Raw genomic sequence first — 56,684 nt, 5'->3', positions numbered from 1 at the left:
GTTGGGCTAAAGCGCGAGCCGGTCGAGCGCGATTTTGACGACGACTTTCTTCACGCTCACGGATATATTTCCGGGATTGAGCGCGGGCATGTGGGCATCCTGTGGCAGGAGCAGGGCAAAGGTTCCGGGCTCCATGGTTAGCTGGAGCTTGGCGGTGCTTTCGTATTGGTAAAATTCCACATCCTTTTCCGCAGAGTAAGGCGTCTTGACCGAAAGCGTATGCGTAGGATAGACCGCGATTCGCTCGGCTTCTACGAGGGACATTTGGATATCGGCAAATTTTCGGTGTGCTTCGAGAATGGCGTCGGGTGCGTCGGCGGCTTTGGTATCGTAGGTCATCACGCGGGCAAAAAGCGTGTCGCCATCAATCGGGTATTCGCCGTCCGGCGTGTGGGGCCCGATGCCGGTCAAAAAAGCAAAGGCCCGTTCCCAATCCTCGCCCAGGGAGTAAGTCTGCCAGTTGGAAATGTGGTCAACGATCATGGGGACAGGTCAGTGTATTCCATGCATAAACGCAAGCTGGCTCGCTGGCTAAAGCTAAGCGGCACAAAAAAATCCGGCTTGGCAGAATTCAATCCACCAAGCCGGACTTTAATTTTTAATTTGTTTACTTTAATCTCCGCGCCAGCGGCGCGGCTAAAGCTCGCGGGCGAACTCTTGCAGGGAGCGCACTTCGAGTGGGCTTTCCTTGAGGGCCTTGATGCCGTTGAGCGCGCCTTCGGCGAAGCTGAGTGTCGTCATGATGCACACCTTGCGGAGCACGGCCTCTTCGCGAATCTGGTTCTCGTCGAGGCGCGGGGTCTGGCCGCTGGGCGTGTTGATGATCAGCTGCATCTGGCCGTTCTTGAGCATGTCGAGCACGTTCGGGCGGGCACCCTCACTGAGCTTGAATAGGCGCTGGACTGGGATGCCGGCTTCTTCGAGCACGGCGGCGGTGCCGGAGGTCGAGTGGATCTTGAAGCCGAGCTTGTCCAGCTCGCGAGCCAGCTCGACTGCGCGCGGCTTATCGCGATCGCGGACGGACAGGAAGACGTTGCCTTCGGTCGGCAGGGCGGGCTGGGCCGCCATTTGGCTCTTGGCGATGGCCAGGCCGAGGTCGTAATCGAGGCCCATGACTTCACCCGTGGAGCGCATTTCCGGAGACAGCGTGATCGCAGCACCCGGGAAGCGGACGAACGGGAACACGGCCTCCTTGACGGCCCAATAATGCGGGGTGACTTCTTCGGTGAAGCCGATCTGCTGCAGCGTCTCACCGGCCATCACGCGGGCGGCGTATTTGGCCAGCGGTGTGCCGATCGCCTTGGAAATAAACGGCGCGGTGCGTGAGGCGCGCGGGTTGACTTCGAGGATGTAAAGTTCGTCGTCCTTGATCGCGTATTGGACGTTCATCAGGCCGACGACTTCCAGCTCGCGGGCAAGGTTGTAAGTCGCCTCGCGGACGGTATCGAGCATCTCTTTGGAGAGTGTGTGCGGGGGCATGACCATGGCCGCGTCACCCGAGTGAACACCGGCGTATTCGATGTGCTCCAGCATGCCGCCGATGACGACCGTTTTGCCGTCGCTGATGGCGTCCACATCGAGCTCGATGGCGTCTTCGAGGAACTTGTCGATCAGCACGGGTTTGCCAGGAGCGGCGTCGAAGGCTTCGCGGATCACGCGCTTCATGTCGTCGGTGTTGTAGACGATGAACATGCCGCGGCCACCGAGAACGAAGCTCGGGCGCAGGAGGATCGGGAAGCCAATTTCGCCCGCGAGCTCGTAGGCCTGCTCTGGCGAAAGCGCGGTGGCGTTGCGCGGCTGCTTGAGGCCGACGCGGTCGAGAATTTGCTTAAACAGTTCGCGGTCTTCGGCGGCATCGATCATTTCCGGCGAGGTGCCGATGATGTTCACGCCGTTTTCCTTGAGCTGCGTGGCGAGGTTGAGCGGGGTTTGGCCGCCAAACTGCACGATTGCGGCGCAGCACTCCTCCTGGTGGTAAACTTCGAGCACGTCTTCAAGCGTGAGCGGCTCGAAGTAGAGGCGGTCGGAGGTGTCGTAGTCCGTGGAAACGGTTTCCGGGTTGGAGTTGACCATGACGGTCTCGTAGCCGGCTTCGCGCAGGGCGTAGCTAGCGTGGACGCAGCAGTAGTCAAACTCGATGCCCTGGCCGATGCGGTTCGGGCCGCCGCCGATGATCATCACCTTCTTTGTGTCGGATTTGATGATCTCGTTTTCCGCGCCGTAGGTGGAGTAATAGTAGGGCGTGTAGGCCTCAAACTCCGCCGCGCAGGTATCGACCAGGCGGTAAACGGTATTGATGCCGTGCTCCTCGCGCAGTTTCTTGATGTTGCGGATCTTCGTGTTGACGATGTGGCTGAGCTGGACATCGCTGAAGCCGCTTTCCTTGGCCTGGAGCAGCAGCTCGGGCGTGAGGCCGGAGATCTTGGCATCGCGCAGCTTGAGCTCGAGCTGGACGATTTCCACGAGCTGGACGAGGAACCAGCGGTCAATTTTGGTGAATTCGAAAATCTCGTCGAGCGTCATGCCGGCGAGCACCGCGTAGCGAATGAAGAACACGCGCTCCATGGTGGGCTTGGCGAGACCGGCGCGGATGGCGGTCTTGTCGGGCAATTCGTCGTCGCCGTATTTGCCACCGCCGCCGAAGCCGCGGGCACCGATTTCGAGCGAGCGCAGCGCCTTCTGGAAGGACTCCTTGAAGGTGCGGCCGATGGCCATGGCCTCGCCGACTGACTTCATGGAAGACGTCAAGGTCGGGTCGGCACCCACAAACTTTTCAAAGGTGAAGCGCGGCATCTTCGTGACCACGTAGTCGATGGTCGGCTCGAAGGAGGCCGGGGTCTCGCGGGTGATGTCGTTCTTCAGCTCGTCCATCGAGTAGCCCACGGCGAGCTTCGCGGCGATCTTGGCGATCGGGAAGCCGGTGGCCTTGGAAGCCAGCGCCGAGGAGCGCGATACGCGGGGGTTCATCTCGATGACGATCATGCGGCCGGTTTGTGGATCGACGGCGAACTGGATGTTCGAGCCGCCGGTCTCGACGCCGATGGCGCGGATCACGGCGAACGACGCGTCGCGCATGAGCTGGTATTCCTTGTCAGACAAGGTCATCGCCGGGGCGATGGTGATGGAGTCGCCCGTGTGGACGCCCATCGGGTCAAAGTTTTCAATGGAGCAAATGACGACGCACTGGTCCTTGTGGTCACGCATGACCTCCATTTCGTATTCCTTCCAGCCCAGGAGGCATTCTTCTACGAGCACTTCGTTGACCGGGGAAGCGTCCAGGCCGTAGGCGATCATCTTGTCGAATTCTTCCTTGTTGTAGGCAATGCCGCCGCCGGTGCCGCCAAGGGTGTAGCTTGGGCGGATGATGAGCGGATACTGGCCGATCTCCAGCGCGGCTTCGCGGGCACCTTCGAGGGTGTGAACCGTCTTGGACTTCGGAATGTCCAGGCCGATCTCGATCATGATCTGGCGGAACTTCTCACGGTCCTCGCCGCGTTCGATGGCGTCCTTCTTCGCGCCGATCAGCTCGACGCCGTGCTTTTCGAGGATACCCAGCTCATAGAGCTTGAGGGAGAGGTTGAGGCCGGTCTGGCCGCCCAGGGTCGGCAGCAGCGCGTCGGGCTTCTCGCGTTCGATGATCTTCTCGATGATCTCCGGGGTCAGCGGTTCGACGTAAGTCGCGTCCGCAAAGTCCGGGTCGGTCATGATCGTGGCCGGGTTGGAATTAACCAGGACAACGCGGTAGCCCTCTTCTTTAAGAGCTTTACAGGCTTGGGCGCCAGAGTAGTCGAATTCACAGGCCTGGCCGATGATAATCGGGCCGGAGCCAATGATCAGGATGGTTTCAATGTCGGTGCGCTTGGGCATAGTCGGGTTCTAGATTTGGGCAAAATTTCGCGGAGTTTTGGCATCTAATTGTCCTGGGGCAAGTTTAGTTTAGCGGAAATCGTCTTCCAGGAGGGAAATCGGCGCTCAAGAGCCGCATTTTAACAAGTTATCTTAAGTTTTTTAATTTTTGAACTGGTAAAAATGGCCCTGCCCTTTTGTTTATGAGTATGGATTCAGTAGAGTGTTTCATTGAAGAAAGGCGTGACGAAATCCTGAATAAATGGACTGAAAAATGTCGCCAGCAGGTTTCTGCTGCTCGCGATGCACATTCTTTGGCTCTTATCAATTGCCTGCCTCAGGTTCTTGATGATATACAACTTGCGATTTTGGATGACGCTAAAACCCAGGAGGGGCGTGTATCTGGTGCGAAAAAGTTTAATCTTCTGCACAGTCGGGAACATGGCCGTCAGCGGGCCTCCGTTTCCGGATATACTGCGAAGCAAATCATACAGGAATACCTTCTCCTGAAGCATGTCATCACGGATATGGTCCAGGACATGGATTTGCCGAACCGCACAAACTGCATTGAGGCGGTGAACACAGTGGTCGATTTAAACATCATGGGCGCGGTGGAGGAGTTTACCCACGCCTTGGACGAGGTCCAGAGCACCTTGCTGGGCACGTTGGCGCATGACATTCGAAGTCCGTTAACGGTGGCGACGACTGCGCTCCATCTGCTCTCCGACGAGAATACGCCCAAGAGTGAGCTGAAACCCATGCAAGATATGGCGATCCATAGCTTGCAGCGCGCCACCAACCTGCTGGGCGGTTTGCTTGACACCCTGGCCATCGAAGCTGGCGATGGAGTCATGATGCACTTTGAGCCCGGCGATTACGTGAAAACTTTCAGCATGGCGTGTCGTGATGCCACACAGATATACGACCGCATTGAATATGAGGCACCCGAGGAGCCGTTGGAAGGCGTTTTTGACCCCTCAGCCCTGAGCCGCATCATCGATAATCTGGTGTCCAACGCCATCCGCTACGGCGCTATGGGTAAGCGGATACGCTTAACGATGCGGCAGGATGGCGACAGCGTCTTGCTTTCAGTCAATAATTTGGGAGACCCGATACCCGAGGAGAAGCAAGAACAGATTTTTGAGTTTGTCTCGTCAGATTTTCAATCAACTCAAAGCAAAAACAGCTGGAGTATGGGGCTGACGTTCGTGAAACTCGCTGTGGAAGCGCACGAAGGAGAAGTGGGGATTGAGAGCGATGAAAAGGAGGGCACCACCTTCAGGATTCGCCTGCCACTCAAGGCTAAGGAGCCGGGTAAGGAGCGCACGCAGTTGCTGGTGTAGCGTACCGCTGATACTGGCGCTCGCTGGTCTTTTTACTTGAGCAAACCATCGGCCTTGGCTTGGTCGAGCTTGCCTTTGACAACGGCCCAGATGGCCTCGCTGCCTTTGGCGATGCGGCTGTTGACGGCGTAGACGCTCTCGGCCGGGATGTTATGGGTTTTCCAGCTGTGGCCGTCGCTATTGATGTTTTGCAGGATGGGTGGGATGCGGTCGATGGCGCGGGCGTAACGGGAGTCCGCGGTCTCGCCCTCCTCGAACTCATACCAGAGCGCCAGGTATTCCTCGGCCTGGTGCTCGGGCAGGTAGGCCAGGAGGCGTTTGACGCCCTCGGCTTCCTCGGCCTTCAGCTCTGGGGCTTCGCTGGCGTAGATGATGGTGTCGCCCACGTCGATCTCGCCCAAATCGTGGATGATGAGCATGCGGATGACGCGGTCGATGTCGATGGGGGCGTCGGCGTGGTCGCGCAGGGTCAGGGCGAGCAGGCACACGTGCCAGCTGTGCTCGGCGGAGTTCTCGTAGCGATCGAGGCCGGTGGGCTTCGTCTTGCGGTGGACGTTTTTCAGTTTCTCAACCTCAACAATGAAGTCCAGTATGCGCGTAATTTCCTCCATAGTGATATTTGATATAGAGACGCTGAACAAACCGCCAACGCCTTTGTCGCAAAAATCGTGAAAGAAGACTACGTGATCATCCTGCTGGGTTGGGAGAAGCGCCGACTGGTCTACAATGGCCTGTTGGTGGCGATCACGGTGGCGCTGTGCACGCAGCTGAATTTATGGGGGCAGCTTGGCCGCGAGTTTTTTGAGGTCAACCTGCTGGTACTGGCGCTGGCGGCGAACCTGCTTTACCTGATAGGCCCGGCAATGGAGTGCTACCTGACGCACCGTGGGCGCGACTGTTTCTGGATTCGACGGGGCATGTTCTGGGGCGGCACGCTGCTGTCCATGGCCATGACCGCCTACATGCTGCACTCGTTTGCGTTTCCGCTACAGTCGTGGCTGTTCAACTGATGTCTACGATGAAGGAGGAACTGAAGGCGATATGTCTGTCGTGGGAAAAACTGCGGCTGGTCTACAACGGGGTGCTGGTTTTGGAAAGTGTAAGCCTGTTTTTCCTGCTTGGCATGCATGACTGGGTGACCCCGTATTTTTATCTGGTTATCTTACCGGTCCTGGCGGTGATTGCGAATGTGTGCTTTACGCTGGGACCGGTGGTTGAAGGTTATGTGTTCTTTCTTGGCTTTCACCGTTCATATTTGCGTTGGGTTCTTTTCGTTCCAGGGATGCTTTTTGCGATTTTTTTGGCGCTGATGACGCTGGGTGGCATGGCCTTTGGGCAAGGCATGGATGATTTTTAGCTTCTGTCTTGTGCCACATTATTGGACACTCTCCAGGTTGCTTTAATCTTTAATTTGCTCACTTTAATCTCTCATGCCCATTCCCCTGCATTGGCACACGGAGCCGCTGTTGCTCCTGTTGTTGATTGGCGCTGGCTGGCTTTACGCCCTGGCGACGGGGCCGCTGCGTGAGAAAATTGCCCCGGGGGAGCGCTTTAATGCGCTGAAGGCGACGAGCTTTTATCTCGGCCTGGCTGTGGCGTATTTGACGGTTGGCTCGCCGCTGGACCAGTGGGGCGAGAGCTTTCTGTTTTCCGCCCACATGGTGCAGCACATGTTGCTGGTTTACCTCGTGCCGCCGCTCTTGATCCGGGGCCTGCCGACGTGGCTTGCTGATTGGCTGCTGACGCCGAAAGTGGTCCGCGCGCCGGTGAAGGTGCTGGTGCATCCGTTTGTGGCCTGGCTGTCGTTCACTGTGATCTACACCGCGTGGCACATCCCCTCGCTTTACGAGCTGGCGCTGCAAAACAAATCTGCCCACGTGTTGGAACATTGGATGATGTTTATCCCGGCGATGATGACCTGGTGGCCGATCATCAGCCCCTCTAAACTACTCCCACCGATTGGCTACGGGCCGCGCATGCTGTATTTGTTCCTGCTAATGGTCGGGCAACTGCCGGTATTTGGCTTTTTAACGCTGTCGGAAACCGTGCTTTACCCGACCTACGAATGGGCACCGCGCGTGGTCGACCTCAGCCCGCTGCAGGACCAAATTCTGGGCGGCCTGATCATGAAGGTCACCAACATGGGTGTCTCGCTGACGCTGCTCGCCTGGTGCTTCTATGCCTGGTATCGGCAGGATAATCCGGATGAGGTCGGCGTGCCTCTGCCGAGTGCGGCGCGTAGCGCGGAGTGAGCTGGAGGGCGATGCTTCGTCATCGCCGCCACGGATGAATAGTGCGTTAGAAGAAGCAAGGGGCAACGTTCGGCGATGACGAAGCATCGCCCTCCAGTGGGCTATTCGGACCTTGATTCAAAAGCCCTATGCTATGTTTCGAAAAGCCTAGTGCTTCTTTTTCAAAACAACAGTGCTTGTGTTTAGGAAGCAACAGTGGCTATGTTGGAGCAACACAGCCTGCTGTGTCGGAGTAACAACAGTGGTGTTGTTTTTGAAAAGACCTAGGCGTCTTTTTGGGGGATGAAATCGCGCCTCGCGATGTCGGTGTATGCGGGTTGGCTTTAGCCATCCGCATGTTGTCAATGGCAGGCATGCCAGGCAGGTCCACTGTGTCGGCCTCTAAAGAGACCTACCTACCGCCACGCTAGCGCATGCTTTCCCAGAGGCGCTTGGCGCGCTCAAGAATGGATTGCTTGGCGGTGGCGACTTCGGCCTCGCGGGCGCGCAGGTTTTCGTTGGCGATTTGAGCGAGGTGGTCGAGGTTGTAGAGATAGACGTTGGTCACGTCTTCCGCGGCCTGCTCGATGTCCCGCGGGAGGGCGGTGTCGATGGCGATCAGTGGCTGCGCGGGGCGCTTTTTCATGATCGGCTTGAGCATGTCGCGGGTGATCAGCGGTTGGGGCGCGGAGGTGGCACCGATAATGATGTCTGCCCGCTCCAGGAGCTGCGGCAGCTTTTCCAGGGGCGCGACCGCACCGGTGAATTGCTCGGCGAGCAGGCGGGCGCGCTCTAAATTTCGGGCTGCGACGACGATGCGCTGGGCACCGCGGCTAACGAGCGCTTGCGTGGTCTTTTCGCCGACTTCGCCTGAGCCCAGCAGGACAACATTGACGTCCGCCAAGTCGCCGCAAACGCGGATCGCGAGCTCGGTGGCGATGTTGCCAATGCTCACCTGGCCCTTGCTGACGCCAGTGTTGGTGCGAATCCATTTGGCCGTCTGGAAACTTTTTTGGAAAACGCGATTGAGCACGCGGCCGGTAAGCTGCTGATCGCTGGCCTTGGCGTAGGCATCCTTGAGCTGGCCGAGGATTTCATTCTCGCCGACCATCTGGGAGTCCAGCCCGGAGGCCACCTCGAAGGCATGGCGCACGGCCTCTTCTCCGGTGAGCCAGAAGCTGTGGTTTTCCAGTTCGTTGAGCGGCATGCCGTGCATGGCGGCTAGCTGGTTGAGCAGGGTGGGGCGCAGGTCGGCCTCGTCGGTGACGCCGTAAATTTCGACGCGGTTACAGGTATTCAGAATCAGGCATTCCTCGACGCAGCCGCTGCGCAAATCTTCGGCCAACTGCTCGGCGCGGGCAACATCCAGTGCCAGGCGCTCCCGCACCTCGATGGACGCCGTGCGGTGCGAGCTGCCAAGGACAAATAGTGCTTTGCCGTTATTTTCGGGCATCGTCGAGGAATTCCACGCCGTCGGCTTCTGGGTACGCGGCGCTGCGTTGGGTAAGCGGCCACAGGGAAACCAGGGCCACGACGAACAAACCGAGACAGGTCTTGGCAAACTTCTGCGCTACCAGTTGGTTGCGCCGACGCTGCAGTAAGACAAACAGGTAGGCCAGCCAGACGGCCAAGGCGATGGTCAGCTTGACCAAGCCCACGGCATGGGGTGCCTGCAGCCAGTTGAGAAAGCCAATGGCCACGGCAACGGTGAGCACGGACACGCCGAGCGAGATCAGCTTGGTGTTAATGACCTCCAATTGGCGAATCGCTGGCAGCATGCCGAAGAGGCCGCCGGTCTGCATCTTTTTCAGGGCGCGGTCCTGGAGCATATACATGAGCGAGGTCAGCGCGAGGACGGCAAAAATGCTGTAACTGAAAATCGCCAGCGCCGCATGAAAGCCAACCCAAGGGCTGCCGGGAAGCTCCAGCGGCGGTGCCTGGTCATCCCAACTGGCGATCGACAGCGAGATTAGCGAAAGGCCGAAGCCAAAGCCCGAGGAAAAGAAATTGAGCAGCTTGAGCTGAAACATTTGCCGCAGGACAAAGTTGAGCCCCACGGCGAACCAGGCCAGCACTTGAAAAACCTCAAAGGTGTTGCTCAGCGGGATTGCGTGTATCTCCAGCCCGCGCACATACAACCCGAAGCTCTGGAAAATGAAGCCGCCAATCAGCAGGACCATGAAAATGACATGCGGATACTCGCGCCGCCGAATCAGTGGTGCCAGCGCAAACAGAAACGCCAGGCCGTAGAATACACAGCCTGTGCCGGTCAATGCGCGGTCATGCCAAAAACTCATTCGATTGCGGAGTGCGGATTGCGGAGTGCGGAATTAATGAAACGAAACTAGGATGGACTTCTGTGGATTTCCAGCCCGCAAAACGATGATGATGTTTACCAACTGGCTCTGCCGGGTCACTCCGCATTCCGCACTCCGCAATCCGCGAGAAACTGGTCGATGCGGCCGTTGAGGAAGTCGATAAATGCCGGGTGATCGTTGAGGCAGGGGATTTGTTGGAACTGTTCGCCGCCTGCTTCGAGGAAGATTTCTTTTCCTTCCTCGGAAATTTCTTCCAGCGTTTCCAGGCAGTCAGTGATGAATGCCGGGCAAAGCACGAGCAGGTTTTTAATTCCTTCGCCGGGCATATCGCGCAGGCGAAAGTCGGTGTAGGGCTTCAGCCACGGGTCGCGCCCCAGGCGTGATTGGAACGAGATGCTGTATTTGTCCTTCGGTATGCCGGCACGCTCAGCCACGGAGTGGGTGGTGGTGAAACATTGGTGGCGGTAGCAGGTGTGATGGGCCGGGTGGCAAGTCTCACAGCAGTCCGGACGCTCCAGGCAATGCGCGTGCGAGGGGTCACTCTTGCGCAGGTGTCGCTCGGGAATGCCGTGGTAGGAGAAGAGCACGTGGTCGTAGCCTTGCTGAAGATAGGGCGTCACGCTGGCGGCCATGGCGCTCAGGTAGTCCTCGTCATTATAAAAAGGCTGGAGCAGGGTGACGTTCATACCCGGCTTTTGCGCGTTAACCTCCTCCATCACGCGGACGACCACAGTCTCGTAGCTGCTCATGGCGTAGTGCGGATACAGCGGCATTACGTAAAGCTGATCCACGCCTGCGTTGACGAGCTCGCGCACGGTGCTGGCAATGGATGGCTCACCATACCGCATAGCCAGGGCGATGGGGAAATCGCGGTCTTTGGCCACCAGTTCGCGTTGCTTTTTGCTGGTTACGATGAGGGGCGAGCCCTCCGGTGTCCAGATGCTGGCATAGGCTTCGGCAGATTTCTTGGGGCGAGTTGGCAGGATGAAGCCGCGGACAATGAGGTTGCGAATCGGCGTCGACGCATCGATCACCCGCTCATCAAGCAGGAACTCTTTTAAATATTCGCGCACATCGGGGACGCTGGTTGATGCAGGAGAGCCAAGATTGAGCAATAAAACGCCAGGTTTTGCCATCAGTCGAATCAAGCAGGATGCCGGAAGTATTCAACCAAGTTTAAGATTTTAAGAAACTTTAATTGCCAGCAGCCGTGCTGCTCCGTTGCCATTTTAGCGCAGAATTAACAAGATTATGTGCACTAGTATTTTGCATCTTGTTCATTTTCAGTGGTTTAATTTGAATGTTATGAAATTGTAAATGCCAACTACTCGGAGACCGGGCTCGAATAATAAGCTTGATCTGGGGGGATAAATCTAGTTTTCTGTTCCTTGTTGCTAGCCATTGTCAGTTGGCGACTAATATATATAATAAATCATCAACACCTGAATATCATGAATACCAAGTCCAAAAAGGGTTTCACACTCGTCGAAATTATGATCGTGGTTGTCATCATCGGTCTCTTGGCCGCTATGGCGATTCCAGCGTTCCAAAAGGTTCGTGAGCAATCCCGCGAAAAGGCAATCACCAACAACCTTCGCCAAATCGCTTCCGCTGGTCAGCAGTACATCCTCGAAGAAGGTGTTACTCAAGCTACCTACGCACAACTCGAAGGCGATTACTTCAACGAGATCTCCGCAGTTGCTGACGAAACCTACACCGCTATCACCGTTCTTGAAAACGGCGGCACCATCAGTGCTGGTACCACCGGTGGTATGACCGTTGTCTTCACTTACTAATTCGTTAGTTAAATATTTTTCAACGAGCCGTCCATTATGGACGGCTCGTTTTGTTTGCTGACAGCGCGTTTTTGATTCTGCAAACTCTCGGCCATTAATGAAATCCGCAATTTCGGCACTGGTTGGAAACTCCCTGCAATCGAAGCCTGACTTAATACGTCTGGCCTTGTTTGCGCTGCTGGGGTTGATGAGCATTTACTTCGGCTTCCTGCATTTTGACGCCTCGAAGTCGGTCCTCATGGTCAAGCATTGGGGCTACTATTTCATGCTGGCCGCCGTGGTCAGTTTTGGCACCTCGGTTTATTTGGTGCTTAGGGTACACGGAACCGAGCTTGTTTCGTGGTATCGTATCAATTGCCGTTGGGCCTTTTGGCTAACGCTCATTGCTCTAACGGGCTACCTTTGGACGAGCCAGGAAATCGGCTTCAAGGTGATGATGGACGAGATCAACCTGCTCGGTACATCGATGCGATTGCACTATGACAATGTCGCGATGAATCCGCTGCGGGGCTACGACATCAATGGCGTCTTTTTGCCACTCGATGTAGGCTTCATCGATAAACGGCCGGTGCTTTTTCCCTTCCTGATCTCGCTGGTGCACGATCTATTTGGCTACCGCCCCGAGAATGCCCTCTACTTCAACCTATCGCTGATTCCGATAACGCTGGCTATTTGCTATGCGTTGGGGACGATTTTAACGAACCGCCTCGGTGGTTTGTTGGCGATGGTGCTGCTGGCCTGCTTCCCTATGTTCAACCTGTGTTGCCATGGAGGTGGATTTGAAGGGCTAAACTTTTTGCTGATCTTATTCACCTTTTTGGCGACGTATCTGTTTCTCAATCGTCAGGAGCCCGTTTTTCTGAGCCTGCTTTGTTTGTCTACTGTTTTGCTCGCCAATACGCGCTACGAGTCGGCTCTGTTTGTGCTGCCCATTGCGCTGGGGATCATCATTGGCTATCTGCGCGCGGGAAAAGTGGTGTTTTCGTTTGGCTTGTACCTGACGCCTATCCTGCTGCTCCCCGTGCCTTGGTTGCACCGCATCTTCGAGCAGGATCCGGAAGCTTCCTGGCAACTGGTGTCGAAGGGGGCCACTTCACCGTTTGGGTTGGAGTTTGTCCCACGAAATGTGTTCCAGGCTACCACACTGTTTTTTGATACGACGCATCAGCAGCCGGTTTCATTTTTCCTCTCTTGCTTTGGCGTGATTGGCTGTGTCCTGTTGCTGATTGTGCTACTGCATGAGTTGCGCACACCCGGGCCCATGCGTTCTGCGATTCTGGCGCTGGTCCTCAGCGGGTTGGGTGTTGTGATGCTGCTTGTCATTTTGCTGCTTTATTTCTGGGACTTTGATGACACCGTTACTCGTCGTCTCGCACTCCCCATTCTCTTGCTGTTAATTTTTCCAGGAGTCCTCGTGATCGGCGAATTGTTCAAGAAGGAATTCGCCCTGCGCATCGCGATCGCGCTTTCCTTGCTGGTGTTGCTTACGGAGGTGGCACCTCGAAACGCCAAGGATATGTTTACTCAAGAGTATATTCCTGGCCAGATCACCAAGTGGCAGCGCGAATTCATGGAGCGGCACAAGGATGAATATAACCTCGTGATCGACCGCCCGGGTTTATGGGTGACGCATCAGGTGCCAGCCATATCGATTGTGGAAGCTGGCCAGCAAAAGGGGCTGCTCAAATTTCATCTCAAATACAAAACGTTCGACAATCTTTACGCGTTCGAATTCTACACCAAGGACATCCGCCAAGGAGTGATCCGCGGTGATGCCGATACCTTTTTGGACGACGACTATGTGACTGAATTAGTCGAAGAGAAGACGTTTAACGGAGTCGTGCTGATGCGAGTCCTGCGGGTGACAGATATTAAGGCGAACATTCCCGAGGGAATGGTGGAGGAGCCCGAGCCGCTTGAAATCAAAGATTTAAATCGCGACCAAGTGCTGTATTTCCAAAAGATTCAGCAGGCTCGTCTGAGTGAGGTTCTGCCGAAGTAGCGGTACTCGACATTCTGCGAAATGGCTAAACCGTGAATTCCAAGACGCCAATTAAGCTGCTCTCTGCGCTCACGCTTGTTGTGATTGGTTTGGTGATGGCATTTACGGTTTCCGATTACGGTGTTAGCTGGGATGAAACCTTTCGCTGGTCCGGCGGGGATGCGAAGCTGCGCTACTACGAGACACTTTTTTCGGGTAACTTAAATCAAGCGGCCGCGCTACGGCAACAGACCGATCATTACCCTGGCTTGTTCGATCTGCCATTAGCTTTGTATCGCAAAGTAAGTGCTGCACCGGACTACCTTGTCGGTCATGCCTGGTGTGCGTTTTTTGGTTTGCTGGGTATTGCTGGGGCGATGATGCTGGCGCGTCAGTTGTCCGGCTGGCATGCGGCATGGCTCGCGGCAATCTTGATCGCGCTGTATCCTCGATACTGGGGGCATTCGTTTTTTAATCCAAAGGATATCCCGTTTGCCGCCGCCTATGTTTGGGGGCTGTGGGCCTTGGCCAGGGTATTGCAAACTGATGCCCGCAACGCGCGCTCGATGCTGCTCTTTGGTTTGCTGGCGGGCGTGTGCATGTCGGTCCGGGTTGGTGGCTTGCTTCTGCTTTGTTATGCCACGCTGTTCCTCGGGGCACAATTGGTGGTCAACGGACTCGTTCTCGGCCCATTGACTTTTAAACGGCAGCTGTGGGAAAATGCGCGCTGGCTAGCCGGTGCCTCGACGGTTGCGTTGTTGCTGCTGCTTGTTTTCTGGCCCAATGCGCATCAGAATCCTTTTGGCAGCACGGTGGATTCAATTAAGGAAGTTTCGCAGTTCGGTTGGGCGGGCCAAATACTCTTTGCGGGAGAGTCCTATGCGGCCGATGAATTGCCGCGACATTACCTGCCTGCGATGCTCGCGCGCACTGCCCCCGATCTATGGTGGTGGCTGGCGCTCGGCTGTCTGGTTTATTTGGCTGCCAATGTGCGTAATCTGTTGCGGCAATGGTTCACCCGTTGGAGCGTGCTATTGGTCGTGTTTGCCGTGTGTTTTCCGCTGGCCTATATCCTGATTCGCAAATCAATTGTTTATGATGGGGCTCGCCACGTGCTGTTCATTATTCCACCCGCCGCAGCATTACTGGCAATGTCGTCAACGGCGGCTTACCGTTGGTTTAAAGACCGCTGGTCAGCTCGGGTTGGCTTGGTCTGGCTAGTGCCGGCAAGCTTGCTGGCCATTTGGACGTTGATCGACATGGCTACGCTGCACCCCTACCAATACATTTATTACAACCGCCTTTCGGGTGGTGTCGCGGGCGCGAATCAACGCTTTGAAACGGACTACTGGGGCACATCATTCCGCGAGGCTACGGAAACGCTGAGAGCAAATTTACCCGTTCGCGAAGAGCCTTGGCGCATTACTATGGAGCCGCCTTTGGAGGACGTTGTCGCGCGCTTCGGTAAGCCGGTGATTCCGCCTCCCTCGCTGGTGGAGCCATTTCTGGGCGACAACATCGTCTTGGTGCGTAGCCATGAATTACCGGCACCGGACTTCTACATCGCGATAGCCCGCAATGGCTATGACGAAATGCGTGGCGGCGAACCTGTCGTTGAGATTCATCGCGACGGCGTGCGCCTCGCCGTGATCAAATCCTTTGCCCCGGCACCTGGAGGGGCCAACCCATGAGCAGTCCAAAGTATCATCGGGCTTTGGGGTATGCGGCGGCGGGATTTTTCATGATCGTAGCCTGGCTGATCATCATGACTTTTGATGACTATGGCGTCAGCTGGGATGAGTATTTTCGCTGGCAGGGTGGCGAACGAAAATATGATTATTACGAGGCGCTGTTTAGTGGGGACACCGAGCGTGCCGCCGAGCTGCGGTCGGGGAGCGATCACTACCCGGGCTTCTTTGATCTGAGTCTCGCTGTGGCCCGGCGTATCCTGCCCTTTGGCATTGTGGGCACGGGGCATCTTGGCGTCGCGGTATTTGGCTTTGCCGGTTTGCTGGGCGTATACCTAATGGGGCGTAATATTCGTGGCCCGGCCGTGGGGCTAATCGCAGCGATGCTGCTGGCGATTGCGCCCAAGTATTGGGGCCACATGTTTATCAACCCGAAAGACATGCCTTTTGCGGCACTGTTCTGCCTGGCGCTTTGGGCATTGATTCGAGTGGTTGGGCGTCCGGACAAATTGGATTGGCGGACGGCGTTGGTCTTTGGGTTCACTGCTGGTGCTTGTTTGTCGGTGCGCATTGGCGGGCTTTTGATTTTTTGCTATGCGGGCCTGTTCCTGGGCTTGCAGGCGCTCTACCAGTGGCGGCAAAAAGGCTATGGCATTCCGGTGCTGATGGCGGAGACCTTGCGCTTGATTCGCTGGATCGCGATCGCCGCAATTCCAGCCTTTCTCATACTGCTGGCTTTCTGGCCCAATGCTCACCGCAATCCCTTTGGTGCCACCGCCGACACGCTGTCCACGGTGACATCTTTTGGTTGGGAAGGCATGGCTCTTTTTCGGGGCGAGTTGCTTGGTGCGGGCGAAATTCCAAGGGACTACTTGCCCACAATGCTGGTGATGGGACTGCCGGATATGTGGTTCTTCATTGTGCTGGCATTGTTGCTGGCTCTGGTGTGGACCAAGGGACGCGTGCTGGCACCGACTCGCTATGGGCGAGAACATGCGGTGGTGGCGGCGTTGATATTTGCCGCGGTGTTTCCTGTGGCCTACATCATTTACAAGCATGCGGTTGTCTACGATGGATTGCGACATGTGTTGTTCATCCTGCCGATATTGGCGGTGTTGTTGGCCATGGCGATTGACTGGCTCTGGCGCGAGTTATCGAAAAGGTCCGCCATGCTGGGGTATGCCTGGGTCGCCTTATGTGTGGCTTTCGCAATGGTTACTGTTTGGGAAAACATCCGTCTGCATCCCTATCAATATACATACTACAACCGGATGTCGGGCGGTATTGAAACGGTGCAGGATGAGTTTGATGTCGAGTATTGGGGCACGGCGTATCGGGATGCCATGGACATTGTGCTGGCCGATGTGCAGCAACAAGGTATGCAGCCGCCAATCCGCGTGGCAATGCTGCCACCCAAAGGGAAAATTTTCGAACGCTTTGAAGCGGTTGCCCAACCGCCGATTGCAATGGTCGCCTTGTTCTTGCCGCAAGGCTTTGAGCTCGTCGATCCGGACGCGAACCCGGATTACTACTTGGGTATTCGACGATTTGGGTTTGCCGACATGCTGCCGGGAGTAACGGTAGGCGTAGTTGAACGCGACGGTGTCGTCTTTGCCCGCGTAACGCGAATGGATGACAATGAATAAAGCCGACCAAACCGCAAAAGCGAAACCGCGGCGCGTGCTGATGAGCACGTCGGTATTTCCGCGCTGGTCGGGTGATGATACGCCGCCGTTCGTGTTGCGGCAGGCGGAAGCCGTTGCTGACGCGGGTTGGGCGGTGACGGTGCTTGCGCCGCATTGTCATGGCGCGGCATGGAATGAACAGTGGGGGAAGGTCACGGTGATCCGTTTTCCGTATGTTTGGCCACATCGCTGGCAAGGGCTTTTTTACGAGGGCGGCATGCTGGTCCAGCTACGTAATCATCCTCAGCGTAAGTGGCAGCTGCCATTCATGATGATCGCGCAAATTCATGCGACCCGTAAGCTTTGCCATACAAAGCAATACGATCTCGTGCATGCGCATTCGCTACTGCCGCAGGGGCTGACGGCGCTCTACAACGGTTGCTTGCCAGTGGTGGCAACGAGTCATGGTAATGACGTCTTTGGCCTCAAGGAGGGCGGGTTGTATGGCAAGTTGAAGCGTCGCGTTGTCAGCGGGGTGGACGCACTTACCGCTAATAGTTCGGCGACGGAAGCTGCATTGATTCGCTTGGGTGCGCGGCCTGAGCGTATCCACCGGGTGCCCGCGAGCCCGAATGTAGGCAAGCCAGCAGCGGATGGCGTTGCCCGGTTGCGGTCACAGTATGCAGGTGCGCCGTTGATTTTATTTGCGGGGCGCTTGATTGAAGAGAAGGGCGTGGCCGACCTGATTTCGGCATTCGCCAAGTTGGATGACAATGCAGGGCGCTTGGTTATCATTGGTGAGGGCGCAGATCGCTCTAAGTTTGAAGCGCAGGCGTCGCAGTTGGGTGCCGCCCAGCGTATCGAATTCGCTGGTTGGAAGTCGCGTGAAGCGTTGGCGAATTATATGTCAGTGGCGGATATGTTTGTTGGGCCATCGAAGCCATTGAACGGATGGGTAGAGGCGCAGGGGTTGGTGTTTGCTGAGGCGATGGCGGCAGGTTTGCCGGTTGTTGCTACGCGTTGCGGGGGCATCCCGGATATGATCATCGAAGGCGAGACGGGGCTCTTGGTCGAACCGGGAGATGTGGATGCGCTCGCGTCGGCCATAACACAAATACTTTGCGATGCAAAGTTTAGAGCTCAATGCGTTACGCAGGCCCGCCGCCGATATGATGCGGAGTTTAGCCCCGAGGTCGTTACCCGAAAACTCCTTGGTGTCTATGACCGCGTCTTGCGCAATTTCGAAGGGGGAAAGGAGTAGTATGAGCGAATCGTCGACAACAACCATTGGCTTCTCTCTTCCCTGGCTACGCCATGGCGGAACGGAAACGGCAATGGTACGGGTAATGAATGAGCTGGCTGAAGACGCTGGCTTGCGGATCGTATTAGCGGTTCATGAGCCAGGCGGCAGTTGTTCGCCGGCAATGCACGAGCGTGTGCAGGTCACGTGCTTGGGTGGCTCCATGCTGTCACTTCCTTCGCGTTATCAGTCATGGCTTTCGAAGGAGAAGCCCGTCGCAGTTTTTTCCGCGATTAATCACATCAATTTGGTTAACGTGTGGTGTGGCGGTGCGACTCGTGCGATCGCGACGGTGCACAACCATCTAGACGAGAAGCTGAAGCGAACCGGAAAGCCCGGTGAGCGGTTGGTCAAGGAGTGCTTGCTGCGGATGTTGATGCCACGTGCCTATCGAGTGGTCGGGGTGTCGGAAGAAATTAGGCAGTATCTAGTTGAGGGCATTGGTCTGGATGATCGCCGCACCATCTTCATTCCGCCGCCAATCCCTGTCGCAGATATACGGTGTAAAGCGGCATTGCCCGTTGAGTTGCCGAATCCTGGTAAACGAAAAGTCGTGGTGGGTTCCGGGCGAATGGCTACTCAGAAAGGTTTCGATGTGTTGCTGAAGGCATTAGCTTTGCAGGACAAAGTAAAGCGACCATACCTGTGGCTATTGGGCGATGGGGAACTGCTGGAACAGCATCAGCGGTTAGCTAAATCCCTGAGCCTGGAGGATGACGTTCTATTCCTTGGACGACAGGATAACCCGTTTCCTTTTGTGGCCCGCGCTGATTGCTTTGCTTTGTCGTCGCGCTGGGAGGGGTTTCCACTGGTGTTGTTGGAGGCCATGGCGCTGAGGAAGCCGATTGTCGCTTGTGATTGCCGGAGCGGTCCTCGGGAAATTCTAGCAGGAGGACAGTTTGGAGTTCTGACCGATGTCGATGACCCGGAAGCGTTGGCGCGGGGTATGGTGGAGGTGCTGGATCGCCAATGGGATGCAGGGGCGCTGATGAAGCGTGCCGAGGAGTTTGACGTGAGCCGTGTGGCCTTGCGTTATCGAGAGTTAGCCTTGGCTTGATATGTCTGATTCAACTGATCGGCGAAGCGCTGTAGGATCGCGGCTTTTTCAATATGAGGGGCGGCTGCTGCGCGGATTTTCTCTCGTGATTCAGCGCGTGCAGTCATTGCGAAATCAATGAGCTGTTTCGGCTCCAGGGGCTTTTCGCGATAGTATGGGAAGTCGGCGGGAAGCCCGGTGTCGCGGTGTCCTGACCAAACCGGAAGCCCGGCGGCCAGGTATTCACGGACTTTCAGGGTGCAGGCCTCGCGCATGTTTTTTCGATGCAGTCCAAAGGAGCCTAGGCCCACGTCGCATTTGGCCATGGTCGCATATAGCTCCTGACGGCTGAGCATGCCGGGCATTTTAATGCGTTCATCACCCTCGCGCAGTTGCCAGTGCTTTTCCTGTGGGCGGCCCGTGAGATGCAGTTCAAAATCTCCAGGATGCTGGTGGAAGGCTTTAATCATTTCGTCGACGCCGTGCCAGTCATGAAAGTCGGATGCCGCGAAGACAAACTTCGGTGCGCCACTGCGCTCATCGGAGCAAAGGGGGACGGAGTCCATTGCGATGCCGTTGGGCAAAACGAAAGTGGGCGCATCATAGCGGCCGACACGCTGTTTCTCGTAATCGACGATCTCTTGGGTTACGCCGACCAGCCCAATGGTTTTTTGCAGTAAGCGTGGCCCCAGGTTCGCTTCGACGAAGATGCGCAGTGGGCGGTAAATGTCATGTAGTTGCTTGATGTCCTCCAGCTCAAGCGTGTGGTGCACGGTGAGTATGTTTGGGAAATTCTTGAAGAATAGATACTGGAGCGGATCGCCTTTTTCGTAGCGAAAAAGTATGAGGTCGTACTCCTGGTGATGCTTTCGCAGGTAGGTGTATACTGCCCGATCCAGTTCGTAGCGGAGTAGCGGTGTGAACTTGCCATAGCTAGGCGCAACCACCTCGATGAACGGCTCGTGGGCAGCTTCAGGGAAGGGGGGGTGCGTCGTAAATACCCGGTTATGCCAAGTGACATTCTGCAGCTTACTCGCCACCGCATGCTCGTGCTGCATCTGGTGATAGACGCCGGCTGGCAGGCCTTTCATGATGGCGATACTCAGGACCTTCATAGGCGCTGTTTATTGTCTGGGTTTTGTCGCATGTGAGTCTCGCCTCATCGGTTTGGCAATGTGGTTTACGGGGGCTTGCAAGACAACTGTAAATATTGGCATGTGCGCTGGCACGGGGCGAGAAACAGCTTGCCTCGACATGTCGTCAGAGCAAACTTTGTGGACGAGCTGGGCTCCCGCTGCGACCAGTGATTCTTTATGTCTTCCGAGATACTACATATCGGTTTGAACGGGCCACTCCTGACCCGCTATTTTAAGTTCCTGGAAGATCATTTCGACACGGGGAGCCATCATTATCTCAGCTTGGGCGGCGAGCCTTTGGAAGCTACCGGCATTTCACATTCTCAGCCTCCCGGTGCCCGCTGGATGCTTGAGTTTTTTGCACGATCCAGAAAGGCGCGTAAGATCATCATCCACGGTTTGTTTAAGGCCAGAATGATATTGGCGCTCGGCATGTGCCCGTGGTTATTGGAGCGCTGCTATTGGGTTGTCTGGGGGGGCGATCTTTATCCTGAACAATCTGGCCTGGAGCACTCGCGTTTTATTGAAGCCATGCGCCGACGCGTGATCAAGGGCATGGGTCATCTCTTGACCTATATCCCGGGTGACTTCGAGCACGCGCAAACCCGCTATCAAGCGCGTGGGCGTCTGTGTGATTGTATCATGTACCCCAGTAATGTTTTTTCGCGTCGCGATTTGCCGCAAAAAACCGACACCCGCCTAACAGTGTTACTGGGCAATTCGGCTACGGCGTCCAATCGCCACGAGGAGGCGTTGGCTTTGATGAAGAGCCATGGGCTGAAAATGGATAAGTTGATCTGCCCGCTGGCCTACGGTGATCCTGATTACGCGGACCGCATTGAGGCAATCGGGCGGGAAAAGTATCCTGAGGCTTTCCGAGCTATGCGGGATTTCATGCCGCTCGATGAATACCTGAGCATGCTGGGAGATGTGGATGTCGCTGTGTTTGCCAACGACCGCCAGCAGGCTATGGGCAACATCATCAGCCTATTGGGCTATGGTAAAAAAGTTTACCTGCGGACAACGATTACTCCCTGGGGCCTTTTTCAAAAGCTCGGCGTGACAGTTTACCCCTTGGATGACATGGATTTCGATCCCATTCCCGAGGCAACGGCTGCACGCAATCAAGCAATCATCGCGGACTCATTTTCCGAAGCGCGACTACGCGAGCAATGGCAACAAATATTCTCCAGTGCACTATGAACCTCGGCTTCTATCTGATGGGTGAAAAGGGACTGCGAGTCCTGGAAGGATTCTTACAAGAGTTTGGCCCGGAGCCTGTGGCGTTTGTTTGTATCGGCACTGATAAGCACGTGGAAAACGACTATTCTTCGGAGATTCAGGATGCCTGTAATCGCCACCATGTGCGGCATGCGTTACGCAGTCAGTTTGATGAGGACGCCCTGGCTCACACAGTTGACTACCGCTTTGCCATTGGCTGGCGCTGGATGATTGCCAACACCGATGGGCTGATTGTGCTGCATGATTCTCCATTGCCCAAATACCGTGGCTTTGCGCCTTTGGTGAACATGCTGATAAACGGCGAAAACGAAATCGGCGTAACCGCTTTGCTGGCCAGTGAAGAGTATGACACGGGTCCGATTATTGCGCAGAAACGAATGCCCGTGTCCTATCCGATAACCATCGCTCAGGCCATCTCAGACATTTCCGGGCTGTATGTGGAAATTGCGTTGGAGGTCGGCTCCTCATTGATCGCGGGGAATCCGCTGTGCGCGACGCCGCAAATCGAAAGTAACGCAACTTATAGCCTATGGCGCGACGAAGCGGATTACCTGATCGACTGGAGCCGGGATGCCGCAGAAGTCCGGCGATTTATTGACGCCGTTGGTTCGCCCTATGCTGGCGCGCTGACGTATGCTGGTCAGCGTTCGGTGCGAATTTTGAAGGCGGCTGTGCTAGATGATGTCGTGGTGGAATCGCGGTCAGAGCATCTCGGGAAAATAATCTTCCGCCGGAATGGTAAGCCGGTTGTTATTTGCGGGTCGGGCTTGCTTTGTATTGAGTGCGCTCGCGTGGAGGATGAAGATGTTCCCACTGCCGAGCTACCCTTTCGCACGCGGTTCACCCGTGCTCCCCAACGATGACGACTGTGATGATCCCCTTTAACAAACCACCCTATACCGGCCGGGAAGATGCCTATGTTATCGAGGCGATGCGCAGTCCGCATCTATCTGGTGACGGACCTTTCTCCAAAAAATGCGAAGCTTGGCTGGGGGAACAGCTGGGCTGCAGCAAGGCGTTGATGACGCCGTCTTGCACGCAAGCTCTGGAGATGGCAGCGATCCTTGCGGGTATTAAGCCGGGCGATGAGGTGATTATGCCGAGCTACACGTTCGTCAGCACTGCCAATGCTTTTGCGCTGCATGGTGCGCAAATTGTGTTTGTGGACATCCGGCCGGACACGATGAATATTAACCACGAGCTGATTGAAGCAGCGGTTACTGAGAAGACGCGCGTCATCGTGCCGGTGCACTATGCAGGCGTAGGTTGCGACATGAATGCGATTATGGACATCGCTCAGCGGCACGATTTGATCGTGGTCGAGGATGCCGCGCAGGGGGTGGCGGCGAAAGTTGACGGGCGCGCGCTGGGCACGATTGGCCATCTCGGGGCTTTCAGCTTTCACGAAACGAAAAACTGCACCAGCGGTGGAGAGGGTGGCGCTTTGCTGATCAACGATGCCCGTTTCATCGAGCGGGCAGAGATCATTCGTGAGAAGGGAACCAATCGCGCTCAGTTTTTCCGTGGGTTCATTGACAAATATTCGTGGGTGGACATTGGGGGCAGCTATCTTCCGTCGGAGCTTCAATGCGCCTACTTGTATGCCCAGTTGGAATTACTGCAGGAGTTAACGGACGTCCGTTTGCGCAAATGGAATCGCTACCGGGATGCATTGAGCACAATCGATGAAGCCGGTAAGATCAGCATTGCGAAAATACCGGATAACGTGGAGCACAACGCTCACATGTTCTACCTGAAGTGCCGCGATTTGGAGGAGCGCCGCCAGTTGATTGGCTACTTGCGGGATAAGGGCTACATGGCAGTGTTCCACTATGTGCCGCTGCACAGCTCGAAGGCGGGTGTGAAGTATGGCCGATTCCACGGTGAAGATTTACACACCACCACCGAAAGCGAGCGTCTGCTAAGACTGCCCATCTATCATGGGTTGGCCGATGAGCATTTGGACGCCGTCATTGGACACATCCGCCAATTCTATTCTTGAACGCTCGAAAGATATCGCAATTTGCGCTGGGCCCAGTCGGATCAATCTTGCTGGGTTTTGCCTCGTTGCCGTTGGTTACGCGTTATTTTAGTGAGGCGGATATCGGGCGATTGAGCCTGCTACAAGTAACGGCTAATTTCTCCGTGTTGCTCTTTGGGCTGGGCCTGGATCAGGCCTACGTTCGTGAGTACCATGAAGCGCGGGATAAGGTGGCGCTGCTGCGCACATCATTGGGGCCAGGGTTGGCGCTACTGTTGGCAGTGCTCGGAGGCGCATTGCTGTTGGGCTTGCCGATGGACTTGTGGCTGTTCGGGCAGCAGTCTTCGTGGCTATCTTTGCTCTTAGTGGTGGCGTTGGTCGTGTATTTTATCGCCTATTTTCTGGCGCTGGTGCTGCGAATGGAAGAGCGTGCGTTGGCCTACAGCGGTTCGCAGTTCGTGCCGCGGCTTGTCTATTTGCTGGTGGTGCTGGGCATCGTGTTTGCCAGTGGGGTAGCGGGCCTTATTTCACTGCTGAGCGCTTACGTGATGTCTTTGTTGGCGGCTTTTGTTTGGGTGGCTTTGTTAACAAGAACTGAGTGGCTGCAAGCAGTGCGGCCCGGGCCCTTTTTGAATCTGGGAGAAATGATTCGCTATGGGCTGCCTTTGGTGGTCGGGGGTGTGAGTTTCTGGGGATTGACTGCGGCTGACCGCTATCTGCTGCGCGGCATGTCCAACTTCGATGAGCTGGGCATTTACAGCGTAGCGGTTATGTTGGCTTCGGCTGCGGCGGTGTTGCACCGCGTGTTTTCCACCGTCTGGGCACCAACCGTTTATAAGTGGGCGGCCGCGGGGGACGACTTGCAGCGTGTCGACACTGTCGGCGAATTCGTGCTGGCTGCGGTGGCGGCGATGTTTTGCCTGGCGGGTTTGCTGTCCGGCTTGGTGTTGTTTTTACTGCCGCCGGAGTATGCGTCCGTCCAGTTTCTGCTGATGCCCTGCCTTTATTATCCGCTGATGTATATTTTATCGGAGGTCAGCGTGGTCGGCGTGAATCTATCCAAACGGACGGGCTTTGCGATGGCAGCGGGCGTTGCCGCAATGCTGCTCAATGTCGGATTGAATTTCTTGCTGATCCCTCACTTTGGTGCGTCGGGGGCCGCGGTTGCCACGGCGATTTCTTTTTGGTTTTTCCTGATGCTGCGCACGGAGTTTTCCTGTCGTGTTTGGCGTCCGCTGCCACGGCGGAAAATGTATGGCGTCACGCTGGCTGGCCTCGTTGCTGCGAGCTGGGCAGTGTGGATGGGGCCGCAGTTGGGTGGGTGGTACTACCTCGTATGGTTGGTCGGCCTGCTCCTATGCCTGGCGCTATTTTGGCCAATTTACCGTGTGGCGCTGCAATGGGGGATGAGCGCGGCGCGTCGACGCTTTAGTTGAAGGTTAAACGGCTAAAGCGACGCTGCCTTCTGCCAAGGTGTATTCCTCGCCGCTTTCCGGGCAGCTTGCGTGGCCCTCGCTGTCGAAGGTTAGCTTGGCGCCGTGGCGACTCATCCAGCCGGTTTGGCGCGCAGGCACGCCGGTCATCAGCGCGAAGTCTGGCACGTCTTTGGTGATGACCGCGCCCGCGCCAATGAAGGCGTAGCAGCCGATCGTAGTGCCGCAAACGATGGTGGCATTCGCACCAATGGTGGCACCCTGGCGGATTAGGGTTTGCCAGTATTCGTGTTTGCGGGAGACGGCGGAGCGCGGGTTGAAAACATTCGTCAGCACGCACGATGGGCCGAGGAACACGTCGTCCTCCACAATGACGCCGGTGTAGAGCGACACATTGTTTTGCACCTTCACGCCGTTACCAATGGTGACCTCCGGCGCGACGAAGCAGTTCTGCCCAAAGCTGCACTTTTCGCCGATCGTGGAACCGCTGCTAATGTGGCAAAAATGCCAGATGCGGGTGTCGTTGCCGATGACGGCACCGTCGTCGATAATCGCCGAGGGATGTGCCTGATAGTCTGCCATGATTTAATGAATATCGCTGAGCGCGGTGGGGCGGCCGTTGAGTTGCAGAGAGACTTGGCAGGCCTGCAATACGCGGAGCACGTCTACGCCGCTGCGGGCATCGGTAAGTGGCTTGCGACCAGTGGCGATGCAGTCCAGAAACTCACTGCATTCGGCGCGGAGCGGCTCGCTTTCGGGTAGCTGGATGACTTCGCGTTCGGCCTTGGCGAGCACCGGCAGTCTTCCGTCGAACTCGACATGCTGGTCGTAGATGACGAGCTTTTCCACCGGCTCGGTGTCATTGAAGACGGCCATCTTTTTATCACCGATGATGACCAGCTTTTGCTCCTTGAATGGGTTGAGCCAATTCACGAAAATGTGCGCGCGCACCCCGCCCGAAAAGAGCATGGTGGAGGTGGTGACATCGGCCAGGTTTGGCGTGATGTAATTGCCGCCGACGCAGGTCGCCTCCAGCGGAGGTTGACCGGTCAGACGGAGAATCAGGGCGATGTCGTGCGGAGCAAAGCTCCACAGGGCATTCTCTTCGACGCGGATTTTGCCAAAGTTCAAGCGGTGCGAGTAAATGTATTGCAGCTTGCCGAGCGCGCCCTCGGCGATGAGCCGCTTGATCTCCAGAAACGCCGCGTGGTATTCCAGAAGGTGGCCGACCATCAGCACGCGTTCGTGTTGGTCGGCAGCGTCGGCCATCTTGAGCGCTTCGCTGTAGGTCAGCGCCATCGGCTTTTCCACGAGCACATGCTTGCCGTGCTCCAGTGCGAGCAGGGTGAGCGAGCAATGCGTTTCGGCGGGCGTGGCGAGGACAACGCCGTCGATGTCAGCGCGCTTAAAGGCCGACAGCGGATCGTCGCTCACCTCGACATTGGGTGCGAGTTCCTTTGCCTTCAGGCGGCCAGTTTCGCTGGCGTCACAGACGAGCTTGAGCGCGCCAAGCGCCTCGAAATTGCGGACATGGTTTTTGCCCCAGTAGCCGCAGCCGATGACTGCTATGTTTGGCAGGCTCATGGTCAGATAAGATTAACGGTTTTCGAAAAAGCTGCGGACGGCGTCGACGACGGCTTCGCGCTGCTCTTCGGTGAGCTCCGGGTAAACGGGAATGCTGATCACCTCGCTCGCGGCCTTGTCGGATTCCGGGCAGATCGCTTTGGGCAAATGCGCGAAGCACTCCTGGCGATGGAACGGCACCGGGTAGTAAATTTCCGCGCCAACGTTGCGCTCGTTCAGGTGATTCTTCAGCGCGTCGCGGGGTAGCTCTTCAGCACCTTCGGGTACGGGCAGACGCAGCGTGAACTGGTTCCAAATGTGCGTGTTTTGCTCCAGCGTGTAGGGCAGCACCAGGGACTCTTTGTTGGCCAGCGGCGCGAGGGCCTCGCGGTAGTAAGCGGCGTTATTGGCGCGGGCGTGGCTATACTGCGCGTGGTGCGGCAGCTTCACGGCGATCAGCGCAGCCTGCAGGGCGTCGAGGCGGAAGTTGCCGCCGATCATCGCGTGGTAATACTTGGGCTTGGAGCCGTGGACGCGCAGGATGCGGGCCTTGTCGGCGAGGGCGTCGTCATTGGTGGTTACCAGGCCGCCATCGCCGAAGCCGCCGAGGTTCTTGCTCGGGAAAAAGCTGAAGCAGCCGAAGTCGCCAATGGTGCCCAGAGCCTTGTCGCGATAGGCCGCGCCAAAGGCCTGCGCGGCGTCTTCCACGATGTGCAGCTTGTGGTCGTGGGCGATGGTCATCAGTGCGTCCATGTCGGCGGACTGGCCGAAGAGGTGCACGGGAATGATCGCCTTGGTCTTGGTGGTGATCAGGTTGGCCGTCGACTCGGGGTCGAGGTTAAAGGTGTCCGGGCAAATGTCGGCAAAGACGGGCGTGGCACCCAGGCGGGAGATCACGCCAGCGGTGGCAAAGAAGGAAAAGCTTGGGCAGATGACTTCGTCTCCTGGGCCGATGTCGAGCGTCATCAGTGCCAGCAGCAGGGCGTCGGTGCCGGAGCTGACGCCGATCGCGTGCTTGGCACCGAGGGCCTCGGCCGTGGCGTCTTCAAAGGCGGTCACCTCGTCACCAAGGATGAAGCGCCCATGGTCGAGCACGCGGTCAAATGCAGCGCGTAATTCCGCGGTGAGCGGGTGGTTTTGCGCGCCTAAATCGAGAAGAGGAACTGGAGTCGGTTTCATGAAAATTTGCGTTAGTTGTTGCGCAGGCTTTGTCTGCTCTGGTGGGGCAGCATCGCAACGATTAGGTAGATCGCCAAGCCGGTAATGATGACGAGCGAATAACCATAAACGTGCGAGAGGATAATGGCAAGGCCCGCGCCCGCGGCACTGGCGACACCGTTGAGCGCGAAGGCCCAGGCGACCAGGCCGTTGTCATCAGCGTTCACCGCGCGCAAGCCCTGCGGGAACATTTGCCCCATCAGGATAAATGGCGGTGCCGGGATCAATGCGGCCAAGAGGATTTTAGCAAAGCGCGGCAGGGCCATGAATTCACTACTAAAGGCGGACAGTAATGCGAGCATGGCAATGCCTGTCAGGCACGCAGCGAGGGCGGCGGTGCGGTAGTTCAGGATGCGCTGGTCGAACAGTTTGTCCGAGAAAAAGCTGCCCAGACCCGTGAAGAAGATGGCGGCGGTGAGGACCACGGCGAGCGTGTAGCCCGGGTGCCCCACAATCAGCTGCAGCTTGTTGATCAGGCCAATCTCCACCAGCATGAAGCCCAGGCCAATGCCCAGGAAGTAAGCCATGTGGTTCCAGGAACGCAGGCTCAGGGATCGCTTCCGGTTAAAGATCAACACTGGCAAAATCGTTGAGACGATCGCCGCGAGTAGAAACCAGCCGAGCAGTTTGATTTGCGACCTTAGTCGGCGTTCGCCCGGCTGCTGCGCTTTGTCCGACCAGAGGCTGGCGGACCACGGGCGGTGGTTGGGTGCCAGATTCAGGAAGTAGGGGTGGTCGTCCCATACGGGGGAAAAGTTAGCACCTGCCTTTGCCGCAAAGGACGCCAGAGCGGCGTCGTCGAAGAAGATGCCATAGGCCCGTTTTTGAGTATCAAAAGGTTGGTAGAGCGGGGTGTAGCCCGTCGCGATTTCCTTGACCTCTTCAGGGGAGATGCCATCCGGCTGAATGACCATGACTGCGGGGTCCCACGATGCCAGTATGCCACGAACCGCCTGCTCGTAGGAACGGCCATCGCTCACCACAAGCACGCATTCTTCCAGGGGAGGCGTGCGTTGCTCCTCGTCCCAAATTAATTGTAAGGTGCGGATGAAGCGGCCCTTGTTGCCGTTGAGCAGCACGATGCGACCATCGGGCGCAAGGTGCTCCAGCATGTCGCGAAACGCCTCCACGGTGTAGAGGTAGCCCGCGGAGTGGGCGGCGGCACCGGTGTAGTAGTTGGCGCCGGCTCCACTGTAGGAAATCAAGATCAGATCGTAGCGCGTCTTTTGGCGGGAGAGGAATTCGCGCCCCTCGGCAACGACGAGCTCCATCTTCTCGTCTTGCAGGATGGGGTTCATGCGCTCGGTCATGTTCTCGGCTGGCCAGTGAAACATTTGGGAAACCAGCTCCACCCCCGTGATGTTTGCGTTGGGAAAGGTTCGCCTTAGCTGGAGCATGTCGCGTCCGGCACCGGCAAGGAGCACGAGCACATTTTCGGGCTCCATGTCGTCCACCAGCCCCTCAAAGATGCCCACGTTCAGGTGGTTTACATCGGGTATCGCGGCGTGGCTGTTGCCCTCACGCTGGACCATGACATAGGTGGGGCTTTTCGCGTCGTCCTTTTGAAATTTGAGCGCGCCGATGCGGCCAAAGCTGGTCCACTCATGCTCCATTTCCTCGATCTGCATTTCTACTTTGTGGTCGCGGGCCAGCAGTTCCGGCAGTGGTTGCGGCTCGAGCTTGGTGGCGACAAAGGGGAGGTTCATCAGCACGATGACGATGGGGGTGGCAATGCCCAGACCGAGCGCGAGTTTGCCCTGTTTGATCTCTTTGGCAAAGAGTACTGCCGCGACCATGGGCATGGCCACTGATAGCGTTGCCGTGGTGGCGAAGCCAAAGTTCTCCAGTGCCTGGACAAACACAAAGCAGCCCATCGCGGCACCAAACAAATCGAACGCATAGAGCACAGTGCTGCGCTTGGCGTTGAGCCGGAACAGCGTGCTCAGCGCGATGCCATGTAGCAGGTAGGTAATGCAAAGTCCGGCACCGACCTTCAGCGACAGGCTGAACTCATGCTGCTCCATCAGCAGCCAGGCGTCGGTTTCGCTGATTTTTAAGGCGTCCAGACGCTCCACGTTGATGCCCGCTTTGAGCAGCGTGGAGTAGAGCAAAAACAGAATGACCGCCGGTCCGATCAAAAACGTCGAGTAAATCAGCGCGGCGCGTTCGTAGCGCTTCAGCGTCTCATAGGGGATCATGCTGACCAGTGTGGACGCCGCCCCCAGGCCAAGCATGGCCGTGGCAATGGAATAATAGGCAGCTTGGGGGCCCACCACGATGCCCAGAATACTGGTGGCGAAAAGCTCCAGGACAAGCAGCCCCGAAGCTAGCAGGAAGATAGCGAGTTTCATTACTTAAAAAGTGGAGTGTAGCGGATCAGGCGTCGCTGCTGAGCACTTCGCGGATCGGGTAGGATTCGCGGTGGCCGCCGAGTTTGCGGATGATCAACTCGCCCACGAGGCCAACGGAGATCAACTGCACGCCGAGGATCATCAGCAACACGCCAAAGAGCAGCAGCGGGCGCTGCCCAATGCCTTCGCCGAAGAACAGCTTCACGCCGGTCAGATAGGCGAGAGTCAGGAAACCAATGCCGCCCATTGCCAGGCCGACGCCGCCAAACAAATGCCCGGGGCGTTGCACGAAACGCGTTATCGCGGCTACTGTCAGCAGGTCGAGGAAGCCTTTGTAATAACGGCCCAGCCCATATTTTGAGATACCAAACTCGCGCGCATGGTGCTGCACGGGGATTTCGGTGACGCGGTAGCCGTCAGCGTGGGCGAGGATCGGAATGTAGCGGTGCAGCTCGCCATAGAGCGGCAGCTCGCGGACGACCTCCGCGCGATAGGCCTTGAGGCCGCAGTTAAAGTCGTGCAACTCCAGCCCGGAAATCTTGCGCGTCACGGCGTTGAACAGGCGCGAAGGGATGCGCTTTTCCAGTGGGTCGTTGCGCTCACGCTTCCAGCCGGAAACGAGATCGTAGCCCTCATTGAGCTTGGCCATGAGGTTGGGTATCTCGGCAGGCTCGTCCTGCAGGTCCGCATCCATGGTGATGATGAACTCGCCCCGCGCTTCGCCAAAGCCGATGGAGAGCGCTGCGGCCTTGCCGAGGTTGCGGCGTAGCTGGTAGGCGCGCACGGTGGTAGGGTGGTCGGCCTGCAGCGAGCGTAGTTGTTCCCAGGTGTCATCGGTGCTGCCGTCGTCGACAAAGAGCACCTCAAAGGTCCACTGGCTGGGCTCAAGCACGGCGGCAATTTTATCGTAAAGCTTACGCAGGGACTCGGCCTCGTTGTATGCGGGTGCCACCACGGAAATGGCCGGCGCGCTTGCGACGACTTCCTTGGCAAAGGGGATTTCAGTGGTTGACGGTGACGCCATGATCTTAATGCGCGGTGTTGTAGTGCCAAAGTCACCAGCTAGCAACCCTTTTGGCCATCCGATGCATCCAGCGCTTTTTTAAAGAATTTGTTTACGAAGATGAGCAGACCCACCGTTCCGAAAGGGGTTGCGCTCGGCGAATGAACTTATTCCATAGGGATTTGATGAGCAAATTAATATCCCTGACCTACAAGAGTGACGCGCTGGATAACATTAGCGAGCAGGTGTTGATCGATATACTTTCCTCCGCGCGCGATTATAACACCCGGGTTGGCATCACAGGGATGCTCTTGTATGGCCAGGGTAAATTCTTCCAATGCCTGGAAGGGCCAGCTGATCTGGTTAAGGCGCTTTTCAATGACAAGATCAGCCGCGATGACCGGCACCGCAATGTCGTGATTCTCACTGAGCGCGAAATCGATGAGCGCGAGTTCCCCAACTGGTCCATGGGCTTTCAGTGGACGAACGGATGTGGCGATGAAGAGTTTGCGATGCTCAATGCCGGCCCCCAGGCGCACGAGATCATGCGTCGCATCAAGAAGCACATGATCGAAAACCGCGTGGACATGGCGCTGTAGGGATGCGGCTGGTCAATGCACCTAGCATCTACGGTGGGGGCGCTTTTATGTCCACACAAAGCAGGAGTTTGACCAATGTGCTGCGCTAGAGAATTAGAATGCGTGACGATGGATTGTCGGATAGGGACAGACTTGGGTGTCTAAATTCTATGTTCGACCCCTTTCTATGCTTTCACACTGCTTGTCGCAGTGGTGCCGTTTCAGGGCGATATGTAACTGAAGATCAAAAATATTTATTTATAAATAACTAGCTAACATGAAATTTAATAATAGTCTATTTATAATTGCTCTATTTCTCTTAAGTTCTGCTTTTTCTATTGCTCAGACAAATGAGCTATCGTCAAGACTTGAACGCATTCGCGCACTGCAGGTGCAGTATCGTGAAATTGGCCCTTATGATGAAGCAATGAAACTAATAGGGGGGAAGTATGATCCGAATCCTGAATTGAAGGGAATGGGGGTTCATGGAAATTACGTTTTTTTTAGCAATGAAGAGAACGTTGATCAGTTGAAAAGAATGTTGAAAGATGAAAGCCAATTCAAACATTGGAAATCTGCTTTGCATGCCCTCGGTACTATCGGGAGCGTTGATAAATCACAAATATCTATTGAGGAGCTAACAAAATTAGCGGTTGATATTGAGCGGAAAGAATTTGCTACTGACGTAGATAAAGTGGGTTTGCTGAGGATTGCTTATGGTGCAGTCGCAAAATATGGTGATCAACATGGGCTGGACTTTTTGATCGAGAGAACTAAAGAAAGCTTTTGGAATGGTGAACCTCCTAGCTACGTTCTTTCGGCTAACGATCCGAGTGATCCCAGTAAAGGACTTCTTGTCTCAGCAAGAAGTGAGGCGGTAATCTCTATTGCTCAATATCCGGGGGAGGAAGGTGTGAAATACATTAGTAAGCTCCGAGCTCAGAATTCTAACGAGCATGATTTGGAAAGAGCGTTTACATTGATCGACTCTATGGAGTCAGAGTACCGGAAATATGCTCAGTTTCGTCAGCTGGCCTATCAAATGAAGATGAGCGCAGAGATGGAAGAATCAATTCAGATTCCAAGCAGTGATGTGGATGATCCTGGTAGTGAATCTGAAGGCGTTAGGACGCGAACGCCTGAGTTGAAAGTTAATGAGGTCGATGTTAACATTACTGATGCACCTATCGAAGAAAGTAAAGCGGCGGAGGATGGTCTGAGTTATTGGATATTCTACTCCTTGGGCGGTGTGGCTCTTTTAGTGTTAATAGTATACTTCATGCGGAGGAAGTTATAGGCTTTTGCTGAGAATTCTACAAGGAATTGCTATATCCACTGCGTTTCTGCTGAGTTCTGTTTTGTGCATCGCTCAGACTGAGGATAGGCAGAGTTTGCGTGAGCGTATACACCTAAAAAAGAGAACATATTGAAGTCGGACCTCATGATGAAGCAATGAAGCTTCTACAGGGTAAGTTTGGCTATAATGTAGAGCTAAGTGGGATGGAGTTCACGGTAACCATTAGAAAGAGACAAGGGAGAACGAGACAAAGGATTAAACGTAGAAAATAGAGTTCACTGAATAAATACGATCTGATGTGCTGTAGCTTCTTTTTAGCTATATTGCACCCCACGCCGACTTCTGACACCCAAAATCCCTACTTCGCAGCCTTGCCAAGTGATACGCGGGTGCCATGCTTCGGCGGCATGGCTGAACTGTTTGACCACGTTTTCCGATGGCTGGAGTCGCTGAATGCGATCTTCCTGCTGCCGGCGATTGCGATACTGCCGCTGTTTGCGTTTCCGGTGTCGCTGCTGTTGGTGCTGGTCGGGTATAAGTTTGGGCCGTTCTATGGGCTGCTCTTTGCGATGGGCGGCGTGGCGATCAATGACGCGCTGTCCTACTGGCTGGCGCGGACCTTATTGCGCGGTAAAATTGTCCGCCTGCTGGAAAAGCGAAAGCTGAAGGTGCCCGTGATTAAGAAGGAAAACGAGGTGCAGTGGATCGCGTTGCTGCGCATCATGCCTGGCTCGCCGATGATTATCCAGAGCTACCTGCTGGGCCTGGCGAACGTGAACTTCATGCGCTATATGGTGATCTCCGTGCCGATCCAGTCGATCCACGTGTTTTTGATCATCATGTTTGGCGATGCGGTGTTCGAGGGCGAGGTCGGTATGATTATTTTTGCGGTGTCGCTCATCGTGGTGGTGGGCATTGCTTGCCGGATGATTTTCAACTATTACAAGGAACGTGGCGCTATCCCCAAAACAGCAGGCTGAGGACTCGATTAGCGTCGGTGAGTTTACCCGTCGCGTGCGGGCGCTGTTGACGAAAAACATCCCGCCGTGCTGGGTGCAGGGCGAGGTGTCCAACCTGCGCCGCCAAGCCAGCGGGCACGTTTACTTTACGCTCAAGGACGACGCCAGCCAGCTGCCCTGCGTGCTGTTTCGCATGGATGCGATGCGGCAGACGATCGACTTGCGCGACGGGCTCGCGGTGCAGGTCCATGGCGGCATCGATGTTTACGAGCCGCGCGGTGCCTATCAGTTGATTTGCCGCACGGTGATGGAAGTCGGGCAGGGGCGCTTGCAGGAGCGCTTTGAGCAACTGAAAAAGAAGCTCGCCGCCGAGGGGTTGTTCGACGCCGAGCGCAAGCGCACCATCCCGGCCTGGCCGAAAGCGGTGGCCGTGGTCACCTCGCCCACCGGGGCGGCGATTCAGGACTTTTGCCGTGTGCTTGAGCGTCGCGACTGGCGTGGCCGCGTGGTCATCGCGGGAGCCAAAGTGCAGGGGGAGGGCGCCGTGGGCGACATCACCGAGGCGCTGCGAAAAATCCATGCCTGGGGCCAGGCGGATTTGATCGTCGTGATGCGCGGCGGCGGGAGCCTGGAGGACCTGTGGTGTTTTAACGAAGAGGCTGTTGCCCGCGCGGTGGCGGCCTCGCCCACGCCGATTATTTCCGCCGTCGGGCACGAGATCGACTTCACCCTTAGCGACTTTGCCGCCGACAAGCGCGCGGAAACGCCGACTGCCGCCGCCGAGCTGATCAGCAGCCAGTTCATTGAGCTGCGCGACCGCGTGCGCGAGTTGGGGCGCGATTTCAACTACGGCATCGACGAGGTGCTCAAGACACAGCGGCACGAGCTGGAGCTTCTCCAGCGCCGCTTGCAACTGCATCATCCCAAGGCACAGGTGCGGCAATCCCAACTGCGGCTCGATGAGCTGCACGCGCGCTTCGAGGCACTGGTCAAGGCGCAGCTTGCCGAGGGCGGCAGTGACTTGCGTCTGCTACGTCAGCGGTTCGCCGGGTCCTCGCCGGAGAAACGTGTTCGGTATCTGGGCGAGCAACTCGTGGCGCTGCAGCGCCGTTTCGACCGCGCGAGCCGCGAGGAGCTCCGCCGCCAGCGCAAACAGCTGGAGGTGATGCGCGCACGTCTGGAGGGAGTCAGTTTGCAGCAGACCTTGAAGCGCGGCTACGCCATTGCCCGTGACCAGCAGGGGCGGGTGGTGACGCGTAAGGAAGGCCTCGCCAAGGGCGACTTGCTCGGCCTGGACTTCGCCGACGGCGAGGTCCGCACACGCGTGGAAGAGCTGTAGGTTTAGGGCGGATGTTTGGCGGAGAGGTGGCGGTGGGCGGATCGCGAATTTCCACATTCGCTTACTATCTACCACTTTTTCATTCAGATGGCGTATATGCGAATGTGGAAATTCGCGATCCCTACTAGCTTCCGCCGCAGATCTGTTGGCCTTTTCGGTTGAAACCGCCGCCGGCTTTGCCTTTATGGGACGTTTTACATCATGAGTGACGCATCCACAGCACAGCAGGTCGTCCTGACCTGCGCCCAACCGACCGGCAAACTCCACCTTGGCAATTACCTCGGGGCCGTGCGCAATTGGACGCGTTACCTCGACGGCTACGAGTGCTACTTTGGCATCGTCGACATGCACGCGATCACTGTGCCCTACGTGCCGGCGGACCTCCGCCGCGACACCATGGAGTGCATCGCGCAATACATCGCCTGCGGTATCGATCCGGACAAGGCGAACATCTTTGTGCAAAGCCACATCATTGGCCACACCGAGCTGGCGTGGATCCTCAGCTGCCTGTGCCCGCTGGGCCAGCTGGAGCGTATGACGCAGTTTAAGGACAAGTCCGCCAAGGCTCGCGCCGAGGACAAGCAAGCCTTCATTGGCAGCGGCCTCCTGCAATACCCGGTGCTCATGGCGGCGGACATCCTCCTCTACAATGCCGACATCGTGCCCGTGGGCGAAGACCAGAAGCAGCACCTTGAGCTGACCCGCGACCTCGCGCAGAAGTTTAACTCTACCTATTCAGAGACCTTCAAGGTGCCGGACTTGTTCATCCCGAAGACGGGCGCACGCATCATGTCGCTGCAAAACCCGACCAAGAAGATGTCCAAGAGTGACGAAAATCAGACCTCGACGCTCTACATCACCGACGACGAAAAAACGATTCGCAAGAAGATCGGCAGCGCGGTGACGGACTCCGATTCCGGGCCGGGCTGTGTCCGTGCGACCGATGACAAACCCGGCGTGACGAACTTGCTCGGCATCCTTGGCGTGGCGACTGGCAAGTCTGTCGAAGAGCTCGAAAAGGAATTTGCCGAGGCCAGTTACAAGGACTTCAAGGACGCTGTCGCTGACGCCGTCGCTGAGATGCTTGCGCCCGTTCGCGAGAAATACGAGGCCGTGGTTTCCGACAAGAAATACCTGACCGAGGTCATCAAGCGAGGCGACGACGCCGCCCAAAAGCGCGCCTTCAAGATGCTGGGCAAGGTCCAGCGCAAGGCCGGATTCGTCGCGCGCTAGCGCAGGGAATGTTCGAATGTTCGAAGGTTTGGAATGTTCGAAAGGTTGGGGATAGCGATATGAAGTTTATTCTCATTATTTTGGCTTCACTTTGCTTCTCCGCCTGCTGCCGATTCCCAGGTGCGGATGCTCCAGTATTGGCGGATGAGGTTCAGGCTTCGCTGACGCCGGTTTACTGGGAGCGTCATGATTTTGTTGCGAGGTTCTACGCCTAAAGTAGTAATAGCGGGCGATCGTTGGACGACGCGGTTCTCATTGATACCTTTAATAGCCCGCAAGGCCGGGGGGCCGAGCGCCATTGGATCGAGCACCATACGGAGAATCTTGAGTCGTCTACGTCTGTCGGGTCATATCGCAATGATGGTAGATGCATTCATGAGTGGAAAGTGGTTTCGGCGGATGGCGAGTATCCGATCTATTTCGATGCATCTTATTACCATGGCGTCTTTTAGTGATTCGTAGGAGTCCTGCTGATAGCTCATGTTTTGTGCGTCAAAAACCTTCTCACTTACAAACTTTCGAGCCTACGAACCTAAGTTTCCTTGCTTCCAGCGAAATCGCGGGCTACTCCTAGGCTTACCGAAATTGACCTATGGCCTTCGAAGAAAACGTTCCGCTACCGAAGATTAATAAAATACCGTTCATCGTGTTCGACGTGGTCCTCCTGCTCTTTGCGGCAGTGATCGTGTTTCGGAGCGATTGGCCCCTGACGCCCTTGATGTTCATGGGCACGCTTTTCCTTGTCGCTATGGGGGGCGTGGTGGCCTGTTTGCCCTTTTTTATCGAATTCCGCACGACAGCCAAGCTGAAGGAATACGACCTCAGCCAGGCTAATGATGATAACGCCCGACGCATCGAGCAGGCGCTTTATGGCATCCAGGAAATTGGCGAGTCGGTGGTGCAGGCGACGGATCGCAATGCGGAGATTGCCGGGGCGTTCGAGACTTTGCTGGAGCGGATGGAGTCGCGGATCAAGGAGATCAAGGGCGGCTCGGGCACCGCAGCGGGCATTGACCCCGAGGAGCTCAAGACGGCGCTCCGTGAGCAGCTGGACTCCGTGCGCGAAGAATTTGCCCAGGCCATTGCCGAGCAGGCCGCGATGACGGGTGACAAGCAGCATGACAAGCTCAATAGCGCGCTTTCCAAGCTGCAGGGCTTGCCGATGCAGGTCACGCTTTTGGGGGATTTGGCCGTGCGTTACCAAACGCTCGTTGCCCTGATGCAGGACACCGCCGCGTCGATGGTCTCGGCAACACCGGTCAAGGACTCGGCCTCTGTCGGAGAGACGGACCTGCCGGAGGATTCGTTTGACGGCGTGCTTGAAGCCGAGGTCGAGGAAAATGTCGCCCCCGAAACGGCCGCCATCATCGAGCATGAAATGGCCGATGACGAAGAGGAGGCAGACGAAGAAGAGGCGGCCGAAGAACCTGTTGATGGGGCTGAGCCCGATGCGGCGGAAGACGTCGCTGAGGAGTATGACGAAGAGCTCCCCGAAGAGGACGATTTTATCATCACCACTTCCTTGCCGGAAGAAGACGAAGATGCGGCCGCTGACGAAGAAGGCGCGGAGCCGGACATCGTCGTTGAAGACACGGCCGAGGATGAGGAAGTGGCCGAGGCCGAAACGGAATCCACCGAAGTCGATGGCGAGGACTTTAGCCAGATGGATGCCCGCTTTGAAGAAGAGCTGTCCGAACTGGATGAGGAACTTTCCAACGACGAGCCCGACGACGACACCGAGCCGGAATTCCTGACCGACGAAGACCTCGCCGATGAGGAGGAAGAGGCCGTTGGCGAGGAGCCAGAAGAGGAAGCTGTTGCCCAGGCTGAGGCGGAGCCGGTGGCCGACGACGGTGCCTTGGCCATGCTCAATGAAGACGAAGAATTTGACATCGCCCTGAGCGACGACGGCGAGATCGTGGCCGAAGAGGAAGCGCCCGCCGCACCGGAAGAAGCTGCGGTCGACGAAGGCGAAGCTGCCGCCGTGGCCGACGATGATGCCTCGGGCATGGGCTTTGACGATTGGGACGATTTTGGCGAAATTGCCACGACCGAAGAGGACGAAGACGAGCCCGAGCAGGGCGAGCTGATCGACGATGTGCCTGCCACCCCGAAGTCCAAGCCGAAGAAGAAAAAGGGTGCCACCACGCTGATTGCGCAGGTGCTGATCGGCATTGGCAACAAGCCCTACGTGCGTGGCACGGGGCCGGGCCTGTCCGAGGACGAAGGCGTGCCAATGGAGTTTCTCGAAATCGGCAAGTGGCAGTGGACCGCGCCCGAGAGCGATGAGCCCGTTACTGTGCGCATTTACAAAAACGACGAGGACCCCGCTGAGGGCGACCCGATTGAAATCCCCGCTGGCCAGCGCCGTTCGGTTGCCCCTAAGTTTTCTAAATGATCAGGCCTAACTGGTCCTATTGGGTGATGGGTTATATAGGTCCTTTATTGTCAGGTGTTTGCAAATGTGTGGTTCCTGCCTAAGTTCGCTTCTGAACCAAATAAAATCATGAAGCACAACCATACAACCACCGTTCGCCGCCTGAAAATGTTGATCATTGCTGGAGGCATTTCGCTGGGTATGTGGCTTTTTTCGGGCTGCTCCAGCACATCTACGCATGCCAGCGGTTCCACCCACATGAGTGCCAGCACGGGAGCTCCATCGGGAGATGGCCAGTTCCACATGCGCCCCTGCACCTACCAGTCGGTCGAGTGAGCACCGAGCGTTGGATACGGGCTCTGTCAAATTGAGCCACGTTGTCGCTGGGGGGGAATTTTTCATTTTTTCTTTCCATCTCGCGTCATCCGTGAAGCATGGGGCGCATGAATCCACTCAAGTGGAAGCTACACTGGCAGATACTTGCCGCCCTCGTGCTTTCTGGAATTGCGACGGTGGTGGTGAAATCAACCGGCGGCGCTGAGGCAGCCTTCGGGGCTAACTTGCTGGCGGCGTGCGACTTCATGGGCAAGCTGTTCATGAACGCGCTGAAGATGATTATCGTCCCCTTGGTGGCGAGTTCGATCATTTCGGCAATGGCGGGGCTGACTGGTGGTAAGGATTTTCGCCGACTGGGCTTTAAGACGCTCGCGTATTATGTGTGCAGTGGCGCGATTGCGGTGACGATTGGCCTCGTCCTGGTGAACGTCTTTTCGCCGGGCACGGTCGACCCCGAAGTCGCCGCGCGCATGGAGGCCAATGCCCAGGCGGCCAACGCGGGCGAGATCATCGAAACGAAAGTCGCGGGCAAAAGCTCGCAGGATATTTGGGATATCTTCCTGCGCATGTTCCCGTCGAACATCGTCGAAAACGCCAGCGACAACGGCCAGCTCTTGGGGCTGATTACTTTTAGCGTCTTGTTCGGTTTTTTCATCAGCCGGCTCGATGACAAGTGGCGCGCGACGCAGCAAAATTTCTGGGAAGGCGTGAGCAATGTAATGATCGGCATCACGGATCTGATTTTGAAATTCGCGCCGATTGGGGTATTTGCGCTGGTTACGCCGCGCCTCGTCGAGCTGGGCATGGACCTGCTGGCACCGCTGGCTTCATTTACCGTTACCGTGCTCCTCGCGCTCCTTCTGCATGTGGCCGCGCTGTGCGGTGTGCTGGCGTTTTTCAAGGTCAACCCGCTCACGCATCTGAAGACGATGTCCGACCCGCTGCTCACGGCGTTTTCCACGGCGAGCTCGGCCGGCACCTTGCCGCTGACCATGGAGACTGTGGAAAAAGACGCCAAGGTCTCGCAGCGCACGGCCAGCTTTACCCTGCCGCTCGGTGCCACGGTCAACATGGACGGCACCGCGCTTTACGAATGCGTCGTGGTGATCTTTGTCACCCAGGTGCTGGCGGTGATCGACCCGAGCTTCGTGCCGCTGACTTTGGGGCAGCAGATCATGGTAGTCTTCCTCGCGCTGACGACATCCATCGGCGTGGCCGGTGTGCCATCGGCGAGTATCGTGGCGATCTTTTTGATCATGGGCGTGCTCGGCGTGCCCACGGAATACATTGGCCTGGTGTGGGTGGTGGACCGCGCGCTGGACATGTGCCGCACGAGCGTAAACGTCTTCAGTGACACCTGCGCGGCAGTCATCATCGCCAAGACCGAAGGCGAGCCGGTTTATCAGGAGTAGTCGCGCGAGCTTTCGCATTGACCCACCGGGCATCGGCTGGCTGACTTTCCCCTAGCTTATCTGGGAGCTTCCGGTCCGCGGAAAGGGATAGTCCCACCAGTGAAAAACACATACACTGGGATCATTACGATCCTCCAGCCCGCAGGCGGACAACGGGTAGAATCGGAGATCGTTATGAAAAAGAAAATTCCCTCGCGGCCCAACCTCGAGTTCGACCGCAAGCATGCCAAGGCCTTGCTCAAGCAAACCCGCGCTGGCGAAAGCGCCGCCGTGCAACGCTTCGCGGAGTCGCATCCGCGCCCAACCGTGATCGAGCCAAAGCTGGCCGATGCGCAATTGGTCATCGCCCGCGAATACGGCTTTAAAAGCTGGCCGCAGTGGCGGGCGTTTGTCGAAACACGAAACCTCAGCCGCCGCGAACAGGCAGCCGAAGCCCTGCGCGCAATTTGCTCTAATGACGTGCGCCGTGCCCGGGTGCTGCTGGACGCCGAGCCCGGCCTCCCACGCGAAGATTTCTACTTGGCCTGCGCTTGCGGCGAAGTGGATTTCGTGCGCGGTCAACTGGCGGAAAAACCGGAGCTGGTCTTTGCCGAGGGCGGCGTGCTGGGTCAGTTTCCGTTGGAATACGTGTGCTTTTCGCGGCTGTTTCGCAGTGAGCCTGAGCGAGCGCCGCACTTGGCCGAAGTTGGCCGAATGCTTATCGAGGCAGGCGTCGCCAGCGGGCGTCCTTTGGCGGATTTCATGGAGCCGGTCGGCCGCGACAAGCCGCTCTATGGTGCCGCGGGCATTGCGAACCACGCGGGACTGACGCGTCTGCTCCTCGAAGCCGGGGCTGACCCCGACGAGGGCGAGCCGGAGCCCGACCCGAACGACCCACACAAGACGCCCTGGGGCACGGAGGCGCTTTACCACGCCAGCGAGTTTGCGGACACCGCTTGCCTGGAGCTGGTGCTCAAGGCCAAGCCGCATCCGATCCGCGTGAGCTATTGCCTGGGGCGGGCGCTTGATTTCGATAACCCGGTCGCGGTGAAGCTCTACCTGGAGCATGGCGCGGACCCGAACTTTTTCTACCACATGACCTTCCTGCAAAAGGCCGTGCGCTACAATCGGTCGGCGGAAGTCGTGCGCCTGTTGCTCAAGGCCGGGGCCAATCCGCACGCGGAAGATCAGCGTGGGCTGACGGCGATCCGCTGGGCGGCACGCCGCAATCGTGAAGACCTCGTGTCCCTGTTGTCTGAGCACGGTGCGACTGGCGTTACCGAGCAAGATCGCCTGCTGGGGAAGCTGTTTGCGGGCGAGGAAGTTTCCTTCGCGGACGAGGTCCCCACCGAACTACTGAGCGAGGCCACGCGGATCAACAACGTCCCTGCCATTCGCGCGCTGGTCGCGGCTGGGGCGGATATCGACGCCGTCGTTCACGGCATCGACAATATGCCGATCCTGCATCAGGCCTGCTGGCGCGGCCACTTCGAGGCGGCAAGCGTCTTGATCGAGCTCGGGGCCGACGTCCACCAGCGCAACAGCTACGGTGGCGACGCCCTTGGCACAACGGTCTTTGGCTCCGAGCATTGCCACGACATCAACGGCGGCAGCACCATGCGCCTGCCCGAAGAAAACACGCCCCGCGGCTACGTCAAAATCGCCGAGCTGCTCCTCGATCGCGGCGCGCCCTTGCCGTCAAAAATCGAGCACGGCAGCGAACCCGTTCGCGAATTCCTCCGCCGCCACGGCGTGCCCGACCCAGAATAATTTCCCCGCACGCCCGCCGCCGCTTGAGCCTGCCTTAAGCGGCGGCTTTTTATGGCCCTGAGCAGCGATGAGCCGATTAGAGTGTCTATTCGGCTCATATATTTGGGTTTACGTGAGCCGATTAGCCATGCTGGCCGCCCTGCCGGGCACAAAAAAAGACGCCGCGTTGGGCGTCTTCTTTTGAAAATGGTAGACGGTGCAGGACTCGAACCTGCGACATCCTCGGTGTAAGCGAGGCGCTCTAGCCAACTGAGCTAACCGTCCAATCAGGAAACGCATGAACATGCGCGGTTTAAGGTGCCATTCAAGAAAAAAGATGCCCTCATTGGCAAAAAGTGCCAATTTTATGCTTCCTTCAACGGCGGGGATGCGTCATTTTCCCCAGCTTTTCCTCCCATGCGACACACGATCTCAGCACTAGTCGAAAATAAATTCGGAGTTCTTGCGCGGGTTGCTGGCATGTTCAGCGGCCGCGGGTTTAACATTGATACCCTCAATGTCGGCCCGACGCACGACCCGAAATATTCTCGTATTACGATCACCCTGCGGGCCGAGGAACATGCGTTGGACATGGCGATCAAGCAGCTCGACCGCTTGATCAATGTCATCGACATCACGCATTTCGGCCACCGCAACGCATTTGTCGCGCGTGAGCTTGTCATGCTCAAGGTCAAGGCCGACCGCGAGACGCGCTCCGAGATCATCGAAGTGTGCGACATTTTCCGCGCCAAGGTCATCGACGTCACCCCGGTGGCGATCATCATCGAGTGCACTGGCAACGAGAACAAGATCCGCGCGTTCCTGGAGCTGATCACGCCGTTTGGCATCCTGGAACTGGCCCGCACTGGCAACGTAGCCCTGCTGCGTGGTCACGACGGCGAGGAAACCGACGAAGACTAAACAATTTTCAATTCTCAATGGTCGATTATCTATTTCCAATGGCCAGCGAGATGGCGAAACATCCATCAATTGAAAACGGACAATTGATAATCGACAACTGACAACAAGAAACCAGAAAACCCAATGCCCGCAAAAGTATACACGGAAGCGGACGCTGATATGAGCGTCCTCGAAGGCAAGACGCTCGCCGTCATCGGCTATGGCTCGCAGGGCCACGCCCATGCGCTGAACCTGAAGGACAGTGGCTGCAAGGTCATCATTGGCCTTTACGAAGGCAGCAAGTCCAAGCCTGTCGCTGAAAAGCAGGGCTTCGAAGTCTTCACGACCGCCGAAGCCGTCCAAAAGGCGGACGTCATCATGATCGCTTTGCCGGACATGAAGCAGGCTGACGTCTACAAATCAGACATCGCCCCGCACCTGACTCCCGGCAAGACCCTCCTCTTCACGCACGGCCTGGCGATCCACTACGGCCTCATCACTCCGCCGGAAGGCGTCGATGTGATCATGGTTGCGCCGAAGGGCCCGGGCCACGTCGTCCGCACCCAATACAACGAGGGCAAGGGCGTCCCGGCGCTGATCGCTGTTGCTGAAGGTTCCTCCGACTCAGCCAAGCCGATCGCTCTCGCTTGGGCACATGGCGTTGGTGGCACCCGTGCCGGCGTTATCCAGACCTCTTTCAAGGAAGAAGTAGAAACCGACCTGTTCGGCGAGCAAGCCGTTCTTTGCGGTGGCGCGAGCGCCCTCGTGATGGCTGGTTTCGAAACCCTGACCGAAGCCGGCTACTCCCCGGAGATGGCTTACTTCGAGTGCTTGCACGAGCTGAAGCTGATCGTTGACCTGATGGTTGAGTCCGGCATCAGCGGCATGCGCTTCTCGATCTCTGAGACTGCGGAATACGGCGACTACGTTTCCGGCCCGCGCGTCATCAACGAGGAGTCCAAGAAGGCGATGAAGCAAGTCCTCAAGGAAATCCAGGATGGCACGTTCACCAAGAACTGGGTCCAGGAATACAAGGACGGCTGCCCGAACTACAAGCGCATGGCCGACGCAGGCAAGAACCACCCGATCGAAAAGGTCGGCAAGGAGCTGCGCGCCCTCATGCCCTGGGTTCCGAAGAAGGAAATCGGCGGCACCCAAGCCGAATACACCAGCAAGTAATTGCCGGAGTTCCTTTGAACTTTACTGCGGGAGAGTGCGAAATGCGCTCTCCCGTTTTTTGTACCCGCCCAGGAAACACCATGCATCTCACAGAATACATCCTAACTAGTCGCTGTGGCTCCTATGAACGCCAAGTATGGATCGTGCCCGGTCCGTCTGAGCCGCATCGAATGTGCATTTTCATGGATGCCGAGCATTATACCCGCGACCTGAAGGCGCTGCCGGTTCTCGAAGAATTGCTCGCGGCAGGTGCCGTGCCGCCAATGACGCTCGTCTTCGTGTCGCACGTCAGCGCGGCTGCTCGGCACGCGGACTACGTCTGCAACCCGGACTACGCGGCGTTCATCGCCGAAGACGTGTTTGATTGGGCGCGGGGGCAGTGTCCGGAGATTCAGCCGACCGGCAACCTCATTGCAGGTCTGAGTTTGAGCGGCTTGCAGAGTGCTTACATTGCGCTGCGCTACGCCGAAAAGTTTGACTACTGCTTGGCGCAGTCTGGTGCCTTCTGGTGGAACGATTGCGCCTTTATGCGCTTTGCAAAAGGGCATTGCGCCGCTGGTCAGCGTTTTTGGCTGAGCGTCGGCAACCGCGAGACGCAGTCGGGCTTAACGCATCAGCCCAGCGGCATGCGGCAGGATATTAGCCAGATTGACGGTGTTCGCAGTGCAATGGCAGCGCTTCAGGCGATTGGCGGCGAAGTCCATTACCACGAATACGAAGGCGGCCACGCCGCCCAGCCCTGGCGCGAGGAATTGCCCGCAGCGTTTGCGTGGTTGCTGGGCGGTTGAGCCGGTCGCTGGTAGTCGTGTTGCTAGATCTCGGTTTGTGATATATTAGTTAGTGAAAGTACGAGTTTGGCTAATGCGGCTCCTTTTTTTTTGGGGGGGGTCGCTCTCCTGTTGCTGGTGTTCGGGCCTTCGTCTTCATGGGATGGGGCCGCGAATAGACCGATAGAATTCTCCGTTTATGATGCGGAAGGTCGACCAATCGCAGGCGCTCAAGTTTGGTTGCAGCAGCGATCGGGGACAACGGATAAGTCATTCATTGATGAGCATTTTCAAGGTGAGGAGCGTGAATTAATGATGCAGCACCTGCGCGAGCTTAGGCTGGTTGGAGAGACAGATGGTGAGGGGGTGGTGACGGTGCAGGGGATGTTTGGTGCCGGTGGATCGAAGACTATCTTTGGTAGACGCGGCAGGTATCTTGTGGATCAAGATGTCATCATCTCCGCTGATGGGTTTGGAGACGAAACATTCTACCTGCCCAATCTATTGGGCAAAATTAAATTCTCACTGTCAGAGGATGATCTGGAGGCAAAGGTCTTTCTGAAGAGAAAACCTACAAATTCCGCGCGATGAGCGCCAAATCCACCTGACCATTCCGCAATTGACTGACGGGCACGAAATCCCTTTGCTGGGCCGCTATTTTTCCTATGTCCGACCAACCAATCATACTCGCGACGCGGCGTAGCCCGCTGGCGCTTTGCCAGGCGAAGCTGGCGCAGGCGCACGTGGAAAATGTCTTTGCGGGCGGCAAGGCTGAGCTGAGGGAATTTGTCACCACCGGCGACAAGAAAACTTCGTGGTCTCTTGAAGACAAGGGCGGTAAGGGGCTCTTTACCAAGGAGCTGGAGGACGCGCTTTTAAACGGCGAGGCCGACTTGGCTGTCCACTCCGCCAAGGACTTACCCACCGAGATGCCCGAGGGCCTCGCGCTGGCGGCGTTTTTACCGCGTGAACTGGTCAACGACGTGCTCGTGGTCCAGGAAGGCGTGGCGTCGCCCAAGGTGGTCGCGACGAGCAGCCCGCGACGCCGCTTGCAGCTCAAGTCGTATTTTCCGTGCGCGGTGTGGTGTGAGATTCGCGGCAACGTGGATACCCGCCTACGCAAGGTCGCCACGGGGCAGGCGGAGGCCACCATTCTTGCAGCCGCAGGGCTGCGCCGACTTGGCATTCAGAATTACGATGGCGTCGTTTTTAAGCCGCTGACGATCCAGCAGGTCGTCCCGGCGGTGGGGCAGGGCGCGATCGCGCTGCAATGCCGCGTGGCCGATGCTGAGAAATTTGCCGCACTGGCGTGCCCGGTGACGACGTTTGCCGTCGAGCTGGAGCGCAAGTTTCTGGCCGCGATGGGTGGCGGCTGCCACACGGCGACGGCAGGCCATGTCTGCAGCGGTCAGTTGCACACGTTTCACGAAGATTCCGGCCGCCAGAGCTTTGCTTTGCCAAAGACTGGCGAGGGCGTGGACGCCTGGTTGGAAGACGTCGTGGAGAAGGTTCTGGGCGCGTAGGGCGGCTTGACTTTAGACGCATTCCTGGCGTAAGCTTTCGTAATGATCCACGGACCATTCATTGAACCAGCCGACCACAAGCAAAAGGAGAAGGAAATCCGATTGATTGAGGAGGCTACGCGTGAAGCGTTTCAGGATCGCGATAAACTTCTGCGCATGCTCCACCGCACCGGTATGTTTACCAAGCGTGGAAAGTTGAAGAAGCAGTTTCAGTAATGCCAGCTTATGCCTATGCGCTTGGTTACCATGGCTGCAAATCATCGGTGGCCGAAAAAGTATTTGCCGGTAGCGAACTTAGGCCCAGTCGTGAACGTTACGATTGGCTTGGGCATGGAATTTACTTTTGGGAGGACAATCCGCATCGCGCATTAGAGTGGGCCAAGGAAAGGAAATATGATCAGCCTGCGGTTATCGGAGCGGTAATCCGATTTGGCAATTGTCTGAATTTGATCGATTCCGAGTATTTAGCCGAAGTGGCCAGGACTCACGAATCCCTCGTCTCTTATTGGAAAAATCTGGAAGAATTCGATCTGACTATTCCTGAAAATAAAGGGAAGGATGCCAAGCTACGCTATTTGGATTGTTTTGTTTTTGAGTGGTTGCACAGCACCAGAGAGGAGAATTCATTGCCTTCATACGACACGGTTCGTGGCTTCTTCTCGGAGGGAGAACCGTTGTACCCCGGTGCGGGTTTGAATAAGCAGGACCACATCCAAATCTGTGTTCGCAATCTTGACTGTATTGTTGGTTTTTTTTCGTCCTCGTATTAAATTTTAACTGATGTCGACGCCTGGAAAAGTATTTTTAGTGGGTGCCGGGCCGGGGGATACCGGGCTGGTGACCGTGCGTGCGAAGGAGCTGATCGAGCGCTGTGATGCGCTGGTGTATGACTACCTCGCCAACCCCGAGCTGCTCAAGTGGACCAAGGTCGGCTGTGAGAAGATTTACGTCGGTAAGCAGAAGGGCTTCCACGCGATTCCGCAGGAGGAGATCGAGAAAATCCTCGTCAATCGCGCGAAGAAGGGCCTCATGGTCGTGCGGCTCAAGGGCGGCGATCCGTTTATTTTTGGCCGAGGCGGTGAAGAGGCCGAGACGCTCGTCAACGACGGTGTTTCCTATGAAATCGTGCCCGGGGTGACGGCCGCGCTGGCTTCGGCAGCCTACGCGGGGATCCCGCTAACGCACCGTGAGCACAGCTCGTCGGTCGCGTTTCTGACCGGCCACGAAGATCCGGACAAGCACGAGATGCACGTGCGCTTTGAGGAGTTTGCCAAGGTCGGCGGCACGCTGTGTATTTACATGGGCATGGGCCACCTCGGCGAGATCACTGAGCGCCTGCTCAAGGCCGGGCTCGAGCCAGAGACGCCGGTGGCCATCGTCCAATGGGCGACAACGCCCCGCCAGCGCAGTCTGATCTCCACCCTGGCCAACGCCGTGGCCGACAAGGACGCCGCAGGCCTCAGCTCGCCCGCCGTGGTGGTGATTGGCGATGTGGCCAAGCTCAGCGCGAAAATTGGCTGGTTCGAGCAGCGCCCGCTCTTTGGCAAGCGCGTGGTGGTGACGCGTAGCCGCTCGCAGTCAAGTGAGCTGTCCGCCGCGTTAAGCCAGCTTGGCGCGGAGGTGCTGGAGCTGCCGCTCATTTCGATCAGCGAGGACGAAGAATCGACCGGCGAAGACATTTGGCCGACGCTCTGGAACTACCGCTGGATTGTGTTCACCAGCCCCAATGGCGTGAAGTATTTCTTCGAGAAGTTTTACCGGCAGTTCGACGACTTGCGGAGCTTTGGGGGCATGCGGATCGCCTGCATTGGTGAAACGACCGCCAGTGCCGTGCGCGAGCAACGACTCGCGGTGGACCTGGTGCCCGAGGAGGCGGTGGCGGAAAACCTGGCCGAAACACTTCTACGCGAAGAGACGCTCGACAACGAGACCGTGCTCGTCGTGACGGGTAACCGCAATCGCGACGTGCTGATCGAACGCCTGGAGGAGGGCCATGCGATCGTGGACGTGTTCCCCGTTTACCGGACTGATTTGACCAATCTAGACGATGATCCGGCTGCGATGCGCTTTCGCGAGGCTGGTGCCGATGCGATTACGTTTGCCAGCTCGAGCGCGGTGGACGGCTTTGTCCAGCAGGCGAAAAACCTGCAACCCGGCGAGGGCGCGCGCCGCCCCAAGGGCGTGGCGATTGGCCCCAAAACCGCCGAGCGCATGCGCCAAATCGGGCTGCCGGTGGACCGCCTGGCGAAGCAGGCCTCGATCGATGGTTTGGTGAGGGCCGTGCAATCTTTGTGGGGGAAATGATAGTTTAGGGTGTGTCTCAGGCAAATCGGCGCGGAAAACGCTTTGTCAATGGCGCTTTGAAAATGGAACCCACCCCAGTCTATACTTGACCAACCTACCGTGTTCTCTCGGAATCCACTTGTGATTTTTGTAACCCCTAAGCTCCTGTCGGCTGGAAACTTTGGCTCCAGTGTATTTGCACGTCTGCTCCTGATTGGGGCCCTGCTGATTGGCCTGTTTGGCTTGTCCGGTTGTGAAAGCGATGGTGGCAGTTCGAGCAAGTCCTCACCGGCGACTTTCATCGGCCCGTCGCCCAATATCCTGCGGGTCGGGGTGTCAGCGGACATGCCGCCCTTTGTTTACAAGCAGAACGGCCAACTGACCGGGCTGGAAATCGACTTGGCTCGCATGATGGCGCGCGACATGAACAAGGAAGTCCGCTTCATCGAGCTGGACTGGGAAGATTTGATGCCAGCGCTGCAGAACAACAAGATCGATATCCTGATGGCGGGCATGAACTACACGCCCCAGCGTAACGCGATTATCGCCATGACCACGCCCTACATGAACAGCGGGCAGATGGCTCTCGTGATGCGCAAAAATACGCAAAAATACGGTTTGCCCGGCCTGATCGGCAATATGAAGGGCAAGGTCGGGGCCGAGGCTGGCACGACCGGGGAGTTTCTCGTGCAGTCCAGTTTCCCCAATGCGACTTTGATTACTTACGACTCAGCCGAGGAGGGCGCGCAAGCGGTCGCCGACGGCGAGATCGAAGTGCTTATCCATGATGCGCCGACCATTTACTGGCTGGCAGGCACTTACCAGAATCGCGGGGTGACTCCCGCTCGACCGGTGCTCTCCGTGGACCAAATGGTCTGGGGTGTCAACCGGGACAATCCGGAGCTCTTGCAAGAGGTCAACAACCTGGTGGCGACCTGGGCCTCTAATGGTGAGCTAAATCGCGTCGTGAGCCGCTGGGTCGGCATGTAGCCGCGCGCGCGGCGCTACCCAATCAACCTATTCGGCGGTTAGCCAAGTATAGAGGTTAAACAGTAGGATAAATAGCGCAATCGCTGCGATTACGTAGGCCATTGGCCAAGGCTTCTTTTCGGGCTTGGCCGACTCATCGTTCGAGGTCTTTGGATCTTCGGGCATGTTTTGTACGTCAGGACGGTGACGAGGTTTTTATTTGTCAAATGGGTTACAATTTGTAAGGGTTTTTTGTTTCAATAATGAGTAATATCACCCCGTCAATGACTGATAACCTGGCCAAGGTGATTCCTTGGCCCTACGCGCTGTGCAATCGCAGCGGGGCGATCGTTCATTGCAATGAGGTGTTTTTAAGGCTTATTGGCGCTGAGGGCGGCAGTGGTGTTGGGCAATTGTTGTCCGAGCTGATGACGACCGCCCAGGCTAGCCAGGACTTGGAGTCTTTGTTCTCCAATGCCAGTAACGAAGCCTGGCATGGTAAGCTACGCATCGCTGGCAGCCAGAATCTGGTGTTAGAGGCGATGATGCAGGCCGATCCGGAATCGCCCGACAGCGTCTGGCTGATCATCATGGAAAACCCGGTCGTCAACGGGCAGATGATCCTCAACCCGCGTAGTGAGCTGCGTCTGCTGCAAATCCTGATGGATCACACGCTGGACTACGTTTACTTTACGGACATCCATGGGCGCTTCGTCATCACCAACCGTGCGTTTCAGCGGACGCTGGAGACGCAGTATCCCGGCCAGGAGGTGGGAAAATCTGTTGGCGATTTCGTTACCCGTGAGACCGCGCGCTGGGTTGGCGAGACCGATCAGGAGGTGCTCACCACGCTCAAGCCGATCGTCAACCACGTGGGCTTGTTCCAGATTCGCAATGGCGGGGCCTTCTGGCTACAGACCACGAAAATGCCCGTTTTCGATCACAACCGCCTGTGCATTGGGCTGGTGTCGGTCAGCCGGGATATTTCCGAGGCTCGTCAGACGGAGAATCGCTTGCGCATGGCGATCCAGCGTGCCGAGCAGGCTAACAAAGCCAAAAGCGACTTCCTGGCGAACATGAGCCACGAAATCCGCACGCCGATTAACGGCATTATCGGGATGAGCGAGCTTTGCCTGGAGAGCGATATTTCGCCTGACCAGGAGCGGTACATCCAAACGGTTCTCAACTGCAGTAACACGCTGCTGGCCCTGGTGAACGACATTCTCGACTTTTCCAAGATCGAGGCCGGGCAGCTTGAGCTGGAAAATATCGACTTCGACCTGCGCGAGGCCATTGAGGACACGGTGGACCAGTTTGTCTCGATTACACGGGACCGCGGGCTGGAATTGGCGGTTAAGATCGACCCGAGCTTGCCGACGGTGGTCTCCGGCGACCCAATTCGCTTCCGCCAAGTGCTGAACAACCTCGTTAGCAACGCCGTAAAATTCACCGAAGAGGGCGAGGTCATCATCGCCGCCCGTCAGTCGGCAGTAAGCGGCGATCGGCTGAAGCTGTTGATCGAGGTTTCCGACACCGGCATTGGCATTAGCGAAAACCGGTTGGATAATATTTTCGAAACCTTCACGCAGGGTGACTCGTCCACGACGCGCAAATACGGCGGCACTGGCCTGGGCTTATCTATCTCGCGCAAGCTGGCGCGCATGATGGGCGGCGACGTCTTCGTGGACAGTGAGCTGGGCAAAGGCGCGACCTTCAGCGTTGAGCTGGATGTGGGCATCGTCAGCAGCGAGACCGAGACGGAAATGCTCAATCTGGAAGAGCTGAACGGCTGTCGGGTGCTGATCGTGGATGACAATTTAACCAATCGCCAGATTCTGGACGAGGTTTGCCGACACTGGGGGCTTTTGCCAACGACTTGTGATGACGGCGTAAAGGCGATTGCACGGATGGAGCGGGCCATTGCCGACGGCGCGCCATTTCAGCTCCTTTTGCTCGACCAGCAGATGCCGGGCCTCAGCGGCACGGACATTGCCTCGCTGGTGCACAGTCGCAGCCAACTGCGCGATATCAGGATGATGATCCTCACGTCCGCAATTACGCAGGAAGAGCGTGAGCGCGGGCGGCAGATGGGCATTGGACGTTTTTTAACCAAGCCGATCAAGCAGAACGACTTACGTGAGGCGGTGCTGGATGTCTTTGGTCTTTCGCTGGGTCAGCAAAAGCTGCTGAAAACCGGCTCTTCGCGCGCGCCGATCCCCATGCCGCGCGGCGATGAGATGCCCCGCCTGCGCATCTTGCTGGCTGAGGATAATCTGATCAACCAGGAGGTGGCACTACAGCGGCTGACCAAGCTCGGGCACGAGGTAACGGTGGCCAATGACGGGCAGGAAGCCGTGGATACCTTTCAGACCCTTGTGTTCGATCTGGTCTTGATGGACGTGCAAATGCCGAAGATGGACGGGCTGGATGCCACGCGCCGCATCCGTGATATCGAGGCCAATCTGAACCGCCGCACACCGATCATTGCCATGACCGCACGGGCCATGCGCGGCGATGAGCAGGTCTGCCTCGACGCCGGTATGGACGGCTACCTGACCAAGCCCTTCCGCGCCGCCAAGATGCGCGAAGTGCTCGTGCAAGTGCTGGACCGCCTGGAGCGGGATGCAAAGGTGACCGTCTCGGGGCCTCAGTATGAGCCCGCCACGATTGCCCTACAGCTCGACGAGGAAGATCAGGAAGACATGGTGCTTGCTGCACGCATGTTTAACGACAGCTTTGCTCAGGAGTTGGCTGAGTTTTTCCCCTCCGATGGAGCCCACGATTACGATGCGCTCAAGCACTACGCGCACTCGCTGAAGGGGGCTGCCGGCCTGCTCCGGGCTATCCGGCTGGGGCAATGTGCGGCATGCCTGGAGGACGCCGCCAAGCGGCACGACCGCGAGGGCGTGGATGAGGCGCTGGGGCAACTCTCCAAGGAGGGCGCGCTGATTCGTGCGTCGCTGGAATCGTTCCTGCTGGATTCCTGAATGATCAATTCCCGGGCTTACATTGCGGGCGAGGCTTGATCTTGACCGAGATCGGCTTAGATTGATCCTCTGCAATGTTTAATATGGCTACCAGCAGTCCATTCACCGAAAGCGAGACGGATACCTCGGTTGCCACGGAGCTGCCGTGGAACGTCGTTGTGCTCAATGACCCGGTGAACCTGATGAGCTACGTGGTGCTGGTCTTTCGCCGCGTGCTGGGGTTCGATGATGACAAGGCGCGCAAGCACATGCTGGAAGTTCATGAACTCGGCCGCTCGATTGTTTGGTCCGGTGGCCGCGAGGAGGCGGAAACCTACGTTCACGAATTGCACAAGTGGCAACTCAACGCGAAACTAGAACGCGATGCCTAAGCTAGCCCTCAAGATTAGCCCGTTTTACGTGCAGGCTCTGTTGGACGTGATCGAACCCATCGAGAAACGGTTGCGGCTACAGGTGGCCATTGACATGAATGGCGCGCCCGATGACGACGAGATTCTGCTGGAAGCCTGGCGCGACAGTTTGCTGGAGCAGCTTCGTGAAGACGCCAGCTACCTGGTCGAAGTGCTCAACCAAATGACGCCGGAGCACCCAGTGGAGTTTTCAGAGACAGACGCCGAAAGCGCCCTGCGCGCCGCATCGGCTGTGCGTTTGAAGATTCGCGAGGCCTTCCTCAGCCGCTTTTCCGAACAGGCGCTGGAGCGGGATATGATTGAGCCCGATGCCCTGCGCCCCGAGGAGCACAAGCCATTTATGTGCTACAGCTTTCTGGCGCGTTTTCAGGAAATGCTCGTCGTGCAGCTGATACCGGAGAGCTTCGGCTTTGACGACTTCGATGAGACGGACGATTTAGACGACGACGAGGACATCGAGGACTAGCCGGATGAAGAAAGGTATCATCAAAATCATTTCAGGCGTCCTGGTGGGGATTTCCGGTTTCGCTATCATGGTTGTCTGGATTCTGCTTCCGTTAATCGAAAGCATGGAGAGCAACCCGCAGTTTATGGGGCCGGGTGAGTTGACTTACCACGCGGAGGAGCCTGGTAATTATTTCCTCTACAACCAATACCGCGCCATGATCGACGGTGTTCTCTACGACAAGCCCGAATCGCTGCCCGACGGATTTCAGGTGGCGATTACGGATGAGGCAGGCACGCAGTTGGAATTTCATTCGGACCGTTCGTTCAGCTTTTCCTCGGGTGAAACCAAAGGGCGTTCGGTTGGCTACGTGCAAGTGACCGCACCGACCACGTTGGAGATCCAGCTATCGGGCTTCGAGGGTAAGCGTCCGTTTTCCTTTGGTCCCAATGATTTATGGGGCTTCATGAAGGATGTCCTGCTATCGCTTTGCCTGATCTTTCTCGGCCTGGCAGCGGGCGCTGGCCTGATCATCTGGGGCATCGTAGATCTTACCCGCAAACCGAAGAAAGAGCCGCCGCCATTGCCGGCCTAGCTTACCCATTGTTTTTAACATTATTCAGCAGACTCAGCGGTCCCGGCAGTTGAAGCTTGCGCACCGCCGCTGATCCTATACGCCTGCAAAATCATGCCCGAACAAACTCCACGCACTGTCTCGATCGGCCTTATCCAAATGGCGATGCAGGCCGAGCCGGCGTCCAATGTTGCCCAAGCCCGAGAGCTGATTATCGAGGCGGCAAAGCAGGGCGCGCAGGTCATTTGCCTGCCGGAAATGTTTAACACGCTCTATTTCTGCATCACGCAGGATACCGAGCAGTTTGACTTGGCCGAGCCGATTCCCGGCCCTTGCGTAGAGGCCATGCAGGCGCTGGCGAAAGAGCTGGGCGTGGTGATCATTGTGCCGACCTTCGAGCGCCGCGCGCCGGGGCTTTATCACAACACCGCCGCGATCATCGACGCCGATGGCTCGCTGTTGGGCAAGTATCGCAAGATGCACATCCCGCAAGACCCGGGCTTCGAAGAGAAGTTTTACTTCACTCCGGGCGACCTGGGTTTTCAGGTCTGGGAAACGCGATTTGGCAAGCTGGGCGTGTGCATTTGCTGGGACCAGTGGTATCCCGAAGCCGCGCGGCTGACGGCGCTCAAGGGCGCGGATATCCTCTTCTATCCGACGGCGATCGGTTGGCTGCCCGAAGAAAAAGCCGAGCTGGGCGACGCCCAACACAACGCCTGGGAAACCGTTCAGCGCGGGCATGCCGTGGCCAACGGCTGCCACGTTGTCGCGGTCAACCGTGTCGGCACCGAGGGTGATACGGAGTTTTGGGGCCGCAGCTTTGTCAGCGATTACTACGGCCAGCTCAAGCACCGCATGGAGCAGGAGTCCGGCGTGGCCATCGTCCAATGCGACCTCAAGGCGCAGGAAGACTTTCGCCGCATCTGGCCGTTTTTCCGCGACCGCCGTATCGACGCCTACGATGGGTTGACGAAGCGCTTTTTGGACTGATTTTTTTAACTACAAATCGCGCAGATGAGCGCGGATGATTTTGTTCGATACATGTAGTAATGATCTGCGCTCATCTGCGCCATTCGTAGTTTCTCCACCGCTCCTTTATAAAAGATATCATGAAATCCCCCCGCCGCATGCCCGCTGAATGGGAACCGCAAACCGCGCTCTGGCTTTCGTGGCCGGTGTCGCTGCATATCTGGCCCCAAAAGCATGAGGCCGTGGCCGAGAAGTTTGCCGAGATTGCTGCGGTCGCTAGCCGCTATCAGCGGGTGAATATCAACGCCGCCGAGGAGGCGCATGTCGCGATCCGCAATCAACTGCGCATGGCGGGTGCGGTCTGGGAAAATGTCTGGCTTTACGACCACCCGACCAACGATGTCTGGTGCCGGGACCATGGCCCGATCTTTGTTAAAGAGGGTGAGCAGGTCATCGTGACGAATTGGACTTTTAACGCCTGGGGCGGTAAATTTGAGCCGTGGGATCTGGACAATGCTGCGCCGCCTCGCATGGCCGAAGCCTTGGGGCTGCCCTGCGATACGCAAAGCCTGATCCTCGAAGGCGGGGCGATCGAAGTCGACGGCGCTGGCGTGATGTTGACGACGACTCCGGTCCTGCTGAATCCGAACCGTAACATCGGAGCGACGCGAGCGGACTACGAGCGCGTTTTCCAGGAAGTGCTGGGCGTTCACGAAGTTGTCTGGCTACCCGCCGAGCTCCCCAACGACGATACCGACGGCCACATTGACAACCTGGCTCGTTTTTTCGCCGAAGACTCCGTACTCTGTGTCTCCAGCCAGCGCATGCCCGCGCTTAAGGAAAATCACGACATGCTCAAGGAGCGCTTTGGCTCAGTGATGGAGCTCCCGCTGCCGGACCCGGTGCTCAATAGCGACGGCGAGGAGCTGCCCGCCAGCTATGCGAACTACGTCTTGGTCAATGGCGCGGTGTTGGCACCCGTTTTTGGCCAGAAAACGCCCGACGATTGGGCGTTGGGGACGCTGCGCGAGTGCTTCCCAGGTCGCGAGATCGTACCGATCGATTGTCGCCTGCTCCTCGAAGAGGGGGGTGCGCTGCACTGCATTTCGGCAAACCAGCCTGCGTAGTCTGATAGCGTGCGTGATCTGCCCGATAGGTTGACTAGCGGTAGTAAACGCCTTCGACGTATTCCTTGAGCCAGCGACTCTTGGAACCCAAGCGGTTGAGTTCCTCGACCAGGAAATAGGTGGTCACCTCTTTTTCGACCAGTGAGCGGCGCGCTTCCAAGTGGGTGATGAGCCGCTTTTTCAGGTCATCCACCGCGCGCT

Annotated in this window: 53 protein-coding genes and 1 tRNA gene (2 of these 54 running past the window's edge); 39 read left to right on the top strand and 15 right to left on the bottom strand. The window is 57.0% G+C overall.

Features of this window, described 5'->3' with window-relative positions; translation table 11 throughout:
* On the top strand, positions 1–10 hold the 3' portion of the coding sequence (locus O3S85_RS20535) for a peroxiredoxin-like family protein (protein WP_269543062.1). Its footprint begins 554 nt before the window's first position; the window shows 10 of its 564 coding nt (coding positions 555–564); its start codon lies beyond the left edge, outside the window; the stop codon is at positions 8–10.
* Here O3S85_RS20535 and O3S85_RS20530 read toward each other — a convergent pair.
* Positions 7–483 carry a NanQ anomerase/TabA/YiaL family protein gene (locus tag O3S85_RS20530; protein ID WP_269543061.1) on the bottom strand — a complete coding sequence of 159 codons (477 nt, stop codon included), beginning with the start codon at positions 481–483 and terminating at the stop codon, positions 7–9. The genes O3S85_RS20535 and O3S85_RS20530 overlap by 4 nt on opposite strands.
* Positions 484–636: 153 nt before the next feature.
* Positions 637–3,867, bottom strand: coding sequence for a carbamoyl-phosphate synthase large subunit (gene carB, locus O3S85_RS20525; RefSeq protein ID WP_269543060.1), 3,231 nt, complete (start codon positions 3,865–3,867; stop codon positions 637–639).
* 188 nt (positions 3,868–4,055) lie between these two features.
* On the opposite strand from carB, the gene O3S85_RS20520 reads away from it, so the two are divergent.
* Positions 4,056–5,189, top strand: coding sequence for a sensor histidine kinase (locus tag O3S85_RS20520; RefSeq protein WP_269543059.1), 1,134 nt, complete (start codon positions 4,056–4,058; stop codon positions 5,187–5,189).
* Positions 5,190–5,221: 32 nt separating this feature from the next.
* On the opposite strand, the gene O3S85_RS20515 is transcribed toward O3S85_RS20520, so the two are convergent.
* A complete protein-coding gene (locus tag O3S85_RS20515) occupies positions 5,222–5,800 on the bottom strand; it encodes an HD domain-containing protein (RefSeq protein WP_269543058.1) in 579 nt (192 codons plus the stop codon).
* Positions 5,801–5,857: 57 nt separating this feature from the next.
* Here O3S85_RS20515 and O3S85_RS20510 point away from each other — a divergent pair, with 57 nt between their 5' ends.
* From O3S85_RS20510 to O3S85_RS20500, 3 genes are all read left to right on the top strand, one after another.
* Positions 5,858–6,199 carry a hypothetical protein gene (locus O3S85_RS20510; RefSeq protein WP_269543057.1) on the top strand — a complete coding sequence of 114 codons (342 nt, stop codon included), beginning with the start codon at positions 5,858–5,860 and terminating at the stop codon, positions 6,197–6,199.
* 8 nt (positions 6,200–6,207) lie between these two features.
* Complete coding sequence (locus O3S85_RS20505) at positions 6,208–6,546, top strand: hypothetical protein (RefSeq protein WP_269543056.1); 339 nt, start codon at positions 6,208–6,210, stop codon at positions 6,544–6,546.
* Positions 6,547–6,619: 73 nt separating this feature from the next.
* Positions 6,620–7,441 carry a cytochrome c oxidase assembly protein gene (locus tag O3S85_RS20500; protein WP_269543054.1) on the top strand — a complete coding sequence of 274 codons (822 nt, stop codon included), beginning with the start codon at positions 6,620–6,622 and terminating at the stop codon, positions 7,439–7,441.
* A gap of 406 nt (positions 7,442–7,847) precedes the next feature.
* Here O3S85_RS20500 and hemA read toward each other — a convergent pair whose 3' ends face one another.
* From hemA to hemH, 3 genes are all read right to left on the bottom strand, one after another.
* On the bottom strand, positions 7,848–8,873 hold the full coding sequence (gene hemA, locus O3S85_RS20495) for a glutamyl-tRNA reductase (protein ID WP_269543053.1): 1,026 nt from the start codon (positions 8,871–8,873) through the stop codon (positions 7,848–7,850).
* Positions 8,860–9,717, bottom strand: a complete 858-nt coding sequence (locus O3S85_RS20490; RefSeq protein WP_269543051.1) for a cytochrome C assembly family protein — start codon at positions 9,715–9,717, stop codon at positions 8,860–8,862. The genes hemA and O3S85_RS20490 overlap by 14 nt, the downstream gene beginning before the upstream one ends.
* Positions 9,718–9,833: 116 nt before the next feature.
* The gene (hemH, locus tag O3S85_RS20485; RefSeq protein ID WP_269543050.1) at positions 9,834–10,874 is read right to left on the bottom strand and encodes a ferrochelatase; all 1,041 of its coding nucleotides are present in this window, start codon (positions 10,872–10,874) and stop codon (positions 9,834–9,836) included.
* A 315-nt stretch (positions 10,875–11,189) separates the two neighbouring features.
* On the opposite strand from hemH, the gene O3S85_RS20480 reads away from it, so the two are divergent.
* From O3S85_RS20480 to O3S85_RS20455, 6 genes are all read left to right on the top strand, one after another.
* Positions 11,190–11,534, top strand: a complete 345-nt coding sequence (locus tag O3S85_RS20480; protein ID WP_269543048.1) for a type II secretion system protein — start codon at positions 11,190–11,192, stop codon at positions 11,532–11,534.
* A 265-nt stretch (positions 11,535–11,799) separates the two neighbouring features.
* Complete coding sequence (locus O3S85_RS20475; protein WP_269543046.1) at positions 11,800–13,536, top strand: ArnT family glycosyltransferase; 1,737 nt, start codon at positions 11,800–11,802, stop codon at positions 13,534–13,536.
* A 32-nt stretch (positions 13,537–13,568) separates the two neighbouring features.
* The gene (locus O3S85_RS20470) at positions 13,569–15,206 is read left to right on the top strand and encodes a hypothetical protein (protein WP_269543044.1); all 1,638 of its coding nucleotides are present in this window, start codon (positions 13,569–13,571) and stop codon (positions 15,204–15,206) included.
* Positions 15,203–16,849 (top strand): ArnT family glycosyltransferase, encoded by a 1,647-nt coding sequence (locus tag O3S85_RS20465; protein WP_269543042.1) that lies wholly within the window; start codon positions 15,203–15,205, stop codon positions 16,847–16,849. The genes O3S85_RS20470 and O3S85_RS20465 overlap by 4 nt, the downstream gene beginning before the upstream one ends.
* Complete coding sequence (locus O3S85_RS20460; RefSeq protein WP_269543041.1) at positions 16,842–18,089, top strand: glycosyltransferase; 1,248 nt, start codon at positions 16,842–16,844, stop codon at positions 18,087–18,089. Before O3S85_RS20465 ends, O3S85_RS20460 begins: the two co-directional genes overlap by 8 nt.
* A gap of 1 nt (position 18,090) precedes the next feature.
* Entirely contained in the window at positions 18,091–19,185 is a 1,095-nt protein-coding gene (locus tag O3S85_RS20455; RefSeq protein ID WP_269543040.1) for a glycosyltransferase, read from the top strand.
* On the opposite strand, the gene O3S85_RS20450 is transcribed toward O3S85_RS20455, so the two are convergent.
* Complete coding sequence (locus tag O3S85_RS20450) at positions 19,161–20,279, bottom strand: glycosyltransferase family protein (protein WP_269543039.1); 1,119 nt, start codon at positions 20,277–20,279, stop codon at positions 19,161–19,163. The two genes, O3S85_RS20455 and O3S85_RS20450, sit on opposite strands and share 25 nt — an antisense overlap.
* 198 nt (positions 20,280–20,477) lie before the next feature.
* Here O3S85_RS20450 and O3S85_RS20445 point away from each other — a divergent pair, with 198 nt between their 5' ends.
* The 4 genes from O3S85_RS20445 to O3S85_RS20430 are packed head-to-tail and all read left to right on the top strand — an operon-like array spanning position 20,478 to position 24,959.
* Entirely contained in the window at positions 20,478–21,503 is a 1,026-nt protein-coding gene (locus O3S85_RS20445) for a TDP-N-acetylfucosamine:lipid II N-acetylfucosaminyltransferase family protein (protein ID WP_269543038.1), read from the top strand.
* Positions 21,500–22,405, top strand: a complete 906-nt coding sequence (locus O3S85_RS20440) for a formyltransferase family protein (protein ID WP_269543037.1) — start codon at positions 21,500–21,502, stop codon at positions 22,403–22,405. The genes O3S85_RS20445 and O3S85_RS20440 overlap by 4 nt, the downstream gene beginning before the upstream one ends.
* A gap of 8 nt (positions 22,406–22,413) precedes the next feature.
* Complete coding sequence (gene rffA / locus O3S85_RS20435) at positions 22,414–23,544, top strand: dTDP-4-amino-4,6-dideoxygalactose transaminase (protein WP_269543036.1); 1,131 nt, start codon at positions 22,414–22,416, stop codon at positions 23,542–23,544.
* Positions 23,541–24,959 (top strand): lipopolysaccharide biosynthesis protein, encoded by a 1,419-nt coding sequence (locus tag O3S85_RS20430; protein WP_269543034.1) that lies wholly within the window; start codon positions 23,541–23,543, stop codon positions 24,957–24,959. The genes rffA and O3S85_RS20430 overlap by 4 nt, the downstream gene beginning before the upstream one ends.
* Before the next feature lie 3 nt (positions 24,960–24,962).
* Here O3S85_RS20430 and O3S85_RS20425 read toward each other — a convergent pair whose 3' ends face one another.
* Genes O3S85_RS20425 through O3S85_RS20405 form a run of 5 tightly spaced genes read right to left on the bottom strand, consistent with a single transcriptional unit; the run spans position 24,963 to position 31,112 of the window.
* On the bottom strand, positions 24,963–25,538 hold the full coding sequence (locus O3S85_RS20425) for an acyltransferase (protein WP_269543033.1): 576 nt from the start codon (positions 25,536–25,538) through the stop codon (positions 24,963–24,965).
* 3 nt (positions 25,539–25,541) lie between these two features.
* The gene (locus O3S85_RS20420; RefSeq protein WP_269543031.1) at positions 25,542–26,540 is read right to left on the bottom strand and encodes a Gfo/Idh/MocA family protein; all 999 of its coding nucleotides are present in this window, start codon (positions 26,538–26,540) and stop codon (positions 25,542–25,544) included.
* A gap of 12 nt (positions 26,541–26,552) precedes the next feature.
* Positions 26,553–27,698 carry a DegT/DnrJ/EryC1/StrS family aminotransferase gene (locus O3S85_RS20415; protein ID WP_269543030.1) on the bottom strand — a complete coding sequence of 382 codons (1,146 nt, stop codon included), beginning with the start codon at positions 27,696–27,698 and terminating at the stop codon, positions 26,553–26,555.
* 11 nt (positions 27,699–27,709) lie between these two features.
* Positions 27,710–30,088 carry a hypothetical protein gene (locus O3S85_RS20410; protein ID WP_269543029.1) on the bottom strand — a complete coding sequence of 793 codons (2,379 nt, stop codon included), beginning with the start codon at positions 30,086–30,088 and terminating at the stop codon, positions 27,710–27,712.
* 25 nt (positions 30,089–30,113) lie between these two features.
* Positions 30,114–31,112: a glycosyltransferase family 2 protein gene (locus tag O3S85_RS20405; protein ID WP_269543027.1), complete on the bottom strand. Its 999-nt coding sequence runs from the start codon at positions 31,110–31,112 to the stop codon at positions 30,114–30,116.
* A gap of 164 nt (positions 31,113–31,276) precedes the next feature.
* On the opposite strand from O3S85_RS20405, the gene O3S85_RS20400 reads away from it, so the two are divergent.
* The 9 genes from O3S85_RS20400 to O3S85_RS20360 all read left to right on the top strand — a co-directional run bounded on the left by O3S85_RS20400 (position 31,277) and on the right by O3S85_RS20360 (position 42,371).
* The gene (locus O3S85_RS20400) at positions 31,277–31,690 is read left to right on the top strand and encodes a BLUF domain-containing protein (RefSeq protein ID WP_269543025.1); all 414 of its coding nucleotides are present in this window, start codon (positions 31,277–31,279) and stop codon (positions 31,688–31,690) included.
* A gap of 256 nt (positions 31,691–31,946) precedes the next feature.
* A complete protein-coding gene (locus O3S85_RS20395; protein WP_269543023.1) occupies positions 31,947–32,966 on the top strand; it encodes a hypothetical protein in 1,020 nt (339 codons plus the stop codon).
* A 323-nt stretch (positions 32,967–33,289) separates the two neighbouring features.
* On the top strand, positions 33,290–33,946 hold the full coding sequence (locus O3S85_RS20390) for a TVP38/TMEM64 family protein (RefSeq protein ID WP_269543022.1): 657 nt from the start codon (positions 33,290–33,292) through the stop codon (positions 33,944–33,946).
* Complete coding sequence (gene xseA, locus O3S85_RS20385) at positions 33,918–35,264, top strand: exodeoxyribonuclease VII large subunit (protein ID WP_269543021.1); 1,347 nt, start codon at positions 33,918–33,920, stop codon at positions 35,262–35,264. The genes O3S85_RS20390 and xseA overlap by 29 nt, the downstream gene beginning before the upstream one ends.
* Positions 35,265–35,465: 201 nt before the next feature.
* Complete coding sequence (gene trpS, locus O3S85_RS20380; RefSeq protein ID WP_269543020.1) at positions 35,466–36,497, top strand: tryptophan--tRNA ligase; 1,032 nt, start codon at positions 35,466–35,468, stop codon at positions 36,495–36,497.
* 592 nt (positions 36,498–37,089) lie between these two features.
* On the top strand, positions 37,090–38,895 hold the full coding sequence (locus O3S85_RS20375; protein WP_269543019.1) for a hypothetical protein: 1,806 nt from the start codon (positions 37,090–37,092) through the stop codon (positions 38,893–38,895).
* A gap of 108 nt (positions 38,896–39,003) precedes the next feature.
* Positions 39,004–39,210 carry a hypothetical protein gene (locus O3S85_RS20370; protein ID WP_269543018.1) on the top strand — a complete coding sequence of 69 codons (207 nt, stop codon included), beginning with the start codon at positions 39,004–39,006 and terminating at the stop codon, positions 39,208–39,210.
* 107 nt (positions 39,211–39,317) lie between these two features.
* Positions 39,318–40,622 carry a dicarboxylate/amino acid:cation symporter gene (locus O3S85_RS20365; RefSeq protein WP_269543017.1) on the top strand — a complete coding sequence of 435 codons (1,305 nt, stop codon included), beginning with the start codon at positions 39,318–39,320 and terminating at the stop codon, positions 40,620–40,622.
* Between the two features lie 99 nt (positions 40,623–40,721).
* Entirely contained in the window at positions 40,722–42,371 is a 1,650-nt protein-coding gene (locus O3S85_RS20360) for an ankyrin repeat domain-containing protein (protein WP_269543016.1), read from the top strand.
* A gap of 187 nt (positions 42,372–42,558) precedes the next feature.
* On the opposite strand, the gene O3S85_RS20355 is transcribed toward O3S85_RS20360, so the two are convergent.
* A tRNA-Val gene (locus tag O3S85_RS20355) sits at positions 42,559–42,635 on the bottom strand.
* A 132-nt stretch (positions 42,636–42,767) separates the two neighbouring features.
* Between O3S85_RS20355 and ilvN the strand changes: the two genes are divergently transcribed.
* The 9 genes from ilvN (at position 42,768) to O3S85_RS20310 (ending at position 49,992) form a co-directional block, all read left to right on the top strand.
* A complete protein-coding gene (gene ilvN, locus O3S85_RS20350) occupies positions 42,768–43,271 on the top strand; it encodes an acetolactate synthase small subunit (protein WP_269543014.1) in 504 nt (167 codons plus the stop codon).
* Positions 43,272–43,394: 123 nt separating this feature from the next.
* A complete protein-coding gene (ilvC, locus tag O3S85_RS20345; RefSeq protein ID WP_269543012.1) occupies positions 43,395–44,429 on the top strand; it encodes a ketol-acid reductoisomerase in 1,035 nt (344 codons plus the stop codon).
* An 80-nt stretch (positions 44,430–44,509) separates the two neighbouring features.
* Entirely contained in the window at positions 44,510–45,217 is a 708-nt protein-coding gene (locus tag O3S85_RS20340; protein ID WP_269543010.1) for an alpha/beta hydrolase, read from the top strand.
* Positions 45,218–45,283: 66 nt separating this feature from the next.
* Positions 45,284–45,787 carry a hypothetical protein gene (locus O3S85_RS20335; protein ID WP_269543009.1) on the top strand — a complete coding sequence of 168 codons (504 nt, stop codon included), beginning with the start codon at positions 45,284–45,286 and terminating at the stop codon, positions 45,785–45,787.
* A 74-nt stretch (positions 45,788–45,861) separates the two neighbouring features.
* Positions 45,862–46,719, top strand: coding sequence for a hydroxymethylbilane synthase (hemC, locus tag O3S85_RS20330; protein WP_269543007.1), 858 nt, complete (start codon positions 45,862–45,864; stop codon positions 46,717–46,719).
* Between the two features lie 42 nt (positions 46,720–46,761).
* Positions 46,762–46,935 (top strand): hypothetical protein, encoded by a 174-nt coding sequence (locus O3S85_RS20325; protein WP_269543005.1) that lies wholly within the window; start codon positions 46,762–46,764, stop codon positions 46,933–46,935.
* Positions 46,935–47,489, top strand: coding sequence for a hypothetical protein (locus tag O3S85_RS20320; protein ID WP_269543004.1), 555 nt, complete (start codon positions 46,935–46,937; stop codon positions 47,487–47,489). The genes O3S85_RS20325 and O3S85_RS20320 overlap by 1 nt, the downstream gene beginning before the upstream one ends.
* A 10-nt stretch (positions 47,490–47,499) precedes the next feature.
* Entirely contained in the window at positions 47,500–49,023 is a 1,524-nt protein-coding gene (gene cobA / locus O3S85_RS20315) for a uroporphyrinogen-III C-methyltransferase (protein WP_269543003.1), read from the top strand.
* 120 nt (positions 49,024–49,143) lie between these two features.
* Positions 49,144–49,992: a substrate-binding periplasmic protein gene (locus O3S85_RS20310; RefSeq protein WP_269543002.1), complete on the top strand. Its 849-nt coding sequence runs from the start codon at positions 49,144–49,146 to the stop codon at positions 49,990–49,992.
* Between the two features lie 27 nt (positions 49,993–50,019).
* Here O3S85_RS20310 and O3S85_RS20305 read toward each other — a convergent pair whose 3' ends face one another.
* Positions 50,020–50,157 (bottom strand): hypothetical protein, encoded by a 138-nt coding sequence (locus O3S85_RS20305; protein WP_269543001.1) that lies wholly within the window; start codon positions 50,155–50,157, stop codon positions 50,020–50,022.
* A gap of 77 nt (positions 50,158–50,234) precedes the next feature.
* Between O3S85_RS20305 and O3S85_RS20300 the strand changes: the two genes are divergently transcribed.
* The 6 genes from O3S85_RS20300 (at position 50,235) to O3S85_RS20275 (ending at position 56,483) form a co-directional block, all read left to right on the top strand.
* On the top strand, positions 50,235–52,958 hold the full coding sequence (locus O3S85_RS20300) for a PAS domain-containing hybrid sensor histidine kinase/response regulator (protein ID WP_269542999.1): 2,724 nt from the start codon (positions 50,235–50,237) through the stop codon (positions 52,956–52,958).
* An 83-nt stretch (positions 52,959–53,041) separates the two neighbouring features.
* Positions 53,042–53,329: an ATP-dependent Clp protease adaptor ClpS gene (locus O3S85_RS20295; protein ID WP_269542998.1), complete on the top strand. Its 288-nt coding sequence runs from the start codon at positions 53,042–53,044 to the stop codon at positions 53,327–53,329.
* The gene (locus tag O3S85_RS20290; protein ID WP_269542997.1) at positions 53,322–53,834 is read left to right on the top strand and encodes a hypothetical protein; all 513 of its coding nucleotides are present in this window, start codon (positions 53,322–53,324) and stop codon (positions 53,832–53,834) included. The genes O3S85_RS20295 and O3S85_RS20290 overlap by 8 nt, the downstream gene beginning before the upstream one ends.
* A gap of 4 nt (positions 53,835–53,838) precedes the next feature.
* On the top strand, positions 53,839–54,408 hold the full coding sequence (locus tag O3S85_RS20285; RefSeq protein WP_269542995.1) for a hypothetical protein: 570 nt from the start codon (positions 53,839–53,841) through the stop codon (positions 54,406–54,408).
* 93 nt (positions 54,409–54,501) lie between these two features.
* Positions 54,502–55,377, top strand: coding sequence for a carbon-nitrogen hydrolase (locus O3S85_RS20280; protein ID WP_269542993.1), 876 nt, complete (start codon positions 54,502–54,504; stop codon positions 55,375–55,377).
* A gap of 119 nt (positions 55,378–55,496) precedes the next feature.
* On the top strand, positions 55,497–56,483 hold the full coding sequence (locus tag O3S85_RS20275) for an agmatine deiminase family protein (RefSeq protein WP_269542992.1): 987 nt from the start codon (positions 55,497–55,499) through the stop codon (positions 56,481–56,483).
* Positions 56,484–56,517: 34 nt separating this feature from the next.
* On the opposite strand, the gene O3S85_RS20270 is transcribed toward O3S85_RS20275, so the two are convergent.
* Positions 56,518–56,684, bottom strand: partial view of a S1 family peptidase gene (locus O3S85_RS20270; protein WP_269542990.1) — the final stretch only. It continues 1,633 nt past the right edge of the window; only the last 167 of its 1,800 coding nucleotides appear in the window; its start codon lies beyond the right edge, outside the window; the stop codon is at positions 56,518–56,520.

It is taken from the genome of Cerasicoccus sp. TK19100, assembly GCF_027257155.1.
GTDB lineage: Bacteria > Verrucomicrobiota > Verrucomicrobiia > Opitutales > Cerasicoccaceae > Cerasicoccus > Cerasicoccus fimbriatus.
Note: the sequence above shows the minus strand (reverse complement) of the source record. Positions and strands in the feature narration are given on the sequence as shown.

Coding starts and splice junctions, on each gene's coding strand:
- O3S85_RS20530 (WP_269543061.1), bottom strand. CDS start 483: ATGATCGTTGACCACATTTCCAACTGGCAGACTTACTCCCTGGGCGAG.
- carB (WP_269543060.1), bottom strand. CDS start 3,867: ATGCCCAAGCGCACCGACATTGAAACCATCCTGATCATTGGCTCCGGC.
- O3S85_RS20520 (WP_269543059.1), top strand. CDS start 4,056: ATGGATTCAGTAGAGTGTTTCATTGAAGAAAGGCGTGACGAAATCCTG.
- O3S85_RS20515 (WP_269543058.1), bottom strand. CDS start 5,800: ATGGAGGAAATTACGCGCATACTGGACTTCATTGTTGAGGTTGAGAAA.
- O3S85_RS20505 (WP_269543056.1), top strand. CDS start 6,208: ATGAAGGAGGAACTGAAGGCGATATGTCTGTCGTGGGAAAAACTGCGG.
- O3S85_RS20500 (WP_269543054.1), top strand. CDS start 6,620: ATGCCCATTCCCCTGCATTGGCACACGGAGCCGCTGTTGCTCCTGTTG.
- hemA (WP_269543053.1), bottom strand. CDS start 8,873: ATGCCCGAAAATAACGGCAAAGCACTATTTGTCCTTGGCAGCTCGCAC.
- O3S85_RS20490 (WP_269543051.1), bottom strand. CDS start 9,717: ATGAGTTTTTGGCATGACCGCGCATTGACCGGCACAGGCTGTGTATTC.
- hemH (WP_269543050.1), bottom strand. CDS start 10,874: ATGGCAAAACCTGGCGTTTTATTGCTCAATCTTGGCTCTCCTGCATCA.
- O3S85_RS20480 (WP_269543048.1), top strand. CDS start 11,190: ATGAATACCAAGTCCAAAAAGGGTTTCACACTCGTCGAAATTATGATC.
- O3S85_RS20475 (WP_269543046.1), top strand. CDS start 11,800: ATGCTGGCCGCCGTGGTCAGTTTTGGCACCTCGGTTTATTTGGTGCTT.
- O3S85_RS20465 (WP_269543042.1), top strand. CDS start 15,203: ATGAGCAGTCCAAAGTATCATCGGGCTTTGGGGTATGCGGCGGCGGGA.
- O3S85_RS20460 (WP_269543041.1), top strand. CDS start 16,842: ATGAATAAAGCCGACCAAACCGCAAAAGCGAAACCGCGGCGCGTGCTG.
- O3S85_RS20455 (WP_269543040.1), top strand. CDS start 18,091: ATGAGCGAATCGTCGACAACAACCATTGGCTTCTCTCTTCCCTGGCTA.
- O3S85_RS20450 (WP_269543039.1), bottom strand. CDS start 20,279: ATGAAGGTCCTGAGTATCGCCATCATGAAAGGCCTGCCAGCCGGCGTC.
- O3S85_RS20445 (WP_269543038.1), top strand. CDS start 20,478: ATGTCTTCCGAGATACTACATATCGGTTTGAACGGGCCACTCCTGACC.
- O3S85_RS20440 (WP_269543037.1), top strand. CDS start 21,500: ATGAACCTCGGCTTCTATCTGATGGGTGAAAAGGGACTGCGAGTCCTG.
- rffA (WP_269543036.1), top strand. CDS start 22,414: ATGATCCCCTTTAACAAACCACCCTATACCGGCCGGGAAGATGCCTAT.
- O3S85_RS20425 (WP_269543033.1), bottom strand. CDS start 25,538: ATGGCAGACTATCAGGCACATCCCTCGGCGATTATCGACGACGGTGCC.
- O3S85_RS20420 (WP_269543031.1), bottom strand. CDS start 26,540: ATGAGCCTGCCAAACATAGCAGTCATCGGCTGCGGCTACTGGGGCAAA.
- O3S85_RS20415 (WP_269543030.1), bottom strand. CDS start 27,698: ATGAAACCGACTCCAGTTCCTCTTCTCGATTTAGGCGCGCAAAACCAC.
- O3S85_RS20410 (WP_269543029.1), bottom strand. CDS start 30,088: ATGAAACTCGCTATCTTCCTGCTAGCTTCGGGGCTGCTTGTCCTGGAG.
- O3S85_RS20405 (WP_269543027.1), bottom strand. CDS start 31,112: ATGGCGTCACCGTCAACCACTGAAATCCCCTTTGCCAAGGAAGTCGTC.
- O3S85_RS20400 (WP_269543025.1), top strand. CDS start 31,277: ATGAGCAAATTAATATCCCTGACCTACAAGAGTGACGCGCTGGATAAC.
- O3S85_RS20395 (WP_269543023.1), top strand. CDS start 31,947: ATGAAATTTAATAATAGTCTATTTATAATTGCTCTATTTCTCTTAAGT.
- trpS (WP_269543020.1), top strand. CDS start 35,466: ATGAGTGACGCATCCACAGCACAGCAGGTCGTCCTGACCTGCGCCCAA.
- O3S85_RS20375 (WP_269543019.1), top strand. CDS start 37,090: ATGGCCTTCGAAGAAAACGTTCCGCTACCGAAGATTAATAAAATACCG.
- O3S85_RS20370 (WP_269543018.1), top strand. CDS start 39,004: ATGAAGCACAACCATACAACCACCGTTCGCCGCCTGAAAATGTTGATC.
- O3S85_RS20365 (WP_269543017.1), top strand. CDS start 39,318: ATGAATCCACTCAAGTGGAAGCTACACTGGCAGATACTTGCCGCCCTC.
- ilvN (WP_269543014.1), top strand. CDS start 42,768: ATGCGACACACGATCTCAGCACTAGTCGAAAATAAATTCGGAGTTCTT.
- ilvC (WP_269543012.1), top strand. CDS start 43,395: ATGCCCGCAAAAGTATACACGGAAGCGGACGCTGATATGAGCGTCCTC.
- O3S85_RS20340 (WP_269543010.1), top strand. CDS start 44,510: ATGCATCTCACAGAATACATCCTAACTAGTCGCTGTGGCTCCTATGAA.
- hemC (WP_269543007.1), top strand. CDS start 45,862: ATGTCCGACCAACCAATCATACTCGCGACGCGGCGTAGCCCGCTGGCG.
- O3S85_RS20325 (WP_269543005.1), top strand. CDS start 46,762: ATGATCCACGGACCATTCATTGAACCAGCCGACCACAAGCAAAAGGAG.
- O3S85_RS20320 (WP_269543004.1), top strand. CDS start 46,935: ATGCCAGCTTATGCCTATGCGCTTGGTTACCATGGCTGCAAATCATCG.
- cobA (WP_269543003.1), top strand. CDS start 47,500: ATGTCGACGCCTGGAAAAGTATTTTTAGTGGGTGCCGGGCCGGGGGAT.
- O3S85_RS20305 (WP_269543001.1), bottom strand. CDS start 50,157: ATGCCCGAAGATCCAAAGACCTCGAACGATGAGTCGGCCAAGCCCGAA.
- O3S85_RS20300 (WP_269542999.1), top strand. CDS start 50,235: ATGAGTAATATCACCCCGTCAATGACTGATAACCTGGCCAAGGTGATT.
- O3S85_RS20295 (WP_269542998.1), top strand. CDS start 53,042: ATGGCTACCAGCAGTCCATTCACCGAAAGCGAGACGGATACCTCGGTT.
- O3S85_RS20290 (WP_269542997.1), top strand. CDS start 53,322: ATGCCTAAGCTAGCCCTCAAGATTAGCCCGTTTTACGTGCAGGCTCTG.
- O3S85_RS20285 (WP_269542995.1), top strand. CDS start 53,839: ATGAAGAAAGGTATCATCAAAATCATTTCAGGCGTCCTGGTGGGGATT.
- O3S85_RS20280 (WP_269542993.1), top strand. CDS start 54,502: ATGCCCGAACAAACTCCACGCACTGTCTCGATCGGCCTTATCCAAATG.
- O3S85_RS20275 (WP_269542992.1), top strand. CDS start 55,497: ATGAAATCCCCCCGCCGCATGCCCGCTGAATGGGAACCGCAAACCGCG.